Origin of the sequence: Anaerobacillus arseniciselenatis, assembly GCF_001865995.1 — a bacterium.
Classification (GTDB): Bacteria; Bacillota; Bacilli; order Bacillales; family Anaerobacillaceae; genus Anaerobacillus; species Anaerobacillus arseniciselenatis.
On the sequence record NZ_MLQQ01000040.1, the window covers coordinates 230,686 to 288,356 of the forward strand.

General features: G+C 36.4%; 49 protein-coding genes, 1 riboswitch and 1 other annotated feature (1 of these 51 running past the window's edge). Of the genes, 5 read left to right on the forward strand and 44 right to left on the reverse strand.

Annotation, left to right across the window (positions count from 1 at the left end; genetic code table 11):
• Positions 1 to 64: 64 nt before the first annotated feature.
• The 7 genes from aspA to BKP35_RS14350 form a co-directional block, all read right to left on the reverse strand.
• Positions 65 to 1,480: an aspartate ammonia-lyase gene (aspA, locus tag BKP35_RS14320; RefSeq protein WP_071314035.1), complete on the reverse strand. Its 1,416-nt coding sequence runs from the start codon at positions 1,478 to 1,480 to the stop codon at positions 65 to 67.
• 303 nt (positions 1,481 to 1,783) lie between these two features.
• Positions 1,784 to 2,914 (reverse strand): hypothetical protein, encoded by a 1,131-nt coding sequence (locus tag BKP35_RS14325; RefSeq protein WP_071314036.1) that lies wholly within the window; start codon positions 2,912 to 2,914, stop codon positions 1,784 to 1,786.
• Positions 2,915 to 3,418: 504 nt separating this feature from the next.
• A complete protein-coding gene (locus BKP35_RS14330) occupies positions 3,419 to 4,105 on the reverse strand; it encodes a hypothetical protein (protein ID WP_071314037.1) in 687 nt (228 codons plus the stop codon).
• A complete protein-coding gene (locus tag BKP35_RS14335) occupies positions 4,106 to 4,684 on the reverse strand; it encodes a PilN domain-containing protein (RefSeq protein ID WP_071314038.1) in 579 nt (192 codons plus the stop codon). It lies immediately after the preceding gene.
• Positions 4,674 to 5,672, reverse strand: coding sequence for a type IV pilus biogenesis protein PilM (gene pilM / locus BKP35_RS14340; protein WP_071314039.1), 999 nt, complete (start codon positions 5,670 to 5,672; stop codon positions 4,674 to 4,676). Before pilM ends, BKP35_RS14335 begins: the two co-directional genes overlap by 11 nt.
• A gap of 229 nt (positions 5,673 to 5,901) precedes the next feature.
• Entirely contained in the window at positions 5,902 to 6,663 is a 762-nt protein-coding gene (locus tag BKP35_RS14345) for a prepilin peptidase (protein WP_071314040.1), read from the reverse strand.
• A gap of 32 nt (positions 6,664 to 6,695) precedes the next feature.
• Positions 6,696 to 7,106: a type IV pilin protein gene (locus BKP35_RS14350; protein ID WP_071314041.1), complete on the reverse strand. Its 411-nt coding sequence runs from the start codon at positions 7,104 to 7,106 to the stop codon at positions 6,696 to 6,698.
• A 261-nt stretch (positions 7,107 to 7,367) separates the two neighbouring features.
• Positions 7,368 to 7,451: riboswitch (cyclic di-GMP riboswitch) on the reverse strand.
• A 32-nt stretch (positions 7,452 to 7,483) separates the two neighbouring features.
• Between BKP35_RS14350 and BKP35_RS20140 the strand changes: the two genes are divergently transcribed.
• Positions 7,484 to 7,609: a hypothetical protein gene (locus tag BKP35_RS20140; protein ID WP_281244250.1), complete on the forward strand. Its 126-nt coding sequence runs from the start codon at positions 7,484 to 7,486 to the stop codon at positions 7,607 to 7,609.
• Between the two features lie 146 nt (positions 7,610 to 7,755).
• Here BKP35_RS20140 and BKP35_RS14355 read toward each other — a convergent pair whose 3' ends face one another.
• From BKP35_RS14355 to BKP35_RS14415, 14 genes are all read right to left on the reverse strand, one after another.
• Positions 7,756 to 8,961 (reverse strand): type II secretion system F family protein, encoded by a 1,206-nt coding sequence (locus BKP35_RS14355; RefSeq protein WP_071314042.1) that lies wholly within the window; start codon positions 8,959 to 8,961, stop codon positions 7,756 to 7,758.
• Positions 8,961 to 10,001, reverse strand: coding sequence for a type IV pilus twitching motility protein PilT (locus BKP35_RS14360; protein WP_071314043.1), 1,041 nt, complete (start codon positions 9,999 to 10,001; stop codon positions 8,961 to 8,963). The genes BKP35_RS14355 and BKP35_RS14360 overlap by 1 nt, the downstream gene beginning before the upstream one ends.
• Before the next feature lie 13 nt (positions 10,002 to 10,014).
• Positions 10,015 to 11,673, reverse strand: a complete 1,659-nt coding sequence (locus BKP35_RS14365) for a GspE/PulE family protein (RefSeq protein ID WP_071314044.1) — start codon at positions 11,671 to 11,673, stop codon at positions 10,015 to 10,017.
• Positions 11,674 to 11,839: 166 nt separating this feature from the next.
• A complete protein-coding gene (locus BKP35_RS14370) occupies positions 11,840 to 13,207 on the reverse strand; it encodes a VanW family protein (protein ID WP_169819237.1) in 1,368 nt (455 codons plus the stop codon).
• A 49-nt stretch (positions 13,208 to 13,256) separates the two neighbouring features.
• Positions 13,257 to 14,348: a pro-sigmaK processing inhibitor BofA family protein gene (locus BKP35_RS14375; RefSeq protein ID WP_071314046.1), complete on the reverse strand. Its 1,092-nt coding sequence runs from the start codon at positions 14,346 to 14,348 to the stop codon at positions 13,257 to 13,259.
• A 115-nt stretch (positions 14,349 to 14,463) separates the two neighbouring features.
• Positions 14,464 to 15,777: a type IV pilus modification PilV family protein gene (locus BKP35_RS14380; RefSeq protein WP_071314047.1), complete on the reverse strand. Its 1,314-nt coding sequence runs from the start codon at positions 15,775 to 15,777 to the stop codon at positions 14,464 to 14,466.
• Positions 15,778 to 15,783: 6 nt separating this feature from the next.
• The gene (locus BKP35_RS14385; protein WP_071314048.1) at positions 15,784 to 16,287 is read right to left on the reverse strand and encodes a PulJ/GspJ family protein; all 504 of its coding nucleotides are present in this window, start codon (positions 16,285 to 16,287) and stop codon (positions 15,784 to 15,786) included.
• Position 16,288: 1 nt separating this feature from the next.
• Positions 16,289 to 16,780, reverse strand: a complete 492-nt coding sequence (locus BKP35_RS14390; RefSeq protein ID WP_071314049.1) for a PulJ/GspJ family protein — start codon at positions 16,778 to 16,780, stop codon at positions 16,289 to 16,291.
• A 53-nt stretch (positions 16,781 to 16,833) separates the two neighbouring features.
• Positions 16,834 to 16,959, reverse strand: coding sequence for a hypothetical protein (locus tag BKP35_RS20145; RefSeq protein WP_281244252.1), 126 nt, complete (start codon positions 16,957 to 16,959; stop codon positions 16,834 to 16,836).
• A 13-nt stretch (positions 16,960 to 16,972) separates the two neighbouring features.
• Complete coding sequence (locus BKP35_RS14395) at positions 16,973 to 18,136, reverse strand: VanW family protein (protein WP_071314050.1); 1,164 nt, start codon at positions 18,134 to 18,136, stop codon at positions 16,973 to 16,975.
• Between the two features lie 18 nt (positions 18,137 to 18,154).
• Entirely contained in the window at positions 18,155 to 18,931 is a 777-nt protein-coding gene (locus BKP35_RS14400; RefSeq protein WP_071314051.1) for a PRC-barrel domain-containing protein, read from the reverse strand.
• An 85-nt stretch (positions 18,932 to 19,016) separates the two neighbouring features.
• A complete protein-coding gene (locus tag BKP35_RS14405; protein WP_071314052.1) occupies positions 19,017 to 20,399 on the reverse strand; it encodes a hypothetical protein in 1,383 nt (460 codons plus the stop codon).
• Between the two features lie 316 nt (positions 20,400 to 20,715).
• A complete protein-coding gene (locus BKP35_RS14410; protein WP_084031677.1) occupies positions 20,716 to 21,906 on the reverse strand; it encodes a CapA family protein in 1,191 nt (396 codons plus the stop codon).
• A 103-nt stretch (positions 21,907 to 22,009) separates the two neighbouring features.
• The gene (locus tag BKP35_RS14415) at positions 22,010 to 23,287 is read right to left on the reverse strand and encodes a bifunctional folylpolyglutamate synthase/dihydrofolate synthase (protein WP_071314053.1); all 1,278 of its coding nucleotides are present in this window, start codon (positions 23,285 to 23,287) and stop codon (positions 22,010 to 22,012) included.
• Positions 23,288 to 23,455: 168 nt separating this feature from the next.
• Here BKP35_RS14415 and BKP35_RS14420 point away from each other — a divergent pair, with 168 nt between their 5' ends.
• Positions 23,456 to 24,325 (forward strand): ATP-grasp domain-containing protein, encoded by an 870-nt coding sequence (locus BKP35_RS14420; RefSeq protein ID WP_071314054.1) that lies wholly within the window; start codon positions 23,456 to 23,458, stop codon positions 24,323 to 24,325.
• Positions 24,326 to 24,458: 133 nt separating this feature from the next.
• Here the strand turns inward: BKP35_RS14420 and BKP35_RS14425 are convergent, their stop codons facing one another.
• From BKP35_RS14425 to BKP35_RS14435, 3 genes are all read right to left on the reverse strand, one after another.
• A complete protein-coding gene (locus BKP35_RS14425) occupies positions 24,459 to 27,101 on the reverse strand; it encodes a valine--tRNA ligase (RefSeq protein WP_071314055.1) in 2,643 nt (880 codons plus the stop codon).
• Positions 27,102 to 27,248: 147 nt separating this feature from the next.
• Positions 27,249 to 27,613 (reverse strand) — a binding site (T-box leader).
• Positions 27,614 to 27,906: 293 nt separating this feature from the next.
• A complete protein-coding gene (locus tag BKP35_RS14430; protein ID WP_071314056.1) occupies positions 27,907 to 28,584 on the reverse strand; it encodes an ABC transporter ATP-binding protein in 678 nt (225 codons plus the stop codon).
• Positions 28,584 to 29,798: an ABC transporter permease gene (locus BKP35_RS14435; RefSeq protein ID WP_071314057.1), complete on the reverse strand. Its 1,215-nt coding sequence runs from the start codon at positions 29,796 to 29,798 to the stop codon at positions 28,584 to 28,586. Before BKP35_RS14435 ends, BKP35_RS14430 begins: the two co-directional genes overlap by 1 nt.
• Before the next feature lie 238 nt (positions 29,799 to 30,036).
• Between BKP35_RS14435 and BKP35_RS14440 the strand changes: the two genes are divergently transcribed.
• Positions 30,037 to 30,225: a hypothetical protein gene (locus BKP35_RS14440; protein ID WP_071314058.1), complete on the forward strand. Its 189-nt coding sequence runs from the start codon at positions 30,037 to 30,039 to the stop codon at positions 30,223 to 30,225.
• Positions 30,226 to 30,504: 279 nt separating this feature from the next.
• Here the strand turns inward: BKP35_RS14440 and ysxE are convergent, their stop codons facing one another.
• The 9 genes from ysxE to hemA form a co-directional block, all read right to left on the reverse strand.
• Positions 30,505 to 31,569, reverse strand: coding sequence for a spore coat protein YsxE (ysxE, locus tag BKP35_RS14445; RefSeq protein WP_245741974.1), 1,065 nt, complete (start codon positions 31,567 to 31,569; stop codon positions 30,505 to 30,507).
• Entirely contained in the window at positions 31,530 to 32,453 is a 924-nt protein-coding gene (locus tag BKP35_RS14450; protein WP_071314060.1) for a hypothetical protein, read from the reverse strand. Before BKP35_RS14450 ends, ysxE begins: the two co-directional genes overlap by 40 nt.
• Before the next feature lie 25 nt (positions 32,454 to 32,478).
• Complete coding sequence (gene spoVID / locus BKP35_RS14455) at positions 32,479 to 33,870, reverse strand: stage VI sporulation protein D (RefSeq protein ID WP_071314061.1); 1,392 nt, start codon at positions 33,868 to 33,870, stop codon at positions 32,479 to 32,481.
• Between the two features lie 218 nt (positions 33,871 to 34,088).
• Entirely contained in the window at positions 34,089 to 35,378 is a 1,290-nt protein-coding gene (gene hemL, locus BKP35_RS14460; protein WP_071314062.1) for a glutamate-1-semialdehyde 2,1-aminomutase, read from the reverse strand.
• Between the two features lie 109 nt (positions 35,379 to 35,487).
• Positions 35,488 to 36,459 (reverse strand): porphobilinogen synthase, encoded by a 972-nt coding sequence (gene hemB, locus BKP35_RS14465; protein WP_071314063.1) that lies wholly within the window; start codon positions 36,457 to 36,459, stop codon positions 35,488 to 35,490.
• 4 nt (positions 36,460 to 36,463) lie between these two features.
• Complete coding sequence (locus BKP35_RS14470; protein WP_071314064.1) at positions 36,464 to 37,240, reverse strand: uroporphyrinogen-III synthase; 777 nt, start codon at positions 37,238 to 37,240, stop codon at positions 36,464 to 36,466.
• Positions 37,240 to 38,172 carry a hydroxymethylbilane synthase gene (gene hemC / locus BKP35_RS14475; protein WP_071314065.1) on the reverse strand — a complete coding sequence of 311 codons (933 nt, stop codon included), beginning with the start codon at positions 38,170 to 38,172 and terminating at the stop codon, positions 37,240 to 37,242. Before hemC ends, BKP35_RS14470 begins: the two co-directional genes overlap by 1 nt.
• A gap of 224 nt (positions 38,173 to 38,396) precedes the next feature.
• Positions 38,397 to 39,215 (reverse strand): cytochrome C assembly family protein, encoded by an 819-nt coding sequence (locus tag BKP35_RS14480; protein WP_071314066.1) that lies wholly within the window; start codon positions 39,213 to 39,215, stop codon positions 38,397 to 38,399.
• A gap of 16 nt (positions 39,216 to 39,231) precedes the next feature.
• Positions 39,232 to 40,605 (reverse strand): glutamyl-tRNA reductase, encoded by a 1,374-nt coding sequence (gene hemA, locus BKP35_RS14485; RefSeq protein ID WP_071314067.1) that lies wholly within the window; start codon positions 40,603 to 40,605, stop codon positions 39,232 to 39,234.
• A gap of 366 nt (positions 40,606 to 40,971) precedes the next feature.
• On the opposite strand from hemA, the gene BKP35_RS14490 reads away from it, so the two are divergent.
• Together BKP35_RS14490 and BKP35_RS14495 are read left to right on the forward strand one after the other, a co-directional pair.
• On the forward strand, positions 40,972 to 41,448 hold the full coding sequence (locus BKP35_RS14490; RefSeq protein WP_071314068.1) for a LiaI-LiaF-like domain-containing protein: 477 nt from the start codon (positions 40,972 to 40,974) through the stop codon (positions 41,446 to 41,448).
• 479 nt (positions 41,449 to 41,927) lie between these two features.
• A complete protein-coding gene (locus BKP35_RS14495) occupies positions 41,928 to 42,806 on the forward strand; it encodes a DUF4309 domain-containing protein (protein WP_071314069.1) in 879 nt (292 codons plus the stop codon).
• A 123-nt stretch (positions 42,807 to 42,929) separates the two neighbouring features.
• On the opposite strand, the gene yihA is transcribed toward BKP35_RS14495, so the two are convergent.
• The 11 genes from yihA to ilvC form a co-directional block, all read right to left on the reverse strand.
• A complete protein-coding gene (gene yihA / locus BKP35_RS14500; protein WP_071314070.1) occupies positions 42,930 to 43,526 on the reverse strand; it encodes a ribosome biogenesis GTP-binding protein YihA/YsxC in 597 nt (198 codons plus the stop codon).
• The gene (gene lon / locus BKP35_RS14505) at positions 43,523 to 45,847 is read right to left on the reverse strand and encodes an endopeptidase La (protein ID WP_071314071.1); all 2,325 of its coding nucleotides are present in this window, start codon (positions 45,845 to 45,847) and stop codon (positions 43,523 to 43,525) included. Before lon ends, yihA begins: the two co-directional genes overlap by 4 nt.
• Positions 45,848 to 46,129: 282 nt before the next feature.
• A complete protein-coding gene (gene lonB, locus BKP35_RS14510) occupies positions 46,130 to 47,812 on the reverse strand; it encodes an ATP-dependent protease LonB (protein ID WP_071314072.1) in 1,683 nt (560 codons plus the stop codon).
• Between the two features lie 218 nt (positions 47,813 to 48,030).
• The gene (gene clpX / locus BKP35_RS14515; protein WP_071314073.1) at positions 48,031 to 49,299 is read right to left on the reverse strand and encodes an ATP-dependent protease ATP-binding subunit ClpX; all 1,269 of its coding nucleotides are present in this window, start codon (positions 49,297 to 49,299) and stop codon (positions 48,031 to 48,033) included.
• 337 nt (positions 49,300 to 49,636) lie between these two features.
• On the reverse strand, positions 49,637 to 50,932 hold the full coding sequence (tig, locus tag BKP35_RS14520; RefSeq protein WP_071314074.1) for a trigger factor: 1,296 nt from the start codon (positions 50,930 to 50,932) through the stop codon (positions 49,637 to 49,639).
• Between the two features lie 219 nt (positions 50,933 to 51,151).
• Positions 51,152 to 52,171: a tetratricopeptide repeat protein gene (locus BKP35_RS14525; protein WP_071314075.1), complete on the reverse strand. Its 1,020-nt coding sequence runs from the start codon at positions 52,169 to 52,171 to the stop codon at positions 51,152 to 51,154.
• A gap of 203 nt (positions 52,172 to 52,374) precedes the next feature.
• Positions 52,375 to 52,962: a 3-isopropylmalate dehydratase small subunit gene (leuD, locus tag BKP35_RS14530; protein WP_071314076.1), complete on the reverse strand. Its 588-nt coding sequence runs from the start codon at positions 52,960 to 52,962 to the stop codon at positions 52,375 to 52,377.
• Between the two features lie 29 nt (positions 52,963 to 52,991).
• Positions 52,992 to 54,407: a 3-isopropylmalate dehydratase large subunit gene (gene leuC / locus BKP35_RS14535; RefSeq protein ID WP_071314077.1), complete on the reverse strand. Its 1,416-nt coding sequence runs from the start codon at positions 54,405 to 54,407 to the stop codon at positions 52,992 to 52,994.
• A gap of 109 nt (positions 54,408 to 54,516) precedes the next feature.
• On the reverse strand, positions 54,517 to 55,605 hold the full coding sequence (gene leuB, locus BKP35_RS14540) for a 3-isopropylmalate dehydrogenase (RefSeq protein WP_071314128.1): 1,089 nt from the start codon (positions 55,603 to 55,605) through the stop codon (positions 54,517 to 54,519).
• A gap of 20 nt (positions 55,606 to 55,625) precedes the next feature.
• On the reverse strand, positions 55,626 to 57,173 hold the full coding sequence (locus tag BKP35_RS14545; RefSeq protein WP_071314078.1) for a 2-isopropylmalate synthase: 1,548 nt from the start codon (positions 57,171 to 57,173) through the stop codon (positions 55,626 to 55,628).
• Positions 57,160 to 57,671 carry the 3' portion of a ketol-acid reductoisomerase gene (ilvC, locus tag BKP35_RS14550; protein ID WP_071314079.1) on the reverse strand. The gene runs 511 nt beyond the window's last position, so only the last 512 of its 1,023 coding nucleotides appear in the window; its start codon lies beyond the right edge, outside the window; the stop codon is at positions 57,160 to 57,162. The genes BKP35_RS14545 and ilvC overlap by 14 nt, the downstream gene beginning before the upstream one ends.

The following is a 57,671-nucleotide window of genomic DNA, read 5'->3' on the forward strand; positions in this document are numbered from 1 at the left end:
CAAAAAGGGTTGAAAGGGTAAGAAAAACTTAGAACTGAACACCCTAAGCTTTTCTTACGTTTTTCTATTTAAATAATAAATCGGCTCCAGCAATACCTGGCGCTGTCATTTCATTTGCATCTAAAATTACGTTTAACTCTTCTTCAGATAAAATTCCCTTTTCAATACAAATTTCTCGTACTGAGCGTTTCGTTTGAATCGCTTCTTTTGCAACACGCGCTGCTACTTCATAGCCTACGTGAGGGTTGATCGCCGTAATAATTCCAACACTTTGCTCCACCATTTCACGGCAATGCTCAATATTTGCGGTAATACCATCAATTGCATATTCACGGAACACTTTCATGCCATTTTGAAGGATAGAAAGTGACTGAAGTAAATTAAAAACTAAAACAGGTTCCATTACATTTAACTCTAACTGACCCGCTTCTGAAGCTAGTGAAATAGTATGATCATTTCCAATCACTTGAAATGAAATTTGATTCACAACTTCACACATAACAGGATTTACTTTACCTGGCATAATCGAAGAACCTGCTTGCCTCGGTGGTAAGTTAATTTCATTTAAGCCTGTTCGTGGTCCTGAACTCATTAATCTTAAATCATTCGCTGTTTTTGATAAGTTAATCGCCAAAATTTTTAAAGCACTAGATAACTCAGTGTACGCATCTGTATTTTGTGTTGCATCGACTAAATCGTCTGCACTTTTAAACGGTAATCCTGTATGCTCTCCTAAATATTTAGCAACAAGAGTAATATATTCAGGTAAGGCATTTAAACCTGTTCCGACAGCTGTCGCTCCCATATTTATCTCATATAAATGATCAACTGAATTTTTAATTCTTTTTAAATCGCGAGACAACACTCTTTTGTATGCGCCAAACTCTTGACCAAGGCGAATCGGTACAGCATCTTGTAAGTGGGTACGTCCCATTTTTATAACTTGATCGAATTCTTTTTCTTTTTCTTCCATCGCCAAAATTAAGTCATCTAACGAACTTGTTAAGCCTTTTGCCAAGTGCAAGCAGGCAAGGTGTATCGCGGTCGGAAACGTGTCATTTGTTGATTGAGCCATATTTACATGGGTGTTTGGACTGACGACCATATAGTCACCTTTCGTTCCCCCAAGAATTTCAATCGCACGATTAGCAATTACTTCGTTAGCATTCATGTTAAAAGAGGTGCCAGCACCACCTTGGATTGAATCGACGACAAAATGTTCTGTTAGCTTTCCATCGATCACTTCATCACTAGCCCGAACGATTGCATCGGCAATTTTTTTGTTCAAAACTCCTACATCACGATTGGCCATTGCTGCCGCTTTTTTCACATATCCGAAAGCTCGAATCAACTCTTTATGTGGCGGATAGCCAGTAATCGGAAAGTTTTCAATTGCCCTTGCGGTTTGGATCCCGTAATAAGCATCTTGCGGTATTTCTTTTTCTCCCATTAAATCTCGTTCAATGCGAACATCTGACATTTGTTTGGACCTCCATCTCTCTAAAACCATTTTATCTATTTTTATTATATACAACATCTTTATTTATAAATTGAATAGCGGAAAATGTCAAAGTAATTTAATTTAATTTAAAGTTGCGAGCTAATCCAAACTCGTAAGTCATTTTATTTTCATACAAAACCCTCATGGCGGCATGCTTTCGCCACCATCTAACGTGAAAATTCGAGCGAGGTTGGTCCGAGTAAACTAGCCACTAACCAACAAACCAACTATTCACATACAAAAAGAGGCTATTGGAATTAGCCCCTAGATTTACGTATTTTTTTAAAGTGTTGTTATTAATTGTTCGTAAGTTGTTAATCCATTGAGTAAGTGTTGTTGGACTTGCCAGAGATCTGCTTCTGAATTTGAAGAGATGAAATTTTGAAGCGAATCATAAGCACCAATCAATGCACTTTGAAATGCTGAAGCTAGTGGTTGTTGGACTTCATTATTGGAAAACGCATCACCAAGTACTAAAAATTCGTCATGAATTGCTTTTAAATCAGAGAGCATTTCCTCTGTATATAACGAGCCTCCGTTTGCAAAACCGTTCACCGATAAAAGTGTGATTTGCTGATACAGATCAACTCCCGTTTGTAAAAACGATGCTTGGCCATCATTTTCTACAACACCGTTTGCGGACACTGCGTATGGTTTTAAATAAACTTCTTGTCCATTTGCATCATATATGTTACCAATGACTCTTGCTTGTTCACGGTCTAACCCAAGTCCGATAAATAAGTAAACACGGTCACTCGTTTCTGCTAATGTAGCGGCAAACCCATTTTCTTTAATGACTTGAGCAGTTTCATCACCTGTTTCTACTTGAGAAAAAGCTCCCCCTTGAACCACTTCAACTCCTAAAACCGGAATTTCGCCTTTCATAGCCACTGTCGGTACTTCATTGGACACTGGGGCTTGTACAGGGTTAGTAGCAGGTGTTGACGTTTCGTTCGTTTCCCCAGTAAAAATCGTTAACATCATAAAACCAAAACTTACACCGACGATAATCGCTGACATGACGATACCAATAAGTCCTAATGGCAAAGCTTTTAAATTCAAGTTAAACTCAAATCTCTTTTTCTTCTTCCTCTTTATGTGCGGAAGCTTTGGAGAACGTTCGCTTTTACCATCATCCCAGTATGGCGCTTCAAGCTTACTTTTATCACGACGCCGTTCTCCTAAATCAACGACCTTAGGTGAAGATTGCTTTTGTGTATTATCAGAAAGCAGCCACGGAAATTCGTCATGCTCGTCCTTTTCTTGTGTTGCAGAAATTTCTTCTGTTGCAGTAATCTCTTGATTTAACACCTCTTCATAAGCCTGCTTATCCTTCTCTAACTCTTCATACGTTTTCTCTTTTCCGTTTAGCACAATTGAAATTCGCCGGTCATTCTTCTTAATATTGTCCATCTACTGCCAGCTCCTTTCTATTTTTCAATTTATTATATTCTATTAATTTCGATTGATAGATAGAACTAGAAATTTCTTTTATTAATTTATAATTTACAATTTAAAATTATTTTGTGGGTGGTCGTGGTGGTTTTTTAGTTTTGAATGTTGAGTCTTTGGTGGGTAGTTCAGTGGTGTTAGTGTTGAGTTTTGAGTTTTGAGTTTTGAGTTTTGAGTTGCGTTGTTGGTAGTTCAATGGTGTTTTTTTTAGTTATTAAGTGGGTGGTTCTTGAATTATTTTTGCAGATTTTAGTTTACATTAATTTATAATAATTTGTGGTTGTAGGACTGATTAAATGATTTTGCTTATATCAGTAGTAAAACTCTATTAATATAAATGTATCATAGATAAGGAGAAAAAGAACAAGACATTTGTCGGTTTGTTCTTATGAAAAAAGAGCACGAATATAAAATCCGTACTCTAATGAGTTCTTCTAATAGATTACTTATATTTTCACAATTCTTTTAATGATTGTAAAGTGGATTTTCTCTTTCGCGAGGTGCTGGATGAATAACTTTCGGTAATTCATCTTTTAATTGTGGTAGATGTGGGTAGTAGTAGGCGCTGACAGTGACTAAAAACTCGAGAATATCAGTTTCGTCATCAATCATCACTCTTTCATCTGTACCAATAAATGAGATAGAATCAATCCCGATAATCCGTGGAAGGCGATCGATTTCTGATAAAAATTGAAACAGCTCTTCATATGAGTTTGCGCGAACTGAGAAGTTTACCGTTATTTGTTTTAAACTAGCACTATCTTCAGCCGCTTCCCCAGTATTCTCATCGCCCTCTTCAGTTTCAATGAACACCGCATCACGATTTTGGTCAATATCGATTGATAATATATACGTATTCGAAAGTGCTTCTACTCGTTGAAAATCTAATAAAAGTTGATCGACGAGAGGCTCAACTGGAAGCTTTCGTTGTAAGTAAGTCGTTTCCTCTTCGACTTCTTCTTCATCATCAAAACTTCTTTCTTCTAAAAGCTGTAACATTTGTTTTTCTGTTTTGAGTTGATTTTCTGCATTCGTTCGTTCATTAAACTTTGGAGAAACTGTATAAACATAGCCGCCACTCAATAACATCATAACAATGATAACACCAACAATGAGGGTGACTATTGCTTTTTTCGTAAAAGAGATGTTCATTTAGTCTTCCTCCTTTACGGAAAATGCTGAACGGTCAACAACGAGTTCAAAATTGGCAACGTATCGTGGTAAAAAATCATTTTCTCGTTCTTCAACGAGTTCAATCGTCTCTGTATTGACACTATATAAGCTCACCGACGAAATAAGGGGCGATTCGTTTAAAGCAAAGTGATAGGCTGCTACTGAACTTATTTGATCAAAGTACACTTGAAAAGAAACTGTGTCAGGATGGTTGAAATCAAAATTATTAAAATAGCCGTATTCCGGTAGTAAATAAACGAGCTCTCTTAAAAGCTCAGAAGATGGAATAACACTGGTCTCTGTTCTTTCAACCAACTCTTTTAAATATTCATAATGAGAAATTGGCTGTTCATCCAACATTTGTTGGAGTGTTGCTATTTGTTCCGTAACTGTTTGGCGTTCGGCATCAATTTGTTCAATATCATTTTGAACGCTATCATGAACAAATTTAAGAGAAGCAACACCAATAAGAAGTATGCTTATAATAATTGCTACAATAAGGTAATATGTAACGTCTTTTTTACGTTTTTCGGTAAGTAAATTAATTTCAACTAACATCGTAAACCTCTTTTTTTAAGGCAAGTCCAACTACTTCGTGAAAACGAATTGGCACTTGCTCACCATTGATCGTTTCGACATCTTTATCATGAAGCATCTCAACAGAAATATCAAATGTTTGTTTGCAGCTAGTAGCGACTTTTTCTAAGTACGGATAATCACCCGTTAAAAGCATTTTAGTAATGCCTAGGTTTCCTTGATGAACGGTTGAGCGATAAAAGTTCATGATCCGCTCTAATTCTGTGATTATATCTTGAACTTGTCCATTAATTTCTGCTTCAGTACCTTGCCAAACGCTTCCTTCTGAAGCTTCATTAATTAATTTCCATTGATCTTCGTCAATTGAAAGCTTAATGTTACGCATAAAAATCGGTTTCTGGTCGTGGAAAATCGTAATGTTCATTTTTAATATATCTAGTTGCACGAACAAAAAATGATCTGACTTGTTATCACGATCAAGTTCGTGAAAAAGTCGGTAATATGATAATGCTGAGATGTCGGCAGCATTCGGTTTGAGTTTTGCTGTTTCTAGTAGATCGGAAAATTGTTGCACCATATTTTCAGGTGCAGCAATTAGCAAAATATCACGCTGACCATCGCGTTCACCTAGGTCATGGACGTCTAACGCTGGCTCGTCAAAAGGTAAATGAATTGATGCACCGATGACTGTATATAAGTACCCTTTAAGCTCGTCTTTTTTGACGGTAAGTGGTACTTGTTCTTTACGTAGTACTGTATAATCATTCGGGACAATGAATTGAACGTGATGCTTTTTTATGCCCCATTCATGAACACATTGCTGTAAAATGGCTTCTAACGTATCTGGCTCTAAAATCTTTCCATCACGAACAACCCCTTGTGGCAAGTACCTTTCGCCAAAGGAGTGAATAGCTGTTAATTCAGGACGTTTCGCATGGACGAAGCGAATGACATGATCCTTGATTATAATTGCTGTTCGCGCTTGTTTTTTACTTGGAAATAGTGCCATAGTGTTCACCACGATTCTTTTTTCTAATTTAAAATGGACAATTTATAATTTATAATTTAAAATTTAAAATTTAAAATTAAAATGGGACGCAAGAGAGTTGATTTAATGCTAAAGAGTCTACCACGCATTTATAGTGGTACACATACTAATGTGACAAAGTAATGTCACTATCTATACTTTAAAAGCTGTCACTTTCAATTTTAACAAACCTAACCAACCAACCAACCAACTACCCAACAAAAAACAAACTCCAATACCAATTTAAAATTTCAGTTTCAAAAAAGTAAACTAGTAATGTAGCCATAACAATGTATGGACCGAATGGAATTGGTTTGCCGCGTTGCATTTTTTTTGTTGCTAATCCAATTATACCAATAATAGACCCAATTAAGGTAGAGAGAAAAAATGCGAGTAAGACGCCTTGCCATCCTAACACAATTCCAATGACAGCAAAAAGTTTAATATCGCCACCACCCATGCCCCCTTTACTAATGACGGCAATCGCTAATAGGAGAATAAAACCGATCGCAGCACCTAATAAAGGATCCCACCAAACTTCAAGTGGTGCAATTGTATAGCGGAGGATTAGTAGTATTGGTGCAAAGAAAAGCAGTACTTTATCTGGAATAATCATGTAATGAATGTCCGAAATGAAAACGATAACGAGTAATGAGATAAAAACCAAAGCAACAATCGTTTCCCATTGGAAGCCGAAATGATAGAAAGCATACACAAATAAGCCACCAGTCGCAGCTTCAAAAAATGGGTATATAGGCGAGATTTTCGTCCCACAGCCTTTGCATTTTCCTTTTTGGAAAAGATACGAAAAAACCGGGACCAACTCCAGCGTCGATAAGGTTCTTCTACAATTAGGACAATGCGAGCGTGGCCGAACAATTGACTCATTTTTCGGCACCCGCAAACCGACAACGTTGAAAAAAGACCCTAGGATTAGGCCTAGGGTGAGGGTGTAGAGGTAAATGTATATCATAAGTATTGCCTCATTCTTTAAATAATTTCTTATTAATCTCTATCAAAAGTTACGTTCCCAGCAGAACCCGAGGCAGTTCCTTCACTATACTCTATGGTAACTTCAGGAACATTGTCTTCAAAAGTAACTGACCACTCCGGAACTGTTGAATCCCAAGGGTCATTTAGGTCGCTTTCAATAAACTCTGCAATTGCCTTCCCCTCATCAGTATCATCAACATAAGTACCATTTGGAACATTATTAGAAGCAGCATACAATCTGGATGCACTCAACAACATTTCAGCATTTGCAACAGCTGCATTTTCTCTGCTTTTTTCGATGATACCAGCAATACTTGGCACCGCAATTGCGGCTATTATTCCCAAAATAACTACTACAGCGAGTAGTTCAATCAACGTCAAACCTTTTTGGTTTTTTAATCTTTTTAATAAAAGTTGTCTCATTTTTTGTTTCTCCTCCTAAAAATTTACTATAAACATATGAATGCTACTGTCTTACAATATAACGTTACTGATCTTAAATCATTACAAAACCCTCTTGACGATTTGTCGTCACCATCTAGAGTGAAAAAGGCGGACGATTTCACTCACTTCGCTGTGACCTTCTGACGAATCTCAGAGGCTCGTTCACGAAATCATCCGCCTTTTCTCATACAAATAATGGCAATAAAAAGACCAAATCGCTGTTCATAGATTGAGTTATAAACAAAATTTGGTCGGTTGCACTACTTGCTCCTGATCATCTAAGTGCCCACGTACAGATGAACGATCATAACATCCATTATTTGGTTTTGTCTTAAAGTGCGTGTTCAAAAAGGAGGATGATCAGAGCCGAGGAGGTCGAGGCGGCGAAGCTTCGAGCAGCGGAATGTATGCTATTAATACATGAGCAATGTTTCCGTGCGACGAGTAACCGCAGGAGCAGCACAGAAGCAAGCCAACGATGAGATTCGACAGCTATGATTACCGGACTTTTTGAACTCCCTCTTAAACGTTTAAAAAAATTATTAACACTATTGTATTATTAAATATAAAAATGTTCTAGTACTTTTATGATAAAAATATGAAATTTTTAAGATTTCTTTAAGACTTTTTACCCAACGGCATCAAAAATTTCGAACATCGGCATGGCAATGGCTGCGACGATAATACCGACGATGCCGGCAAGGACGACAATCATCAGAGGTTCGATTAATGATTTAATTCGTTCGGTGGCCGTGTCTACTTCTGTTTCGTAAAATTCAGCGACTTTATCTAGCATCGTATCTAAATTACCCGTTCTTTCACCGACGTAAACCATTTGTGTCACTAACGGTGGAAAAATCCAATGGGCTTCCATCGGCCCTGCAATTGATTCACCTTTTTCGAGTGAAGTACGTGACTGGCGAATGACCCTAGCAACAACTTCATTCCCAACGATCGTTTCGACGATCGAGATCGCTTGTAAAATCGGAACTGATGAAGAAAATAACGAACTTAACGTTCGAGTCATTCTCGCAAGAGCTGCTTTTTGGAGCATTGTTCCGAAAACCGGTATTTTTAAAATGAAATAATCAAAATAATATTTGTACTGAAGATTGTCTTGGATCAATTTATAACCAATAACCTTCGCGATCACAAAGACAACGAGTAACCACCAAAACGACTTAAAAACATCTCCAGCTGAAAGCACCATTTGCGTAATCAGCGGTAGCTCGGCATCGAAGGAACGAAACATATCCGCAAACGTCGGCACGACAAATGATAATAAGAAAACGACAACAACGACGGAAATCGCGCCGATCACAGCTGGATACATAAGTGCTGAAATCACTTTTTGCCGTGTTTGATATTGTTTTTCGTAGTAATCGGCAAGACGTTCTAATATTTCGTCTAAGTTACCGCCAGCTTCACCGGCTTTTACCATGTTCGTAAACAGTGGCGGGAAAATTTTTCGATTTTTTTCAGCGGCCTCTGAAAACGGATTACCGGCACGAAGTTCTTCTTCAATCGCTTTTAAGGCACTTTGCAGCTGTTTTGAGCTTGTCTGATCTCCTAATATTGCCGTTGCATCAACGACAGATATACCTGCTTTTAAAAGCGTTGAAAACTGCCGTAAATAAATAACGAAATGCTGCGGCTTAACTCCACTACCGATGGAAATATCTTTATAAAGGATGCCTGTTAATTCTTCCATTTTACGAACGTGGATCCCCTCGGCTTTTAGTTTTTCACGGGCTTCTCGCTCTGTAAAACTTTTTAAACGTCCTTCGACAAGCATTCCGTATTTATCTCTACCTCGATATTTAAAATAAGCCATTACGAATTCAACTCACTTACGTACGGACGAGCAACCTCTTCTAAAATACGCTTTTGTTCTAAAAGCTCTTTGATCGACATTTCTAACGTATGCATCCTAGATGCTTTGCTCGTTTGCATAACACTATGGATTTGATGGATTTTTTCGTTACGTATAAGATTCTTAATCGCTGAATTGTTAATTAAAATTTCCGTTGCTGCAGCTCGTCCTTTTTTATCTGCGGTCGGTAAAAGGCGCTGTGAGCAAATTGCAGCTAACACAGAAGCAAGCTGAATTCTCACTTGCGGCTGCTGATTCGGGGGAAAGACGTCAATAATTCGATCGATCGTTGCTGGCGCATCTGTTGTATGTAACGTTCCTAAGACGAGGTGCCCAGTTTCAGCAGCAGTTATCGCTGTTGAAATCGTTTCTAAATCACGCATTTCTCCGACTAAAATGACATCAGGATCTTGGCGCAGGCAAGCCCGTAGTCCGTTGGCAAAGTTCTGTGTATCAAAACCAACTTCACGTTGATCTATAATACAAAGACGATGTTTATGCAAATATTCAATCGGATCTTCTAATGTAATAATATGCTTTCGATACGTAGAATTCATATGGTCGATCATTGCAGCTAATGTCGTTGACTTACCACTTCCGGTAGGTCCGGTAACGAGAACAAGCCCTTGTGGCTTTTTCGCGACCTCTTTTAAAACGTTTGGCATTTTTAACTGCTCAAGCGTCGGGATCGATGTTGGAACGACGCGGATCGCCATACTAATGCATGAGCGTTGAAAAAAAGCGTTAACACGGAAGCGTGATACTCCAATTAACCCGTAAGAAAAATCGAGCTCCCCTTTTTTTAAAAACGACTTCCAAAGCGTTTCAGAAATAATTGCTTTTGCCATTCCTTCTGTATCATCCGGCAATAACTTCTCTTTGCCGTATTGCTTTAACTCCCCATTAATCCGCATGACAGGAGGAACTCCAACTGTTAAATGTAAATCAGATGCACCGTATTCAAAGGCTGCTTTTAATAATGCTTCTAACTTTTGTTTCATTTTTTCGTCCCTCCTAATCATCAATGGCAACACGTAAAATTTCTTCTACTGTCGTTAAACCTTGTTTTACTTTCAATAATCCATCGTCAATGAGAAAAATCATTCCATTTTCCATAGCATAATCACGGATCGCTGAAGTTGATTGATTGTTCATCATCATTTGGCGAATATCATCGTCAACAACGAGAATTTCTTGGATCGCTACACGCCCTTTATAACCAGTCGTATTACAAACGCCGCACCCTTTACCGCGATACGTTTTGCCAACTTTCATACCACGACGTACAAATAAGTTTTTTTCCATTTCTGTAGGCTCATACTCCTCACAACATTCACGGCATATTTTTCGGACGAGGCGTTGCGCAACAATTCCTGAAAGTGACGATACAACTAAAAACGGTTCGATCCCCATATCAATCAGTCTTGGAATCGTCGCAATCGCGCTATTCGTATGCAACGTGCTTAAAACTAAGTGCCCAGTTAAAGAGGCCCGGATCGCAATTTCGGCGGTTTCTGTATCACGTATTTCTCCGACCATGACAATGTTCGGGTCCTGGCGGAGAATGGAGCGTAACCCAGTTGCAAACGTTAAACCGACATTTGAATTCACTTGCACTTGGTTAATGCCTTCAATTTGATACTCGACAGGATCTTCTACCGTAATAATATTTACTTCATCACTATTTAAGTGATTGAGAGCTGCATAAAGTGTTGATGATTTCCCTGACCCCGTCGGACCAGTAATTAAAATAATTCCCGATGGCCGTTTAATTAAATTTAAAAAATGTTCGTAATTAATTTTATTAAAGCCAAGCTGAGATAACTTGTTTAGGGCATTCCCTAAATCTAAAATACGGATCACTATTTTTTCCCCGTAAACGGTCGGTAACGTTGAAATACGTAAATCAACCGACGTAAAATCTAGGGTCACTTTAATACGACCGTCTTGCGGAAGTCGAGTTTCAGTAATATTTAAGTTCGCCATAATTTTCACACGTGCTATTAAGACATTTTGTAATGACTTCGGTAATGCTCGCTCGGTTTTTAAAACACCGTCTACACGGTAGCGTACAAGAACTTTCTTTTCTTGCGGATCAATATGAATGTCACTCGCCTTTTGTTGCAACCCTGTTAATAAAATTTGATTGACGAGGCGTATTGCCGGAGCATCGTCCTCACCTGTAGCACGATCAGTAATATCTCCTTCAAGGTCATCGGACAAAATTTCTTTCATAGATTCGTCTAAAGAATAATGTTTATTAATCGCCTGCAAAATTTCTTCTTTGGAAGCGATGACTTGCTTGATTTGAAAACCTGTTGACATTCTTAAATCATCGACCGCGATGTAATCCATTGGATCCGCCATCGCAATGAGTAGTTCATCACCGTTCTTTTTTAAAGGGATTAAAATATTTCTTCTAGCCACTTCTTTAGGAACCGTGTTCATTAACGTTGTATCAATCGGATAACGATGTAAAGAGATGTGTGGAATCCCGAGTTGAAATTCTAACACTTCGATCAATTGCTGTTCAGTTATATAGCCACGTTCAAGTAGAGCATCGCCTAGTTTTTGACCTCTTTTCTTGTGTTTTAACGTTTCTACTAGCTGCTGTTGTTTCAATATCCCTGCTTCAACGAGTAGATCGCCTAACCGTTTTCGTTGTTGTGCCATATAAATACCCCGTTTATTAATTAAAATTAATTGAGTGAATTTCATAATTACCTTAATTAAGCCATATCAAACAATATGAAGTTGTGAGCGGTTTAACGAAACTACATCTAGGTACTTAATGGCGATAATATTGAATTATGAAATTCATTAAAACAGCTTAACTTTTTTAATATCCTTTCGTTGGTTCTTCAAACATTTGATCGTCATCATCGCTAATGTCATCCTCACTGTCACCAGGGCCTTGACCAAGTTGTGAAGTTTCGGCCTCACCGTTATCCACAACTTCCGAACCGCCATTTTCACCATTCCCATCGGTGATCGATGATGCATTTTCCTCATCACCAATTGTCCCTTCATTTCCTAATGGGGGATTTTCCGTTGGTCGATCTTGTAAACTCCAAAGCTCAATACTATGAACAGGAGGATAAAAGTCTTCAAATAATCGTTGTTCATTTATGAGTTGACTGTTTTCTATACTTCTTTGTTGGCGGTATACTTCAACAAAATAGCCATTTTCACCATTGTTGATTACTTGACGGTAACCACTTCTTTTCTCATTAGAAAAACGAACAATATTTCGCGATTCAATCTCTCGTTCGTTTTTCGTCACAGCAGAAAATAAGTAAGGGAAAGCGATACCTTCTAACGTAACTGTAAGTTGCCCCGCCTCATAAGCGAGAAATAATGTATACGGATAATAATTAATATTTTCAACAATTAAATCAGCAAAATCAGGTTTTACAATGGCATCAAATCCTAACTTAGCATAAGGTGGTAAGTTCTTACCGATATGGCGTTCTCGTATTAAAAAATTCGTTTGTAAAAATGCTTCGTAAAGTGCTGTCGCTAACACATTTAACGATTCACCTTCAACAACGACTGCCCCCTTTCCTTGCATTTGTTGTAAAAGTGAAAAAGTCTCTCGAGCGTCAATAACGATGCCATTTAAGTTGTTCGCCCATTGCTCAAGCAAAAGTGTACTTTCAATATTGGAAATGACGGTATGAGCAACTTGATCAGTTTCATGCTGCTGAGCTACATATTCATTTAAATCTATGTACAGAGAAGTAGTCGAAAGAGTAGCTGCATGACTTTTGACAAGCTCTTGTACTGCTTCAACTCGAACTTCATCATTAGGGATTTCATAAGAAAAGCTCTCAACAGCTTCAGTAATCACAGCTTCTGGGATTGAATTGTATAACATAGTGCTTCCTGCATCTAACATTTGTAAACTTTCGGAAACGAAAAATTGTACATGAGTTGCTGGAACTTCAACCAGTTCGTCAAAATAAACAAACTTATAATTCGTACTGTTTACCCATTTTTCAATTTCCCCTTCTAGTTTTTCCTCGGCTTCCTCTATCGTTAAGCCACTCATTGGTACTGAACCGACAAACGTACCTTCAGGAAAATAATTATCTTTCGGGAAATACGTTTCAATCGCCTTCCCACCACCAAAGGAGAATAAAGCTATAAATGTTGTACAAAAAAAAATGATTAAAAATGCTCTGAAAAATAGCCGAACATTATTCACGCTTTTTCTCCTTTCTTTATTTAAAGCTTCCGACATTAATATCGGCATACTATAAATCTTTTTCTAGCTGCTCAAAAAGCTTCGTTCTTTTCTTGAGAACAGATTCCTTTTGTGATTGTTTATCTTCAGCTGGATTTTGTTTTTGTTTATGTTCAGTTTTCATGTCAACTTTTTGATCGGGCATTAAACTTTCTTGCTCATCATCTTTTTTAACTTCTTCAATTTCATCGATCAAACCACGGTCATCTATAATGAGTTCCGCTTCTTCAACGATTTCATCATCATCTTTGTGATCGTCTTCTTCGATACTTAACTTTCGTGAACTAGCTTCGTAAATATTAGCAAGATCATCTTGATCAGAAAAATCTCCAAGGTCATATAGTTCAATTTCATCCGAAGTAGATAAGTCATCTGAACTTTCTTGTGGGGTGATTTCATCGTTATTTTGTGAAAGATGCACCTCGTTCTTCTCGATTGTTTCATCTTTATTCATAGTTCGAGGCTTTGATTCTATTTCGTGTTCAATTAAAAATTGCTCAATTGCATCTTCAATTTCGTTGGTGAGTTCTGTTTCGTTTTGATCAAAATTTGTGACATTAGTTACACTCACTTTTAAGGCTTCACTATTTAACACATTTTCTTCATTCGAAAATAAAACATCAACTACGACCTCATCGTCTCCCGCACCTTCACAGCTAAGTTTAGTGCCCACATCTTGTTCTTCCAACTTTTGCTTTTCGGCTTTTAAAATTGCATCTATGCTCGCTTGATCGAGCCTTCCGAAAACAGCTTGTTCTCCTACTGCCTCTTTTGACGGTTTCACTTCTACTACCGGAGGATTAACAGAACTATCTTCTGCTTTCCCAGCGTTTTTCGAGGGTGGCGGAGTTTTGGAAATTTGCGATTTCGAAAACTCTCGTTGCTTAGAAATTACAAAAGAAAAAAATAGTAGTAAAAACGTAAAAGCAGTTATTGCAATATAAAACGGATAAAACGCATGAAGTAAATTCGTTAATACAAAAATCAATAAAGAAATAAACACAATTTTAATTAATATTTTTGTACTTAATTTTAATGGTGACACAACGAGTAAAGTCCACAGCAGCACAGCTGCAAGAATTGCTAAAATATATTCAATCACCGATGAATCACCCTTTACGATAGCACTATGTCTTATTACCTATAATAGTAATACATTTTGAAACTGATTAATATTAAAATATATGGCGGCATTTTAAAAATTTTTATATTAAAACTTAATAGCTATAATTATAATTTGTTTCAGGTGTTAATAGTTCCCAATCCCATTCAGGATAAAGAGTTATCATGTCTCGATCACCAATCGAAACACCACTGCAGTTTGCTTCGAAATCTTCGGAGGAGGTGTTAACTAGATTTGGCCTATTAGTAGTATTAGCAAAGATATTTGCACCGGAAACGTTATTCCCATTTATCTCTAAGTGGCCTTCTACACATATTCTTGAACTATTATCAACTGTCACATTGTTCATCGTTGCATCCCCACCAGTATAAACCGTACTATTATTGTTAAAAGAAATGTTATTGCCTTCAAAATCAGCATTTTGGCCAACATATATGATTGAATTACTCGCATTTTGAATGTTCCCAGAAAAAGTCGCTGAACCCAATATTTCTATAATGGAATTAAAAAGACTATTCATATTACTATCGATCGTCGCATCTTCTTCAACATGCAGTTGTAAATTCGTTGTTCTGTTCATATTTTTTGTCGTAAATTCTCCCTCGACATAAATGAGTGAATTTGTAAAACGGTTTGTATTACTCTCTAATAAAAATGACTCAGTTACATGCAATGTAGAACCATTTAGTGTATAATTTCCTCTAGGAATTTCTATAGTTCCATTATAAGAACAATTCGTATCATCCTCATCAGTACAAGTTGGTAATCCTGTCGGTTTTGAAATTAAACTCCCATCAAAAGTTCCATCTCCTGGTGTCGTACCGTTTCCACCACCATTACTTCCATCTTCATCTCCAATGTTGATGTTAATAAAGGCATCTATAGGAATATTAATAGTAGTTTCCAACCCAACGATCTTTATATTATTACTTCCTTTACTAACAAAATTAAATTTCAACCCATTTTGATCCTTTGTAACTGTAACATTATCACTTTCAATATCAAAATAATGCTGCAATTGTTCGTTTACATGCATTGGTCTTGTAGTCAAAGTTGGAATATCGACTGTTACTTTCCAAACATCAGCAATAATCCCTCTCAAAGTAGATATCTTTTCTTCATCCGTTAAAGTATCAAAATCGTCGACCTTATCTATCTCCTTCTGAATTAAATCAGCAGTAAAAGGATCTTCTAAAACACTCTCAATAGCATCTAATATCAATGTATGATAATGTACAACACCCATCTCTGCTAACGTAGTAGCTTGAACATTATCTTCGGACATATTAATTTGACGATAAGAGGTTAGAGCATTGCCAGCTAACATGATAAATAATAATGAAAAAATTGTAATCATAATTAACACTAAAACAAGTGCATAACCTTTTTGATTATTGTGTTTTTTCATTAATTATCACCCTCTAATTTTAGAAATAATCGTTTCTACTTCAACTTGGGAATTGATATTTTCTCGATCAGTAATAACAATTTTTATAGGTAAATCAATTCTATTAGGAAATACTTCTATATAATGTTTTTCATCAGAAAGATAAGAAAAAATATAATCATCTTCATTGTCTACTTCTTGTAATTCCAATCCACCGCTTGTGTATAGTGAGTAAAAATATTTTGTATTCGAAAAAGTACTAACCATTCCCGGACTCTCAATTGTAATTTTCGTCCCATTTGGATTATTATCGATAATGATCGTGTAATTTTCGGGGGCTGTTTGATGAATTCTCGTCAATGACGTAATAAATAAATTCGCTTCCTGTTGCATAAATGAAGTGTTTTTTAAACGATCCGAATAATTTAACCCTTGGAATAATACTGCCCAAATAACTGTTATAACAATTGAAAAAATGGCCATTGCTAGCAATAATTCTACTAATGTCATCCCTTTATCTGTTTTTAGCATATTAGTTGCCACCATTCCTATAAACAATATAGCCATATAGCTTTGTTAGTTCACGGCTGTCATCATCCTGTACAACAGTTGCCTCAACTTTATACAGTTTGCGTACATCACTTAACTCTGGCTCTTTATTTATTTTAATTGAAATTAATAATCCTTGCCTTTTAGTTAATAAAAGATAATAATTTTCATCTACATCGATATCCTCTATTAAATTTAGCGAAATGTAGTAAGGGTTATTTTGATCATAAATATTAGTAGGCTGTGGATTCGTATTCAAATTATTAATAAACTTGGGACCAAAATCATTTTGAACAATCACAAGTTGTTGCTTTGCTACATTCACAGCTCTCATTTTTTCATCAGTTATTTGATTAAATGTTCCTATTTGAGGAAAAAAAGTTAAAAACGCGATAAAAACAATTGTTAAAATAGAAAAGGCAAGTAGCACCTCTAATAATGTTAATCCATTATGATTTTTAAGATATTTTTCCACGTTTCAACACCATACCTTTTCTTTTAAGAAGCCAGTCGCTATCGTTTATAATCTTATTTTCCTATAAAATAATAAATAATTCTATCGTTTGTGATAAAAATGTTTTCTCTTATCACGTTACGATATGCTTTCTTATGATAAAAAGGAACTGGGATAACAATTCCCAATTCCTTTTCCATTTAATTACGCTATTTAATACCCCTTGCCACCACTGTCATGTTCCGCACTTTGACGTCCGTGCACTTCAATGCTAGCTACAGGAAGATAAACATCATAAGAGATCCACTCTTTCTCCGAGTGACCACTCGCCTTTTGACGAACACGATGGACAGTAATTTCTTGGCCATATTGACCTTGTTGTTTAATTGTCGTCCCTACAACCTTGTCATCGGATTCAACGATTTTTTCGTAATCGATTGTTTCGCGATTCGATAGTTCGATGCTATACGTATCTTCAAACGGTATTCCTGTTAATGTCGCTTTTAATGCATGTTCTTCAATTTCAAAGCTTAAAACGTAAGAAGTTGCATTCGGATTGTAAATCTTTAAATCCTTTTCCCTATCAACTCTTGCTTCTAAACCTAACTCGCTATACGGTGGAAGGGTCGAACTAATATGTCTTTCTTTAATCTCAATATTTGTTTCCAACATTAGCTGATAAATAGCGGTTGCAATGACACTGTACACTTGATCATTAATGGAATCATTTCGGTTTACTCTTAAAACCTCAGCAAAGGAGAATTGTTGTTTCGGCTTTAATTGAAAATCGTCAAAGAATAGTACCGCTTTAATTAGCCTATTCGTTTTAAATACGTTCGCAAGTTCTACAGTAGAGATGATTTTTTCTTCTTCCTCTAAATAGTCATGAACATTAATAATTAAACGCCCTATTTGCAACGTTTGCCCGTATGTACGTAGGTCTTCATGAAGTGACGCCCAGTCTAAGTTGACTAGTTCTTTTTCTCGAGTTAATTCGTGAATAACGTTTGATACGTAATCGTCGTTAACATATACTCGTAAAGGCCAGCTAGTGCTATTGCTTTTGTTATTTAATGTTTCTTCAATATCAAAGAAAAATAGCTCTGCACTACTAACATTGACTTCTCGATCTTTATAATAAAAAGAAACTATCGTCGTATCTTTCCATTTGGTTACTTCAGTTTCTAGCTTTTCCATCGCAATACTTTTCGGAAGTTCGCTTATAGAAATGCCTGAAACAGTAACACCTTTTTTTATGTCTTGTTTAAAAGAATCAAAAGTATAAGATATACCGTAAACAAAGACGATTAGAAATAAAGTACTAATCGTCAATGTCATAAAAGGGAATATTGCCTTATTTAAATATTTGGAAGCCATTTAAAGTGCCTCCTTATTTTATTCTTCTACATTCATTGATAATTCGACCATTCCAGATGGACCGTCATTGTGAACAGCTAAAATAAGATCTTTCGTTAGCTCTGTTCCGTTTTTAATAAGAAGTTCCCCTGATTTATTGTAAATATCAGAAGTAACCTTCTTTCCTTCTAAAAGGGTGATTTGTCGCTCTAAAAATGCTTGAGAAATATCTTCTTCCTCTTCTTTTTCAACTGCAACTTCTTCTGTGGCATCTTCTACGGAAGGGATCTTTTCTTCTTCAATTTTCTTTCCGTTAAAAAGTTCCTCAATATTGTTTAAAAAATATTCATTGGCATCTTCATTTACAATTAAAATATCTTTACCAAATGTGTGTACATGCTCGCTTGCAAGAACTACTTCTTCGTCTTTAGCTACGTTTAACTGTAATGCGATAATGCTCCCATTGTCTTCGTTAATGAAGTACTCATCGACTTTACCTAGTAACTGACCTTTTTTACTCATAATACGAGCGCCATTTATTTTAATGTTTTTAGTCACTAAAGTATTAGCAATAGGAATCTCTGTCAAATCAATAATATTCGTTTCGCTTTCAATCGTAACCGCAAAGTCGCCGACACCGATTACTTTTTTAAACGGTACTGCCTTTACGCTAATTTGCCAATCCTCATGATGAACAGTTATAAAATCAATGGTACCGTGTTCAGGATTTACAACTAATGACTTTACTGTTCCTAATTCTTTCCCATCATTGATACTAATGATCGGTAACCCAACTATTTGTTTACTCGTCTTCATTCGTTTCACCACACCTATACGTATTCTTTATTTCAATTTTCCTGACAAAATTATTCACTATATTATTTTACCATGAAATTTGTCGTTAGCTTTGAAAAAACTTTTTTTCAAAGAAAGTAATTTCTTCTTTTATAACCATCTTATTATTATAACGTTGCTTTAACCTGTTTAATAGGGTTTTTAGTTTGTCAAATTGTTCCGTTTCAATATAATGATCTCGAAGTATTGATGCAAACAAGTAATAATCATTATCGTGTAAACCGTCTTTTGCATGCTCTAATACAAGTTGTTCGAAATCTTGCGGATGAATTTGTTCTTTATACCATAATAGTTGTCCAACGAGAGTATCCATTAAGTCACGATTTAGCGGTTTAGGAACCGCGTTAGGAACAATCTCTGAACGATTATCATCAACTTTTTCTTCATGAGTAGTAAAAGTTTCTTCGAATGCCTCTTGATCAATATGAGTTCCTTCTGCATCTTCCTCCACATGATCAACATGAGCCTCTTCTACAGCTTCCTCCACATGATCAACATGAGCCTCTTCTACAGCTTCCTCCACATGATCAACATGAGCCTCTTCTACAGTTTCTTCCTCTTGATCAACATGAGTTTTTTCTTCTGTTTCTTCCTTAGCTTTCTCCTCATCATCGAAAGCTTCATCATCTTCATTTAATTGAAGATCCTTTTCTTCCTGATGAGGTTCTATGAGCACTTCTTCAACTACTTCATCACGATTAAATTTATGTTCTTCTTTATTATTCTTGCTGACGGCCTCGGTTTCTTCGGTTCTTTCATGTGAGTGCTCCTCTTTGTCTTCACCTAAATCATGCAAACTAAGTAATTGATCCGTTGAGGCTACTTCTTTTTCCATTAATTGTTCTTCAGTATCTTCCTTTATCATTGAATGAGTCTGTTCTTCTCTTAACGGTATTTTTTCTACTTGTTCTTTAATAATAGGTTGCTCTTCCTCAACAACTTCTCCATCAGGTTCCGTCTGTAAAAAACGATTTTGAACAATATCTGAAGGTGTTTCGGTTATTTTGTTGTCGTCTGCTTGTTTTTCATTTTCTGATAACAACTGCATATTTTCAATCTCATCAACGAATATCGGAGCTTCCGTTATTACTTCGTTAATTTCTTCCAGGTCTGTATGTTGATCTCCATTTAATAGTTGATCTCGTGAATCTCCTTGCAAATTCTCACTATCACCACTTTCACGATCGTTATTCGTATTCGTAAATATGAATTTTGTTATACCTAAAGCAGTAGTTAAAATTAATAGTATTAAAATTAGTCCCGCCTGCCATAACGCTAAAAATGAATGTAACCATAAAAAGATATGTGAAAATAAAATGGCAAGAGCTACAAATAATACTTTTTGTGAAAGTGCTATTTTTATTGGTAATAATAGAAAGATAATAAATAAAATCGAACCGCCAATTAAAGTTAGAGCTAAGTATTCCAAATACACACCTCCCATACTATAAAACTTTGTTCACGAAAAAAACTTGACTTTTCGCTAAGTACTGATGGCGAAAGCCTAAATTTTTATACTATCACCTTCATTGATTTATTAGTACTGATAGTATATAACTCATAATTCTAGCTTTTGTGACACAATTATACATTTATTAATTGTATAATAAAGTTTCGTATTTTAAAAGATAAGGTTACTTCATTTTCTTAACAATTTATAAAAACCACCCTAAATTTCCCGTTTCTTTTCGTAGGTTAGTTTGTTTGTTGGTTTGCTGTTTAAAGAGTATAAAAAAGCAGCAACGCTATTCATTAACGTCACTGCTCTCTTTGTTTCGGTCGTTCAGAAATAAATCGCCTTCTCGGACAACGTTAAAAGATAGGTTTTCAAGTGATGCCAAACGAGCTTCTTTCACTTCCTGGGAAACTTCCGCCACTTGATTTCCTGTAATTTCATAAGGTATGTATTTCATTTTAATTTCGTCTTCACGAATAATAAAGGTTAAAATACAAGACTCAGCAGTTAATCCACTAACGTAATCCGGAAACAAGAAATTTCCTAATGAGTAAGCAATTGGTTTCCCTTTATAATAATCAAGACCTTGAATTACGTGTGGATGAGCCCCGACAATTCCATCAGCTCCTGCATCAATCATTGCACGAGCATCATAAATCTGGTAAGGTTCAGGTGTTTGCTGCCGTTCAATTCCCCAATGCATAAAGACGAAAACATAATCAACTTCCTTTTTAGTTTCTTCAACAATCCTTACCATGCGATCAAGCTGGTAACCACTAGCGATACCAGGTTTCTCAGGTCCTGCATACCAACTAACCGTTGGCAAAACTCGGGAAAACCCTAAAAAAGCAATTTGTTGACCTTTTATTTCCACGATGTGGGCCCGATAAGCTTCTTCACTATTTCTACCCGCACCAATATAAGCAAGTCCAACGTCGTTCAAATAATCAATCGTATCCACTAACCCTTTTTCACCATAATCCATCGTATGATTGTTTGCTAGTGATACCATATGAAAGCCCGCTTCTTTTAACGCTACGAGAGACTGTGGTCCGGTTCGAAAATTAAACTGTTTTCTGTAAGGTATGCCCCTGTTTGTTACTGCCGTTTCCAAATTAACAATCGCATAGTCTACGTGTTGAAGTTCTTCTTCAACTTGCAAGAAAGGATAATTGATACCAAAGCTATTCATCGCGTGCTCAATTGATCCTTCCATCATTACATCTCCACCAAAGGCAATCCTAATTTCTTCTATTTCTCCATTTAGAAATCTATTTTTACTAGGTTCTAATTCTCTTAATCTAGTATTTTTAATGATAGAAGCATGATCTTTTGAAACCAAAAGATCATTAACAATTTTCGCCTCGGCCTGTGATCTAGCTAATTTATCCAAAATAAATAAGCCCCCACTAAAAAAACTTAATAAAAATAAAGTAGAAACAAATACAATCGTCATTGATATTAATATATTTCTTTTCATATTAGTAACCTCTTTTTAATATAATCTTCTTTATTTTACAATAAAAACCAATAATAAAAATGGTTACTTTTTACTAATTATGAAATTCACTCACTTAGGAGCTTTAAAATTTTAAGTGATTTCTCATATGATTTAAAAAATAAAATGATCCTGTAATCACGAAAACATCATCAACGGCTAAATTCCTTACGATTTTTTCATACGCTTGATCCCATTCATGAATCACCTTAAGTTTTTCATGCGGGTACATTTCGTACGCAAGATCGGGATCCATAGCACGCTCGTACGGAAAACTTGTAAGGACGATTTCTGATGCTACATCCGTCATCGGACGAAGCATCGCTTTAATATCCTTGTCTTTCATAGCACAAAAAAGGACAACGATTCTTCTATTATGAAACGTATGTGCCAATGTTTTACTTAGCGCTTCTATACCTTCTTGATTATGTCCGCCATCAAAAATGACAGTTGGTTTTTGCTTGATGACCTCTATACGATTAGCAATTTTTGCTTTAGTGATCCCAAGCCTAATATGATCGTCGTTAATATGAAAATCCCTTATCTTTTTTAAGCAATGAACGGCCATAATTGCTAAAGACGCATTCTCTTGTTGATGTGCTCCGAGCATCCCGGCCTTTAAGTTCTCATATTTAAGCTGTTGAAACATAAAAGAAAAAGTTTCAACATTTTGGTCGCATAAAAATTCTTCTCCTAACTGATACAAATCCGCTTCTTCTTCTAGACAGCGTTCCTTAATTACTTGTTTCGCATCTTCTTGCTTACAACCTGAAATAATAGGAGTGCGCTGTTTAATGATGCCTGCTTTTTCTCGTGTAACATCACTAATAGTATCACCGAGTAAGTCCATATGATCATGACCGATCGAGGTAATAATTGAAAGTAAAGGTTTGATGACATTCGTTGAATCCAGTCTCCCTCCTAAACCTGTTTCGACTAGAACAATGTCAGGCTTTGCAATCGTTGCAAAATATTGAAAGGCCATTGCCGTTAAAATTTCAAACTCCGTTGGTGCTCCTAAGTTTGTCCCTTTTAATTTACCGATAACTGGGATAAGCTGTTCGGTAAGCTGAGCAAAATCTTCATCAGAAATTTCTTCACCGTTGAAACGGATCTTATCATTAATTCTTTGGATAGCCGGAGACGTGTATGTTCCAACGCTAAATCCCGCTTCAGTAAAAATCGCTTGTAAATAAGTTAAAGTTGAACCTTTTCCATTCGTACCTGCGAGATGCATCGCAAGTAATCTTTGTTCAGGGTGACCAAGTTCTTTTAACATCGCTTCCATTCTTTCAAGCCCTAAACAAATTCCAAATTTTTTTGCAGAAAAAACAATGTCACAAGCTTCTTCGTATGTAATCATGAAAAGGTCTCCTTTTTCACATTAATTTAATGAATTTCATTATTCATTATTAACGCCATTAGTGGCATTAAATAAGCATTTGAAATCATTAACTTGTATACTATTTGATAGTGTATAATAACGATGTGTTTACAGCAAGAAAATTTAAAAGTTAGGTAGGAATACATAATGAATAAAAAAGGCTTACTCATTTATAACGAAGAAAGAGCCTTAATTAACAAAGGCTTTATTAACTGGTTTCTTGAAGAAGCAGAAAAACTGAATATTGAACTTAAGTTTATATTAAAAGAAGACCTGAGTTATGGTGTTATAAAAAATGAGCTGTTTCTTTACCACAAAGGAGCGGAACTCCGAAAACCTGATTTTGTAGTGTTGCGAAATAATGATCCTATACTTAGTAAGCAGCTTGAAAACATAGGAATAAAAGTCTTTAATTCTGCCTTTATTTCTGAGATTAGTAATCATAAAGGGAGGACACATCAATTTTTAGCGAACAAAGGCATTCCGATGCTCGATACATTATTTGTCGTTCGTGATGAGTTTAACCCGAATTCAATCCCATTTTCTTATCCTGTTGTTGTAAAGGAAGTGAGTGGTCGTGGCGGTAATGAAGTATACAAAGCGTCATCTAAATTAGAAGTGGCTGAATTACTAAAAAGGGTGAAGGCAAGGGAGTTAATTATTCAACAAATGGGGGATGTCCCTGGTAGAGATGTCCGAGTTTTTGTCGTTGGAGGCGAAATTATCGCAGCTATTCTCCGTTACTGTGACAATGATTTCCGCGCCAACTATTCGTTAGGAGGCAATGCCAAGCTTTACGAGCTTTCCGATACAGAAAAGGCGACTGTAAAAAAAGTGATTGCCGAGTTCACCGATGATGATCTAGGTTTTATAGGTATTGATTTTTTATTTGCTAAAGACGGCTCATTTATTTTCAATGAAATTGAAGATGTGGCTGGCTCACGTACTCTTTATGCTAATTCAAACATAAATATCGTTAGACTTTATTTAGAACATATTTTACGAAAGATTTCATGAAAAAAAGGCTGTTTCAAAAGTGTCTGACACCACACGTTACTACTTAATATAGACGTACAGATTTCAAATGCGTCTATAATTCGGTGACTAACGGTGTCTGACACTTTGTTTTAAAACAGCCTTCCTCTACTTATTATGCTTTCAACTCATCAATTCTTGCTTGAACGGTTGTGCGTTTTTCTAAATAGTCTTTTTCCTTCGCTTTTTCTTCTTCAATGACTTTCTCTGGAGCTTTCGCGACAAATCCTTGGTTACTTAATTTCTTTTGGACTCGCTCTACTTCACTATCTAGTTTCTTTAATTCCTTTTCTAGACGTGCAATTTCAGCGTCAAGATCAAGTAAACCTGCTAATGGTAAATATAACTCTACTCCTGTAAGAACAGATGACATCGATTTTTCAGGCGCTTGTAAATCAGTACCTATTTGTAACTGTTCAGGGTTACAGAACTTTTCTAAATAACTGCGTCCTTCTTCAAGTTTATTTAAAACGTCGCTATCTTTCGATTTAATGATCAACTCAATTTTTTTGCTCATTGGGACATTTAGTTCTGCCCTTGTATTACGTACAGAGCGAATAATTTCTTTTAATAAGTTCATTTTCTTCGTTGCTTCTGGATAAACGAACTTCTCATTTCTTACTGGCCAATCAGCGACTGTAATCGACTCACCTTGATGCGGTAAGTGTTGCCAAATTTCCTCGGTAATAAACGGCATGAATGGGTGTAATAGCTTCATCGTTTGATCAAGAACATGAGCTAAAATCGAGCGCGTCGTTTTCTTCGCTTCCTCATCTTCACCGTAAAGTGGAAGTTTCGCCATCTCAATATACCAATCACAGAAGTCATCCCAAATAAAGTTGTATAGAAGACGTCCCACTTCTCCAAACTCGTAAACATCGATTAATCTCGTCACATCATCGACCGTTTCTTGAAGACGCGTTAAGATCCACTCGTCAGCAATTGATTTTTTACCTGACAGATCTATTTCCTCATACGTTAAGCCTTCCATATTCATTAACGCAAAACGAGAAGCGTTCCAAATTTTATTCCCGAAATTCCATGTTGATTCGACTTTTTCCCAGTAAAAACGCAAATCATTTCCCGGGGAACTTCCTGTTGAAAGGAAGAAGCGTAGCGCATCTGCACCATATTTGTCGATCACATCCATCGGATCAACACCGTTACCGAGCGACTTACTCATTTTACGCCCTTCTGAATCTCGTACTAAGCCGTGGATTAAGACATCATTAAACGGTCTCTCATCCGTGAATTCTAGGCCTTGGAAAATCATTCGTGCTACCCAGAAATAAATGATGTCATAACCTGTAACTAAAACGTCAGTAGAATAGTAACGCTTAAAGTCTGGTGCATTTTCATCAGGCCAGCCCATCGTTGAAAACGGCCATAACGCAGAAGAGAACCAAGTATCAAGAACATCTTCGTCTTGTGTCCAGTTTTCGATGTCTTTCGGCTGTTCACGGCCTACGTAAACTTCCCCTGTTTCATTGTGGTACCATGCAGGGATTCGATGTCCCCACCATAATTGACGGGAAATACACCAATCACGAATGTTTTCGATCCAATGTAAATACGTCTTTTCAAAACGGTCAGGAACGAAGTTTACTTTTCCTTCTGATTTTTGTAATTCGATCGCTTGTTCCGCTAATGGACCCATTTTTACAAACCATTGTGTTGAAAGATAAGGTTCAACAACAGCGCCACTTCGTTCTGAGTGACCTACAGAGTGCATATGCTCTTCTATTTTGAAAAGGACACCAGCGTCTTGGAGGTCTTTGACAATTTGTTTACGACATTCAAAACGATCTAAGCCTTGGTATTTACCTGCGTTTTCATTCATTTTTCCTGATTCGTTCATAACGAGAACACGCTCAAGGTTATGTCGATTTCCGATTTCAAAATCGTTAGGGTCATGCGCCGGCGTTATTTTTACTGCACCAGAACCAAATTCCATATCAACGTAATCATCAGCAACAATTTCGATTTCACGACCGACGATCGGCAGCTTTACTTTTTTACCGATTAAATCTTTATAACGCTCATCATTCGGGTGAACGGCAACTGCTGTATCTCCGAGCATTGTTTCTGGACGTGTTGTCGCTACTTCAATATGACCATTTCCGTCTACTAACGGATACTTCATGTGGTAGAAGCCACCTTGAACGTCTTTATAGATTACTTCAATGTCTGATAATGCAGTTTTTGTTTGTGGGTCCCAGTTAATAATGTACTCGCCACGGTAAATAAGCCCTTTTTCATAAAGCTTCACGAAAACTTCTCGTACTGCTTTGGATAGACCTTCATCTAACGTAAAGCGCTCGCGAGAATAATCTAATGAAAGTCCAAGCTTCGACCATTGCTGACGAATAAAATCAGCATATTCATGCTTCCACTCCCAAGACTTTTCTAAAAACTTTTCCCGACCAAGGTCATAGCGACTTACTCCTTCTTCACGTAACTTTCCTTCAACCTTGGCTTGTGTAGCAATACCCGCATGATCCATCCCTGGAAGCCACAGGGCATCATAGCCTTGCATTCGTTTCGCACGAATTAAAATATCTTGAAGCGTCGTATCCCACGCATGTCCTAAGTGAAGCTTTCCAGTAACGTTTGGTGGTGGAATAACAATCGTATAAGGCTTTTTTCCTTCCTCACCTTTTGCTTCAAAAAACTTTCCTTCTAGCCAGTACGGATACCATTTCGCTTCAGTCGCTTTCGGATCGTACTTCGTTGGCATTGATATCTCTTGATTAGCCATCTTACTTCCTCCCTTTTTCAAGTACAATGTTGAGTTTTGAATTTTGATTTTTGAGTTATTTTAAGCGATGCTTCGAAGCATTACTCCCTGCAACTCAACACTCTTAACTCTTCACTCAAAACTAAAAATAAAAAACCCCCTCCATCCTCAAAGGACGAAGAGAGTAAATTCGCGGTACCACCTTTGTTTGCCATTGTAAAATTGCATTTACCTTCAATGAATACTGTTTATAATCATTAAAGTAAACAACGGCACACTTCATTCATGTAACGGATTTCCACCGGCTTTTTCTATTACGAAAAACGATATTGCCATGACTATTGGCAATAAAACTTTTCCCTTCAAAAAAGCTGCTCCTGGGCGACCTTCCATCTTTAGCTCCAAAAAAACCTCTCAGCATTGTATAAATATCCGATACAGTAACAATAAACGTATGTTTCTACGGATTTTATAACAATAGTTTTTCTCTCTGATGGTATTACAGATGTACTCTTCCCATTCTAAGCATATTAAAATATTCTTTTTACAAACACTCTTGACTTATTTCTGTCACATTGTAGTACTTAAAAGGCGGGCGATTTTCTTCTCTTCGCTTTAAACTTCTATCGAATTTTAGAGGCTCGTTCAGGAAAATCGCCCAACTTTTTACATACAAAACTAGTCAACTTATGAATCACGATACTGACAAAATAGTGCAAAATGTGTATTAATATTTTACATGGATAAGTGAAACATCGTCAATAGTTACTTTGAAAATTTTACTAGCAGTATTGCCTAATTATTAATTTACATACACCATATTTTATTAAACCATTATACTCGTTAACTTACCAGCTTTTATTTCATACAAACCTGTTCCTTCTTGGGCAAGGTCTTTATCATGAGTGACCATAATAATCGTTGTTCCTCGATCATTTATTTTATGAAACAGGTGTATTAAATCCCTCGCAGTATCTTCGTCGAGGGCTGATGTTGGCTCATCAGCAAACAAAAGTGGTGGATCTTTTAATAGGGCCCTTGCAACGGCCACACGGCGTTGTTCACCTCCACTTAATTGATATGGTAAGTGGCTCGCATGTTCCTCTGTTAACCCTACTTGAATTAGTATATTTTTAGCTTTTTTTTCTAGTAACGATCTTTTTTCTCCTCTTAACAACAGTGGGAGCATTATATTATCAATAACAGGGAGAGCCGGTAATAAACTCGCAAATTGAAAAATAAACCCGCATAAATTGTATCTTAAATTTGTTCGTTCACCATCATTTAAATGCGATGTTTTTTTACCGTCAATAACAATCTCGCCTGACGTTTGTTTATCTAATAGACTCGCCAATGCTAAAAAAGTTGATTTACCACTTCCAGAAGGTCCAATAATCGAAATAAATTCTCCTTCATTAACGTTAAAATTTACATTTTTTAAAGCTTTAATCGATCGTTTACGATTTAACCAATATTCCTTATTCACACCTTCAAAAGTAATCATTAACTTTCACCTTCCCTAACAACTTCATAAGGCTCTCTTGAAAAAAATGATTGAAGTGGAAACAACGCTGCTATGATCGTACAAATCGTAATTGTACTTACTGTAAAAAAACTAATAAAAAGTGTTGTTTTTAAGTCTGGAAATACGAGCGGTAGCTGAAAGATCATATATAACAGCGTTTGTCGGTCATAAAGCACGCTTAAAGAAACTAAAACGCCAATGCTACTTCCGATAAAAGAAACGATCGCTGCTTCACATAAAAGAAGTTGGTATACGTGTCGTTTCAATACGCCTAGAGCAAACAGCATCCCGATTTCTTTTTGCCGTTCTCTAATTAATGCAGAAAATAATGTGATCACCTGAAGGAGTGTTAGTAGCAAACTAACGACAATCATCACATAACTTAATAGTTTTAAGGGGAGCATTTGTTTTTCAATTTTACTTCTCAATCCACTGCCTAAGACGACGTCTACTCCACTTATATCTCTTTCAATTTGTTGTTTTACGAACAATTCATTATGTGGTGTCGTATTTATAAATATTGCTGACAAATCGGTTGAAGATATATGAGCAAGTGCATCAACATTATGAATTAATTGTCTCGCTTTATCTAAACGCATAAAAATCGTTTCATCTGCTGAAGTACCTGTTGGAAATAATATATTTTTTACATGAAAAGGTTCAAAAAATAGTTTCACTTTTTCTTTGATGATCTCATCATCATAATGATACAAAAAACGATCTCCACCAGCATTCACCCCGATCACAACTTCATCTGCCTCTAGTTGTTGTATACCTGGCATGAACGATTTTAAAGTAAAGTCATTTGCAGGATCAAAAGCGATCACAGGAAAATCTCCATCTGTCCCACAACATGATGTTGAAATTGTATGCAAAAACAGCTGAGGAGAGATTTCCTTAATATCTTCAATGTTATTCAATTTTCCCATGACTTCTTTTTCATCAAGGTAAACTTTACTGACAGAACTACTTAAAACATTTTCGCCAGCATACATTCCCATTCCACTTGGAACGACGATCACATCTGCACCTAATCGACCGTCAATAGCTGTCATACTCGTATTTAATGAATGAATAAAAAAATAGCTCGTGAATAGTAACAGTGCAGCTACTGATGTACTAACGGCTAGTAAAAACGCTCTTTTTCGTTTCTCTTTAATGATTTTCCAAGCAAGTTGAACCGCTATTTTCAAGTTTTGCACCTCTTTATTTAGTCATTTTCTTTACTCAAAACTACACGAACGAGAAACCAAATGAGCCATAAACAAACGACTCCCCATAAAATTTCGTACACTAAAAAGGTTGAATTAATCATGATAATACCACTTCCTTGTTTTTCCTTATGTTACTCGAATATGGAAATCTTATTCACCTAAACACGGATGCACTCATAAAATGATTATAGGAAATTAGAGAAAGGAGGAGGACTTTTTGTTTAAAAAAGGTAAATATCGACTTCCTCTTTGGGTACGGAGAGTTCGGGATGCAGGTTACCAATTCCTCATACCATTAACCATTTTTCAATTATTACGTACAATTATGTTCCCTTCAGCAGTTGATGTGATTTTATTAGCGATACTTGTCTTTATGTACTTATCATATGTTGCTGGCTTATTATAGTCGATCTGTTAGGAAACGATAACCAAAGAAAAAAACTAAGAGGCTATCCAAAAATAAAGTGTCAGACGAATAGATACGAATATAGACAAAGTTTGGACGTCTATATACCAGGTTTGCTACCTATTCTAATCTGACACGTTAGGACAGCCTCTTAGGCTTTTATTACCGTATTAAATATGTTTTACTTAACTTGTCATATAATTTACTCCGGTCTTTACATTCGTCGCAATGCCACCGAGCCAACTTCTTTCGATGACTCTATCTAGTAAAATAATTGGGTTATTTAGATTCATCAGATGGTTTTCTTAGTAACGTATTATGAATAAAATGGTCGACTCTCGACATTGTGATAATTCGTTTTTCGAGCACTTGAACAAACTGTAATTCTGTAATACTCCCATCTCTTTTTCGATAATGGTCGATACAATGAAAAATAATTTCTGGATAAATTAAATAACTTGCTAAAAGTTTTTTCTCTTCATCCTCAAGAAGGAGAGAATCTTCATATGTTGCTAGCCAATCAGAACCTTGATCTTCACTCCAAAGGTTATATTGAAATGACCTTCGAAACGAAATCGCTAAATCTCTTGCAGGTGTATCTAACACCGCTTTTTCAAAGTTTAATAAATAACCATATCCATTAGGATGATAAAAAATATGATTACGGTCTAACTTGCCGTGGCAAAGACACGCCCGATAGCTTTCTTTTTCAAGACATTGGTCTCGCCATTCTTTTAAGTAGTTCACTGCCACGTTTGCCATCATATCCATTCGACTAAAATGAGTTAAGTACGTAAGTTCAAATGGTGAAATATAAGCTTTTCTTTCTGCTTCTTCAGCAAAATACTCCATTTCTAGTCGCCGTTTTTCCCAACGCTTTATTAAGTCTTGATAGGAATTTTCAATTGTTTCTTTTGAAAATTCTTGTGGTTTCACAGTTAACCCGTGCAATTTTCCTAACTGCTTAAATAAAGTTAATTCTTTCTTATCCTCACGAAGTTCAGCTTCTTCTGAAAACCACGGCTGTAAATAATATGTTTTATTTTGATGAGAAATCGTCAAGTCTCCGTATTTCGTAGGAATAATCGGGATAATTTTGTTGTAATTTAATTTTTCGAGCCTTCTCATAACGTGAGAAAACCAATTCGCCTGTTCATTAGTCATCGTTGACTCTTTTAGAGCAAATGTCCCTTTTCGTGATACAACCTTTTTTACCTTTCCAAACTGTTCAATTTTTTCAGGATATAAATCGTATTGAAACAGTATATACCCAAGAGAAGAGTTTTGGGGGGCTTTATTATAAATCATTTTGCCACCGCCTTTTTGTGGTCTTCTTCCAGCCAATTACTTAATAACAACACTAAACTTCTTGATATTTCCCACCTTTTAAAAAACTTATCCATTACGATATCCATATCATTTTTCTTGTTGCTTGAAAAAAGTTCATTTATTACGTCTTCATATTCATACGGTAATAAACATTCGGATAAAAATAGTTTTCCATGATCACCTTTTAACGCAAAGTAGCAATTAATTTCATTTAATAATTTTACCGTTGAATCTTCTCCGTTAAGTTCATACCATTCCTCTAAAAAAACGCGAAAAGGTTGATAACTTCTTACTGGTTCATCAGCACCACACACCCAAAATAAATGGAAAAAAACTTGTTTAGCATTGGCTAGTTTTGAAAGTGACGTTAGGATAGGTAGCTTTATAGGATGCATACGGTCTCGTAAGTGATGAGCTTTTCTTACGCGTGATTTCGCTTCGAAATAACTACGTTCTAGTACAAGCTTTGCCATAGGATCAATTTCGTCCTTAATTCCCCCGTGAACTGCTTTTAATGATAAGCTCTCTGTTTTTTTAAAGCGATGACAGTCGTCACTTTGTTTCAAACCTACTGCTAAAATTGTTCCAATTAACCTTCCCCAGTCTTTTTCAGTACGATTGAATGGAAAAGGTTCTTCGATTTCATCATGAAGAGAGACCCACCCTTTTTCACAATAGAAAAAAGGGTTACCATCTTCAGTCCTAATCATTCGATCTAAAAGAACCCCTGATTGTTGACTAATTTCGTCACGCCACTTTACATGCCATAACAACAATTGTTTATCCTTCCAAAAACGAACTCTTTTAGTCCCGTATTCACTGTGAAAGGTTTCATCTTGTTTGATCCATTTAAGTTCCGATAAGCCGTACTCCACCCTTATTTGACGTAATATATCCATATAATTGCACCCTATCCTACTGACATTATTGTGTTACTGGGATATATAAAATTTGACCTTCTTCAACATTAGAATCATTGAGACGGTTGACACGAATTAGTGTACTTGGGTTTATTTCATAGCGTTCTGCGATTGTATTCAACGTCTCATCTTCTTGAATGATACACATCTTTAATTTTTTAAATTCTTCGCCTTCACCTTTCGTCAGCATCTTTGTTAAATATAACGCATTTTCTTCCCTCGGCGGCTTTGTTTCATCTACTTGTTCTGCTACTTCATTTTCACTATGATCTTCATGAGCGTTGTCTGCATTTGATACCTCTTGTTCCGAACGTTTCTTTTCTTCAACAACACCGCTAAACTTTTGACGCACATTTTCTCCTACTAAACTTTTCAACGTACTATATGATTGCTCTTCTTTCGCTTGTGGCTCTTCTTCTTGATTATCCCCTTCCGTTTGTTTAGCTTCTTGTTTTGGTCGGTCTTTTATAATTCCAAAAGAAACAGACGGTGCTGGAGTTTCTTCATGTTCTATTTCTGCCACTTCTTCAACTTCGTCTTCTACCTCATCCGCTACCTGTTCAACCTCTTGGTCATCTTGCTCTTCATTGTCATCTCTATTCTCATATTCATCTTCATTTTGTTGTAATGAAGGTTCTTCCACAGCTTCTTCAATACTATCGTTTTCAAGTTGGTCGTAATTACGATTAATTTCATCTGAAGTCTGGTCTACTGTTTCATTTTCTACGTTTTCCTCTTCATTGTAAGACTCATAATGGAAGGTACGCTCCTCGTCACTAGAAGCATCGTCTACTACATTTTCAATATTTCCATCACTAGCGTCTCCAACTTCTTCATATGCTTCCTCTACATGATCTACTTCTTCATTTACTTCGCTTTCATCAGCAACTTCTTCGTTAAAACGTTCGTCAACAAAGTTGTTCTCTTCTACCACTTTTTGTGGAGCTTGATACCCCGTAGACATACCAGTGATTGCCACATCAGCAGTCAATTGAATGCACCCTCGATCCGGTAAATCATAGTCAAATGACTCAACTAGTACATATATGTCATCAAGGCTATTAATTCGTTCTTGCGGAATTGTCACATCAATAGGAAAGTTATGTCTGATTTCACCTGTTCCGTCCTCGTTTAACGTTACTTCCTCAATCGAACGGAACTCTACTTGATTGGAAAGAGACAAACTCTCTTCATCGTTTACTTCGCTTTTTCCATTAGAACGGTATTCACCGGTTAGCTTTAATCCCCCACGAATTAATACATACTCCCCGTTCTCTTCTACTGTAATTTCTGGATCTAATGACAAAGATACAATTTCGTCTACTTCCTGCCCTTTATTAAGCCAGACTGATTCTTCAATGGAAAATGATAGCTTTGATGAATGATCTTGTGTCAACTGCCTCTCCTCCTCTATTAAAATTATAATACCCGAAATAACATAAGGGACACGTCCCGTTAAACGGACTTATACCAATACGTTACAGATGTATGACAAGACTTCGAGAAATATGATTATTTTGAAGGAAAATTACCTTTTAAATATAAACATTCACAATTGTCCAACAAACCAACAAAAAAAGCCTAACACTTTATAAAAGTGCTAGACCTTTTAAATTACTTAGCTAATTTTGAAAATGACTTTTCAGCTGCAGCTATTGTTTTTTCAATATCTTCATCTGTATGTTTGGTAGAAAGGAACATTCCTTCAAATTGCGAAGGTGGCAAGGAAACACCTTCTTCTAACATATAGCGGAAATAAGTCGCAAAACGCTCTAAATCTGACGTTTTTGCTTTTTCGTAATTAATTACTTCTTCATCTGTAAAGAAGAACCCAACCATCGAACCAGCCTGACTAATGCTGTGCGCAATTCCATGTTTACTTGCAGCTTCAGACAAGCCATCAGCTAATTTTTTACCAAGTCTCTCAAATTCAGCATAGTGCTCTGGTGTCAACTGTGATAATGTTTCATATCCTGCTGTCATAGCTAATGGGTTACCAGATAACGTTCCAGCCTGATAAATTGGCCCGCTCGGTGCAATCATTTCCATAATTTCACGTCTACCACCATATGCTCCAACTGGAAGACCTCCACCGATTACTTTACCTAAACAAGTTAAATCAGGTGTAACTCCTAATGTTCCTTGTGCACAGTGGTAACCAACACGAAAACCTGTCATTACTTCGTCAAAAATAAGTAATGTACCGTTTTGCTCTGTCATTTCTCGAACTGATTCTAAAAATCCTGGTTGTGGGCGAACAACCCCCATGTTACCAGCAACAGGTTCTAAGATTACTGCTGCAATATCATCACCAAATTGGTCAAATGCATAGCGAAGACTTTCTAAGTCGTTATATGGAACTGTTAATGTATTCGTTGCAACAGATTCCGGTACACCAGGGCTATCAGGTAAGCCTAACGTTGCGACACCTGAGCCTGCTTTAATAAGAAGAGAATCACCATGACCATGATAACAACCTTCAAATTTCAAGATTTTATTACGCCCTGTAAAGCCACGTGCTAAACGTAGCGCACTCATTGTTGCTTCTGTCCCTGAATTTACCATACGAACTACTTCAATTGACGGAACACGTTCAATCACAAGCTCAGCCATTTTTGTTTCGAGTTCACTAGGTGCACCAAAGCTCGTACCTAAGTCCGCAGCTTTCTTCAATGCTTCAGTAACCTGTTCATCCGCATGACCTAAAACGAGCGGTCCCCATGAAAGTACGTAATCAATGTATTCATTCCCATCAATATCATAAATTTTACAACCTTGTCCACGCTCCATAAATACAGGATCCATATTTACTGATTTAAAGGCACGAACTGGACTATTTACTCCACCCGGCATCACAGGTTGAGCTTTTTTAAATGCAGCTTTCGATTTATCAAATGATCTCATATTAATCAATCCCCCTCTTAATTGTTGAGTTTTGAGTTCTTGGAGTGTTAGCTTCGAAGCTATTACGAAACAAACTCAACACTCAACACTCTCTACTCAAAACTTCTTGTTATTCACTTAACCATTTTGCAACGTCTTTGGCGAAGTATGTGATTATTAGATCGGCACCGGCGCGTTTCATGCTTGTTAGTTTTTCCATGACGACGGCACGCTCGTCAATCCATCCATTTAAGCTTGCACCTTTTATCATTGAATATTCACCACTTACGTTATAAGCAACGACTGGGTAAGAGAAGTTATCTTTCACTTCACGAATGACATCTAAATATGATAATGCAGGCTTAACGATTAAAAAGTCAGCCCCTTCTAACACATCACTTTCGGCTTCACGAAGTGATTCTAGTCGATTAGCTGGATCCATTTGATACGTTTTACGGTCACCAAATGAAGGTGCACTATGAGCTGCGTCACGGAATGGTCCGTAAAATGCTGATGCATATTTAACCGCATAAGACATGATCGGAATATCTGTATAGCCAGCTTCATCTAGTCCTTGACGAATTGCTGCTACAAATCCATCCATCATGTTTGAAGGAGCAATAATATCAGCCCCAGCCTTTGCTTGTGAGACCGCAGTTTTCGCTAATAACTCTAAAGTAGGATCATTTAAGATGATTCCATCTTCGATCACACCACAATGCCCATGGTCAGTGAATTGACACAAGCATGTATCGGCAATAACAACTAATTCATTATTGACCGCTTTAATTTTTTTGATCGCTTGTTGAACAATTCCGTTTTCACAATAAGCACTTGTCCCAACATCATCTTTATCCTTAGGTACACCAAAAACGATGACAGAGACAATTCCTAAATCTGTAACCGTTTTAATTTCTTCTTCTAATAAGTCTAAAGAGATTTGAAAAACTCCTGGCATTGAAGGAACTTCACTTTTAATATTTTCGCCTTCTTTTACGAAAATAGGATAAATAAGATCTTCTTTGTGTAATACCGTTTCTCTTACCATTGAGCGTAATTTAGCAGTATTACGTAAACGACGGTGTCTTTTAAATTCCAACATTCATTTATTCCTCCTTTAGCTTGTCCGCGATACTCCGAAGCATATCGTCAATCGTATAATTTTTCGGCTCGGTATGTACGGGTAACTCGTGTTTTAACATAGTTTCTGTAGTAATTGGACCAATTGAGGCAAACATAATTTTTCCTATATAGTTTCTCCAATCAGTTCCTTCTAGTAATTGAACAAAATTATCTACCGTTGATGAACTCGTAAAAGTAACTATATCAATTTTTTCATATTTAATGAAATTATATAACTGCTCTTTTGAGTTTTTTTCTACGACTGTTTCATACACATCTAGATCGGTGACATCAATATTTTGGTTGCGCAATCCTTCCGGGATCACATTTCTAGCTAAATTACCTCTTGGAATTAAAACTTTCTCACCCTTTTTAACAACTTTAAGTAAGCTTTCTAGTAAGCTTTCGGCAACATAGTATTCAGGAATGAGATCAGCTTTTATTTCATAGCTAATTAATACTTCTTCGGTCTTTTTCCCAACAACTGCTATTTTACATGAAGAAGGTAATACGATGCTACCATTTAAGTTAGTTAATTCTTGAAAAAAAAAGTCTATACCGTTTTTACTCGTAAAGACTAACCAATCATATGTATGTAATGATGAAAGAAAGTAGTTAATCGCTGTTTTATCGGATATTTCTTTACAAGTGATTAACGGCATTTCTATAGGAATACCACCGAGTTCCTTTATTTTTAATGAGAGAGCAGAGGCTTGTGCCTTTGCCCTCGTCACTAATATTCGTTTTCCGTGAAGAACCATTATTTTTCTAAGTCTTCTTTCACAGCATCTAAAATTTCCTTAGCACCCTTTTCAAGTAACTTTACAGCTAACTCTTCACCTAAGCTTTGTGCATCTTCTCCTACCAATGTTTCATGTAAAATCGTTTTACCATCTGGTGAGCCAACAAGACCAACTAAAACGATTTCTCCATTTTCTTTTAACTCAGCGTAACCTGCAATTGGCACTTGACAACCACCTTCAATTTTGTGTAAGAAGGCGCGCTCTGCTGTTACACAACGCTTTGTAACTTCGTCCGTAAGTTTTGAAAGGAGCTCATTTAGTTCAGCGTCATCAGAACGACATTCAATCCCTAATGCCCCTTGCCCTACTGCAGGAACACATAAATCTGATGCTAAATATTCAGTAACAACTTCAGAACTCCAGCCTACACGCTCTAGTCCTGCTGCAGCAAGAATAATCGCATCAAATTCGCCATCTCTACATTTTTGAAGTCTCGTATCGATATTCCCACGGATCCATTTAACTTCTAAATCTGGGCGTTTGGCTAAAACTTGAGCTGAACGTCTTAAACTACTCGTACCAATAACCGAACCTGCTTCTAATTCCATTAATCCTTTACCGTTATTAGAAATAAAGGCGTCACGAGGATCTACACGTTTTGGTACACAACCAATCGTTAATCCGTCTTGAAGTACAGCAGGCATATCTTTCATACTATGAACCGCCATATCTATTTCTTTATTTAACATTGCTTGCTCGATTTCTTTTACGAATAAACCTTTTCCGCCAACTTTCGATAGCGTTACGTTTAAAATTTGATCACCTTTAGTAACAATTTTCTTCACTTCAAATTCAAATGGGCCACCAAATTTCTTTAACTGTTCAATCACCCAATTTGTTTGAGTTAGTGCTAAATTACTTTTTCTAGAACCTACGATAATTTTTCTCATTGTAAACCCCCGTGTTTTTGTAATTTACAATTTAAAATGTAAAATTTAAAATTATTGAGGGCATTGCTTCGTAGCATTACTAACAATAATCCTAAATTGTGAATTCTACATTTTAAATTAATCTACTTCCAAAAATGAATGTTAAATTTTAAATCATTGAGAGCAACACTTCGTAGCATTACAAACAATAATTCTAAATTATAAATTTTACATTTTAAATTAATCTAGTTCCATAAATGAAATGTTGAAAGTGCATTTGGTAAAAAATAATTGATTAGAATTAGTAGAAACCCGGCAATATTCAATAATACTAACGAATAACCACGTATCTCTTTAACAACTCTTTTATATAAATAAAATCCATATACTACTAAAACGATTATGGACAGAACAATTTTAATATCAAACCAAGGTACATACCCTAATGACAACGCTGCCCAAATAAATCCTAGAATAAGCCCCATTAACAAGAGTGGAAAGCCAAGCATAGTGAACATAAAAGCTAGATGCTCAGACTTGGATAAGTCGCCAAACCGAAATAGTCGTTTCCCAAATTTCTTTTTCTTTAACATTTGGTGCTGGTAATAATACATAATCGAAAATATAAAGGCGAATGTAAATGCTCCATAGGATAATAATATGAGAGTCACATGAATAAATAAAAGTTCAAAAATTAGTAACTCTTGCAATGCTGGAGGAATGTCTCCTGATGGCGTAAAGATACTAAAAGTCATAATTGCAAAGCCGAAAATATTCGTAAAAAATACAAAGAGATCTACTTTAAAAAACCAATTGATGACTAAAGATACACTTACAATAATCCAAGCGAAGAAGAACAACCCTTCAAAAGAAGTCACTACAGGAAAACGATTAAATTCGAACATTCTAAGTATAAAAAAAACAGATTGAAGAACCCAAACAATAGAAAGCAACCAGAAGGAGATACGATTAACCTTCTGGTTGTTGTGTAAGAAATCAATAAAATAACCTAACACACTTAAACAATAAAAAATTATTGTTGTTATATATACTACATTTAACATCGTCAAAACTCCTCTCTTAGGAGCGAACTACAGCATCTTTAGCTAAAGTAACTGCTTTACTTGCTTTTTCTTTCACCTTTTCTTTCCCTTTAATTTGGCTACAGGCCTCTTTTTCATCTACAGCTTCATTTTCAAGGGCAAATATTCTTGTAAACAATTCTAGTGTTTCTTCAGAATTAGGCTCTGCTGCAATTTCTTTAGCAGCAATTATTGGATCACGTAAAAGTTGATTTACGATACTTTTCATATGCTTACTTAAAACTTTCTTTTCACGATCTGAAAGATTAGGTAGTTTTCGTTCAAGACTAGCCATTGTTTCTTCCTGAACAGTAAGTGCTTTTGAACGTAATGAAGAAATGATTGGAACCACTCCTAACGTATTTAACCAACTTTTGAATTCAGCCATTTCATGGTCAATCATGATTTCAATCTTTTCTGCTTCACGCTTACGCTCATCAAGGTTAGCAGCTACAATTCCTTCTAAATCATCGATATCATATAAATATACACTTTCTAAATCAGTTAAGGCTGGGTCAATATCACGTGGTACGGCGATATCAACCATAAATAGCGGACGCCCTTTACGTTTTTTAATAATTGAAGCAACCATACCTTTTGTGACAACGTAGTCTTTGGCACCAGTAGAACTTATTAAAATGTCTGCATCAACTAAAGCCTCTGTCAATTCATTTAACGGTCTAGCATTTCCTAAAAACTTATCTGCAAGCTCAATCGCTTTTGACATCGTTCGATTAATCACTGTTACCTTTCCGACACCGTTGGCATGAAGGTGTTTACCGGTAAGCTCACTCATTTTACCTGCACCAAAAATAAGGACGTGCTTATTTCTGAAATCCCCAAAAATTTTCTTACCAAGTTCAACGGCAGCATAACTAACAGACACCGCATTTTCCCCGATGGATGTTTCAGAGTGCGCGCGTTTTGCAAGTGTAACAGCTTGCTTAAACAATTGATTAAAAACCGTCCCAGTCGTCTTTTGTTCTTGTGCAAATAAGAAACTATCTTTAATTTGACCTAAAATTTGTGTTTCACCGACGACCATTGAATTTAAACCACAAGTAACTCTTAATAAATGTTCAATCGCACGATCATTTTCATATATATCTAAACACTCAGCAAAATCATCAATAGGAAGGTCAAACCATTCCGACAAAAACATTTTCATATAGTATTTACCAGTGTGTAACTGATCAACGACAGCATATATTTCTGTACGGTTACAAGTAGAAACAATTACACCTTCTAAGATGCTTTTCGTATTTATGAGCTGCTGTATCGCACAAGTTAATTCTTCCCCTTGGAAAGTGAACTTTTCACGAATTTCAACAGGCGTTGATTTATAATTTAAACTAGTAACTAGGATGTGCACGCTTTAATTCACCCCCAAAAATGGTTTGAAGATCCGCCTATGCGCAAATTCATTATCTTAAAAATTATTATAACATGGCAACAGCCTGTCCCAAAAAAATATTGTGAACATAGAGTGAAAAGACTGTGAAAAATCGATATAAATAAATTAAATTTCATTTAAATTGCGAAGAGAGTTATATAGTAGCATCTCGTACTAATGTTACTTTCATTCATCTATTTTAACATGAATTCGACACAATTTATAATAAAAGATTTGTTCTCCAGTCCAATGAATTAATAAAAAAACTTAGTAAAACTGTTGTCAAATCACTTCGATTATGGTTTGATTTTAGGAAAAGAAAACATTTATTTCGAGGTGATGAGCATGAAACGACAAGGAATTTTTCCTGGTGTTTTATTAATAGGTGTCGGGTTAATCTTTCTTTTGCAAAACTATAACATTCCTTATATAAATAATATATTTACTTGGCCTTCCATTTTACTAATTATCGGTTTAGCATTTTTGTTCCAAGCCTACATAGGAAAAGATTATCATTCTATTTTCACTGGAGTATTATTAGTAGGATTAGGCATTCATTTTCACGGTCTTCAACTTTTCGCCTCTTGGCCAACTCATTGGGCGATGTTCACTATGATTATCGGATTCGCATTTCTTTTTCGCTACAGTAAGACGAAAAAAGATGGGCTTATTCCCGGGATCATATTATTGCTTATATCTTTAATCGCTTTTTTCTACAATGGGTTTATAGACCTATTCGGCTCATTTTATTCGTACGTTGATAGCTTTTGGCCGATCGCACTCATCATTGCTGGTATATATTTACTGTTTTTTAAAAAATAATTTAGCAGCTTTGTACTAGTTAACACGAATCAATCAATTTATCGGGGTAAGAATCAAGCAAAGATTCTTACTCCATTTTTTTAACACTCTTTGTAATGAGATGTAATACCAATGACAACACATATATTAAATTGGGTATTGTGAAAAATTCACAAGTGCAACTCAAAACTCAAAACAAAATTCACACCCCTTCTACATCTTTCATCATTTCCTTCACATTAATTCGTATTAAAAAGATATAATCTTCTAAAATTCACTTATCTTCACTTAAATTATGTAGGTTTTTCATAGATAAAGTCGGAAAGTTTTTCCAATTTCTTATAGGGATTTTCTTTTTTACTAGAGAATTTAACACTTATAGAGAGGCTAAGTTCGCGCTTCGGTGATCTACAATCACGTTGGTATGTCCTCAAAATAGTTACAATATCAATTTTTCTCTATTTCGTCTTATTTCTTATCTTATTAAAAGGAGTCCTGTTATGAAACAAATGATATTACCTATTATCTTAAGTTTATTTATTTTTGCATGTAATTCCGAAACTATGGATGGCATTTTATTAGACAATCTCGCTAGAGAACAACTAGTTGTTTCTTCAGTTACATCTAAAGCTATAGCTAGTGCAGATTATAAAGTTAAGAATGTAAGTCTAACTACTAATATTAACGAGGACGACAGATCACAGGAGGCAATACAACCTCATCAAAATACTTCTTTAGAAGTAATACTCAAAAACAATGCCAAAGAAATTAAAGACGGTATCTTTCAGTCTATAGTTTTGGAGACAACAGAAGATGGAGAACTAATTAGTACTAATTTTTATACGTGGATCAATGACAAAAGTGGAGTCAACATTATCGATGTTACTCATTATAATGATGATAAGATGGCGCACGGTAACAAGATCGGTCAATACTATTATGAACTGTGGAAGGAAAAAAATAGCTTTTTTTTAAGCTACAATGACCTTTTGTTAGAAAAAGACTTTTTACAAAAGGCTGAGAATGGATATATGTACAATTCAAATATTTCAATTGGTACAACTAAAGATGATTTAATAACAATACAAGGTCCACCAACCATTTCGGATTGGTATAACGGCGGAACTCATTATGTTTACAATGATATCAGCTTTATTTTAGACGATAGTAAAAAAGTAGTATCCATTAGTATGCCTGGAAATCGTATTAAAACAACATTAGAGGAAGTTCCGATCATCCTAGGTGCGCCGACATCCATCGATCATTTTGAAAAATACAATGCTGTTTTTTACTCATATGAATTTGAACAATATACACTTTCCTTTGAAGCAGTTAGTGAAAACGATAAAGTTGTGAACATTTGGTTGAATAAAAAATAAAGGGGAAAAAGGAATCAAAAAAGTGTCAGACACCGTTAGGCAGCAAATATAGACTGATAATAAATTTATACTTCTATATTTACTAAGTTCTGCATGGTGTCAGACACTTATGAGACAGCCGCTTTATTCGACAGTCCTTTTTAAATATGATTCAATCGTACTCCACGCTTTTTCTTTACCAAAAGCTGTTTCAGAAGAAAAAATAACGATAGGATCGTTAGGGTCTTTGTTTAATTTTTCCTTGATTGCTTTCTCATGCTTTTGTAATTTCCCTTTAGGAATTTTATCGGCTTTTGTTGCAATGATAATTACTGGTTTACCCATATGTTTTAACCACTCATACATCGTAATATCATCTTTTGTAGGGTCATGACGAATGTCTATAAGCAAGATGACCGCTTTTAATGTATCACGGGTTGTAATATAAGTTTCAATCATTCTTCCCCAAGCGTCTCGTTCGCTCTTAGGAACTTTCGCAAAGCCATAGCCTGGGACATCGACGAAATACATCATTTCATTAATAACATAAAAATTTAGCGTTTGTGTCTTTCCGGGCTTTGATGAGGTTCTTGCTAAATTCTTTCGATTAATCATCTTGTTAATAAAAGATGATTTACCTACATTAGAGCGTCCAGCTAAGGCAACCTCTGGGAAGCCAGTCTGTGGATACTGCTCAGGTTTTACAGCACTAATTACAATATCACTTTGTGTTACTTTCATTTCTTCTCTCCTACTAAAGCATGCTTTAATACTTCATCTAAATGTGACACCGGAACAAACGTTAAATCTTGACGAACACTTTCTGGAATGTCATCAATATCTTTTTCGTTGTCTTTCGGTAAAATAATGATCTTTAAGCCGGCACGATGAGCACTCATTGATTTTTCTTTCAGTCCACCGATTGGAAGTACTCGACCTCTTAACGTAATCTCGCCAGTCATTCCTACCTCTTTACGAACCGGGCGCCCTGTTAAAGCAGAAATAAGCGCTGTTGCCATTGTAATCCCTGCAGAAGGTCCATCTTTTGGAGTTGCTCCTTCTGGTACGTGAATATGAATATCATTCGTCTCATGGAAAGTAGGGTCAATATTAAGTTCCTCTGACCGTGAACGGATATAACTAAAAGCAGCTTGAGCCGACTCTTTCATGACATCGCCTAACTTACCTGTTAACGTTAACTTCCCTTTTCCTGGTGAAAGTGACACTTCAATCGCTAACGTATCCCCACCTGCGGATGTATAGGCTAACCCAGTTGCTGCTCCGACTTGATCTACTTCTTCTGCAATCCCGTATCTGAATTTCGGCTTTCCTAACATTTGTTCTACCGTATTATTCGTTACAATGACACGTTTTTTCTCACCAGATACAATAATCTTCGCTGCTTTACGGCAAAGAGTTGCCATCTGTCGTTCTAAGTTTCTGACACCTGCTTCACGTGTATAGTAGCGGATAACTTTAATCATTGCTTCCTCTTTTACTTGCATTTTCCCTTTATCTAGACCGTGATCCTTCATTTGCCTCGGTAATAAATAATCTGTCGCTATATGAAGTTTTTCTACCTCAGTATAGCCAGGAATATGAATAATTTCCATTCGATCTAATAATGGGCCTGGGATTGTGCCTACATTATTAGCGGTAGTTACAAACATAACTTTCGATAAATCGTATGGTTCTTCAATGAAATGATCACTAAAAGTATTATTTTGTTCTGGGTCTAGTACTTCTAACAGTGCTGATGATGGATCTCCACGAAAATCATTAGCCATTTTATCAATTTCGTCTAATAAAAATACAGGGTTAATCGAACCTGCTTTTTTCATTCCTTGAATGATACGCCCTGGCATAGCACCAACATAAGTACGGCGATGACCGCGAATTTCTGCTTCATCACGAACACCACCTAAGGAAATCCGAACGAATTTCCGCTCTAATGACCTTGCGATTGACCTTGCTAGTGAAGTTTTCCCGACACCTGGAGGTCCTGCTAAGCAAAGGATCGGTCCTTTTAATTCATTCGTTAACTGTTGAACCGCTAAATATTCTAATACTCGTTCTTTCACTTTTTCTAAACCGTAGTGGTCTTCATTTAAAATATTTTCAGTTCGTTTAATATCTAAGACATCGGTTGTTTCTGTGTTCCAAGGAAGGTTAATCAACCACTCTAAATAATTTCGAATGACAGAGCTTTCCGCGGAAGTTGCTGGCATTTTTTCATAGCGATCAAGTTCTTTATACGCTTTTTCTTCAATGGATTCGGGCATCTCGGCTTCTTCAATTCGTTCCTTAAATTGTAGAATCTCTCCTTCTTTTCCTTCTTTATCGCCTAATTCTTTCTGGATCGCTTTCATTTGTTCGCGTAAATAATATTCTTTTTGTGTGCGTTCCATAGACTTTTTCACACGTTGACCAATTTTTTTCTCTAATCCTAATACTTCTTTTTCATTGTTCAAAATTTCAATAAGTTTACTTAAACGGCCTTTTACTGAAATCGTTTCAAGAATTTCTTGTTTTTGAACAATTTTTAATGGTAGATGAGAAGCTACCACATCTGCTAAGCGCCCAGGTTCAACAATATCAGCAACTGAAGCTAACGTTTCTGCTGATATTTTTTTTGAAAGCTTAATATATTGATCAAATTGAACAAGGACGTTACGCATTAATGCTTGTTCTTCTGCATCATTTGCTTCTTCATCTTCAATGAGCGTCATCTCTACTTCGAAGTATTCTTCATTACTCAAAAAGTCTTCTACTTTTGCACGTTGCAAGCCTTCAACTAGAACTCGAATCGTTCCGTTAGGAAGTTTTAACATTTGTTTTACTTTTGCTAATGTTCCAATTGGATAAATTTCCTCTTCTGTCGGTTCATCAATCGCTATTTCCTTTTGCGTAGCTAGAAAAATTTTATGATCATTCACCATAACTTTCTCTAAAGCTTGAACCGATTTATTACGACCTACATCTAAATGAAGCACCATTGTAGGATAAACGAGTAATCCTCTAAGTGGTAAAAGCGGAATCACAATTTTATTTTTATCTGTCATATGTATACACCTCCGTACAACACCATCGTTTAAAAACGTTAATCTTGTACAATTTTATCTTATCGTACAAGCTTTGTCTAATTATTAGTAATTTACTTAAATATTGGAGAGAACGAAATAACCTACATTTATTAGAATAACCGAAATTAATTGGATTAAATCAAAACATTAAAGGACTGCCTCATAAAATGCAACCGCTATACTTCACCTTGTTTCATAATGTTATTTTGCATTTATTCAAGTACGCAAAGGTTGATATAAATGTGAGACAGTCCGATGATATTATACTGGAGTTGGTTCGTTTCCAATATGATTAATCGCACTAGCAGGGATCACTTCATCGTCACTAATACTTTGTTCTGATACAAACGATAGATCAAATACTTCTTGAAGTGTTTCAACTGCAATTACTTCAATTTCAGTTTGTTCATTAAAAATAAATTGGTAGTTCTCTTTCGGAACAATCACTCGTTTAGCACCAGCTTGTTTTGCAGCTTCTACTTTAGCGACAACGCCACCAATTGGCTTTACAGTGCCGTGAATACTTAATTCACCTGTCATTGCTAACGTATTGTCAACTTTAAATTGGTGAATGGCTGAGTAAATTGCAGTGGCCATCGAGATACCTGCTGACGGACCATCGATCGGTATTCCTCCTGGAAAGTTAACATGAATGTCGTAATCGTCAGTTGCAACGCCCATCTGCTTTAAGACCGTGGCGACATTTTCTATTGAACCTTTTGCCATACTTTTTCTTCGAATCGAACGAACTCTATCACCAGTGCTCTCTTCTTCTGCGATACCGGTAATATTAATTTTTCCTTGACCTTTATTCTCATAAGCAGTTACTTCAATTTCAATAATTGCTCCTGAGTTAGGACCATACACTGCAAGTCCATTAACTAAGCCAACTTGTGGTTTTTCATGAACTTTCTTTTCTGGCCTTGGAGATCTTTGACTAGAATGTATCACCCACTCTACATCTGCAACTTTTATCAACTCTCTATTTTCTCCCGTCGCAATTCCTGATGCGATTTGAACGATATTTACCGCTTCACGACCATTTGTTGCGTACCTCGATATAAGATCAAGTACCCCATCTTCATATTCAAAATGAATTTTAGCAACCGCCTTTTTCGCGACTGTAATGATTTCTTTAGGTGTTAGCGCGCGAAAATACACTTCTAAACAACGAGAGCGGATAGCCGGTGGTATTTCTTCTGGATTTCTTGTTGTTGCACCAATTAAACGAAAATCGGCAGGTAAGCCATTTTTAAAAATATCATGAATATGTGATGGTATTTGTGTATTTTCTTCACTATAATAGGCACTTTCTAAGTACACTTTGCGATCTTCAAGCACTTTTAACAACTTATTAAATTGAATAGGGTGAAGTTCACCGATTTCATCGATAAATAATACCCCACCGTGAGCCTTCGTAACTGCCCCATGTTTCGGCTGTGGAATTCCAGCTTGCCCCATAGCTCCAGCACCTTGGTATATCGGATCATGAACCGAGCCGATAAGTGGGTCAGCTATCCCTCGCTCATCGAACCTAGCTGTCGTTGCGTCTAGCTCTACAAAAACACTGGAAACCCTGAAAGGTGATGAAGCATTTTTCTTAGCCTCTTCAAGAACTAACCTTGCAGCTGCAGTTTTACCTACTCCAGGAGGACCATAAACAATAATATGTTGCGGGTTAGGTCCACATAAAGCAGCTCTCAATGAACGTATCCCATCTTCTTGTCCGACGATTTCATCGAAGTTTGCCGGTCTTACTTTTTCAGATAAAGGTTCACTAAGTTTGATCGATCTCATCCTTCTTAACTGCTCTAACTCTTTTCTTGATTCTTTATCTACAGAAACCCGTTGAGACCTTTGTCCTTTTAACAAATTCCAAAAGTAAAGGCCAATAATTATCCCAAAAAATAATTGAATTAACAATGCTATGCCTGTCCAATTCATGAAGTACCCTCCTACTTATTTTCAAGATGTATGCTTTAGTATCTCCGGTAATGAATGGAGTAATCTTCAAAAAATAAGAAGGGAATAATTGTTATTAGAAAAGCGGAAGCAACGAAAAAAGCATACCAATTCACTTGATATGCTAATTCGTATCTTATTTCTAAGTTCCTCTACAAAACCGAACTACTTACACTCATCGGACAGCCTTTTAAATTATATTATGCACTTTCCTTAGGTACTGGTTGCTTTATAACCTCACCGTCTTTTGTTTCAAGAACTGGTGATGCTTTATCCGTCACCACTTCAGGAGTAATTGTACATTTAGCAATATCTTCACGTGAAGGTAATTCAAACATTACATCGAGCATCATACCTTCAATAATTGAACGCAAGCCACGTGCTCCTGTTTTACGTTCGATTGCTTGCTTAGCAATCTCTACTAACGATTCATCAGTAAAGTTTAATTCAACTTCATCAAGCTCCAATAACTTTACATATTGCTTAACTAATGCATTTTTAGGTTTTGTTAAAATTTCAATTAACGCATCCTCATCAAGCGGTTGCAAGCTCGAAATAACCGGTAAACGGCCGATAAACTCAGGAATTAAACCGAAGCGAAGTAAATCTTCAGGCAATACTTTTGCTAAGTATTCTCCTGGTTTTAAATCTTCTTGTTTTCCTTCTGAGCCGAACCCAATTACTTTTTTTCCTAATCGACGTTTAATGATTTGTTCGATACCATCAAAGGCACCACCACAAATAAATAAAATGTTCGTCGTATCGATTTGGATAAATTCTTGATGTGGATGTTTTCTACCACCTTGTGGCGGAACACTTGCAGTCGTTCCTTCAAGAATTTTTAACAATGCTTGCTGGACGCCTTCACCTGATACATCACGAGTGATTGATGGGTTTTCAGATTTACGTGCTACTTTATCAATTTCATCGATGTATATAATACCTTTTTCGGCTTTTTCAACATCATAATCTGCTGCTTGAATTAATTTTAAAAGAATGTTTTCGACGTCCTCACCAACGTAACCAGCTTCGGTTAAACTAGTCGCATCAGCAATAGCAAATGGTACGTTCAAAATACGAGCCATCGTTTGTGCTAAAAGTGTTTTACCACTTCCTGTAGGACCAATCATACAAATATTACTTTTTGCAAGCTCAACTTCATCAGTTTTCTGTGCAGAATTTACTCGTTTATAGTGGTTATATACCGCTACTGATAATGTCTTTTTAGCTTGTTCTTGACCGATCACATAATCATCTAATATTTCTCGGATCTCTTTCGGTTTAGGAATATCTTGGAAATCTACTTCCTCTTCTGTTCCTAGTTCTTCTTCAACAATTTCCGTGCATAACTCGATACACTCATCACATATATATACGCCTGGGCCTGCCACAAGCTTTCTTACTTGATCTTGAGTTTTACCACAAAAGGAGCATTTCAGCTGACCTTTCTCGTCATTAAATTTAAACATAAAATTTTCACCCCTCTAAGATTGTTCTATATGTTTAGATCGTGCTTACCTGAGAAAAGCTTAACTTTTCTTTATTATGTATTGCATTTTAACACATCTAGAGTAATAAGCGTTAATAGAAGCACTTATCACTTTTGATATAGGTAAAAATAACCTTTTTACTCAAATCATTGATGAACTCCAAGCATCAAATCTCCAAGTATAAAATAAGTATATGTATTTAGTTCAATTTCCACCTCACTTTTTCCTTTTTTCTAACAAAGATTTTCATTCCGATTTTAGTACAAGTTAGTATAAAACAAGGCACGAATACATCGCGCCTTGTCATTATTAATTATTATGCTACAACTTTACTATTATCTACAAGAAAATCTACAGCTTTACGAACTTTTAGGTCGCCTTTCATCGCATCAGTGCCACCTTGCATCGCTAAGATTTGCTTAAGCTCATCTACAGAACGCTTATAAAGTTCAGCCATTTTCTCTAGTTCAGCGTCTACTTCTTCTTCTGTTACTTCAAGTCCCTCTGTTTGAGCGATCGCTTCAAGAGTTAAGTTAATTCGAACTCTTTTTTCAGCATCAGCCTTAAATTGTTCGCGCATGCCATTCTCGTCTGAACCAGAGAATTGGTAATACATATCTAGGCTCATTCCTTGCGCTTGAAGGCGTTGACCGAATTCTTCTAGCATGCGATCTACTTCAGTTGTGATCATTGCTTCTGGAATATCGATTGTAGCATTTTCAGCAGCTTTCTCTACTAAAGTGTCACGTTTATTATGATCTGCTTCAGTTTCTTTGTCTTGGATCATTTTATCTTTAAGTTCTTTTCTTAACTCATCTAACGTTTCAACTTCTTCATTTACGTCTTTAGCGAACTCATCGTCAAGCTCAGGAAGTTGCTTACGCTTAATGTCGTGAACCGTCACTTTAAATACAGCCGGTTTTCCAGCTAGCTCAGGAGCATGGTATTCTTCTGGGAAACTTACTTCAACGTCCTTAGTATCTGCTGACTTAAGTCCAATTAACTGCTCTTCGAAACCAGGAATGAATGAACCAGAACCAATTTCTAAAGAGTAGTTTTCAGCTTTCCCACCTTCAAATGGTGTTCCATCTACAAAGCCTTCAAAGTCGATTACTGCAGTGTCACCATTTTCAATAGCTCCATCTTCAACAACCACTAAATCTGCATGCTTTTCTTGAAGTTGTTTTAACTCTAATTCAACATCTTCGTCTGTAACAGTTGTTTCCATCTCTTCAATTTCTAAACCTTTATATTCACCAAGTTGTACTTCTGGCTTTACAGTAACAGTAGCTTTAACAATTAAAGTTTGTCCTTTTTCCATTTGTTCTACGTCGATTTCTGGACGATCAACTGGATCAATGTTTGTTTCTTCGATTGCACTAGCATAAGCATTTGGAAGTAAAATATCTAATGCATCTTGGTATAACGATTCAACACCGAAACGTTGCTCAAACATAGCACGAGGTATTTTCCCTTTACGGAATCCAGGTACATTCACTTTTCCTACTACTTTTTTGAAAGCTTGATCTAAAGCTTCGTTTACTTTTTCAGCGTCTACTTCAATTGTAAGTACGCCTTGGTTTCCTTCTAACTTTTCCCATTTTGCAGTCATTTATTCTTTCCCTCCAACATTTTCATTATTAAGTATTTTGTGTTATGTCCAATATAAGTATATGATATTCGAACTTTTACAACCATTTCATTATAACATACAGCTATATCATTTCAACTGTAAGAAATTAGCTGCTTCTTAATTTAAAATTTAAAATTTAAAATTAAAATTCTTAAATGCATAAATTCAAAATTTTAAATTGTGATTTGTAAATTAACATTAACTCTTAAAAGCTTCTTGTTCTATTTTAATGATTGTATCAGCGCAAGATAACATTTCGTCAAAATCTACATTATATTCACTGGCTATCTCGAGAACATCATCTTCAAGCCCGAAGAGTTGTACTGCTGTTTTATGTAGTGCTGCAGCCCATATAGACGGATTTAATGGTTCAGGTGAAATAGGGTAAAGGGCAAATAAATAATGCCACCAAACTTGACTCGCCGCTTCATATAAACTTGGATTTTGACTTTCAAGTTTATTTGCTACTAGCTCCAACGTATTCTTACCGAACTTTTCATGAAAAACATCTTCTAAATTTAAAATGTTAACCTTATATTTCTTACCAAACTTATGTACTTCCATTTGTTCCTCTACATTTTTTTCTTTCAATAACTGTAGAATAATACTTTTTAAAACTGGATCGTTTTCATCATTAAGTAAAAATTCTTTTATCGAGTCAACAAAAACGTGAGTAGGCATTTTCCCTAACATTTGAATGGCTAACCATTGCTTATCAGGAGAACCATAATTTAACATATGTAAAAGCTCATTTGGTGGTTTCTTTGCTTCATCGTCCATTTCAATTTTCGTTTCACCATCGACCATTTGTCGACTAAAATGTAATAAGTGGTAAAGTGACTCTGCTAAATTTGCCGGAAGTTTTTCTTCCTCCATGATCCCTTCAAGCATCACAACTACTTCGTTATATTGCCCAAGCTGTACTAACAATGAAATATGTACTTGTAAAATATCAAAGTAGTTTCCAATGTCTTCCTTAAGCATTTTTTCAGTAATTTCTTTGGCTTCTTCTAACCTACTTTGCTCAATAAGGCTTAGAGCTAACCCGAATCTTGCTTGTGGATGATCTGGCTCAATCTGTAGCGACTGGTCAAAATAAGAATGTGCATCTGAAAAGTTTTTTCCCTTTAACGCATCCATTCCCTTAGTTACAAGCTTTTCCACAACTCCAGGAAACAAAACTACTTTTTCCTTATTATTTTTTTGTTCCTCATTCATAATTAACGCTCCACTCTATATATCACTCACTTTTTCATATAAGTTTACCATTCCCAAAAATGAAATACAACGAAACCCCCTTGCTGTAATAAAAAACAAACATCGTTAAAAGTCAGTTCTTCCTTTCCAACTAACTATCCAACAAACCAACATACAAACTAAAAACAAAGAGGCAAACAAAAACGTCTGCCTCCTTCTTAATATTAAAGTGCTCTTTGTTTTTCGAAATTAGTAATAGCTTCTTCATATTTTAGTGTGACTGAAACTTCATCCCAACCGTTTAAGAGCATTTCTTTCCAATACGGATCTATCGTAAACTCGGCTGTGAATCCTTGATCATCGGATATGTTTTGTTGCTTAAGATCAACTGTTAATTCATACACTCCTTCGTCAGCCTTTTCAAGGAGTTCGTTAACTTTTTCCTCCGGTAACTGAATTGCTAAAATGCCATTTTTAACACAATTGTTATAAAAGATATCAGCAAAGTTCGGAGCAATAATGACTTGAAATCCATAGTCTTGCAAAGCCCACGGAGCATGTTCCCTAGATGAGCCACATCCGAAGTTTTGATTCGCTACTAAAATAGAAGCATTGTTATTATGTGGTTGATTAAGTTCGAATTTTTCATTGTCTGTTCCATCTGCATTAAAACGCCAGTCAAAAAATAAAAATTGTCCAAACCCTGTGCGCTCAATTCGTTTTAAAAATTGCTTTGGTATAATTTGGTCCGTATCTACATTTACACGGTTCATAGCTGCTACATTTCCTTTATGAACTACCATCCCAGCCATATTAGTAACTCCCTTCAATCATAAAGTTTCTATTTTACAGTTGCTTCATTAAATATACGTACATCAGTAAATTTACCTTTCACTGCCGCTGCTGCTGCCATCGCCGGGCTAACTAAGTGAGTACGTGCCCCTTTTCCTTGACGTCCCTCAAAATTCCGGTTAGATGTAGAAGCACAACGCTCACCTTCTGGAACAAAATCAGGATTCATACTTAAACACATACTGCATCCAGACTCACGCCATTCAAAGCCCGCTTCTAAAAACACTTGATCTAATCCTTCTGCTTCAGCTTGTAATTTTATTTTTTGCGAACCAGGAACAACCATTGCTCTAACACCAGGGGCAACTTTTCTTCCTTTGGCTACTTGGGCGGCAGCTCTTAAATCACTCATTCGAGAGTTTGTACACGAACCGATAAAAACGTGTTGAACCTCAACATCAGAAATAGAAGTACCAGGAGTGAGTCCCATATAGTCTAGTGCTTGCTCAATAGCTATTTTATCAGCTGCATTTTCACAATCATTCGGATTTGGGACAACCCCGTTAATGCCAATACCTTGTGAAGGATTCGTCCCCCACGTTACTTGAGGTTCGATTTCACTCGCTTCAATTTCAACTGTACGGTCATACGTAGCACCTTCATCTGTGGCTAAAGCGCTCCATTGTTCAACTGCTTTTTCAAATTCTTCTCCTTCTGGAGCATATTGTCTTCCTCTTAAGTATTCAAAAGTAGTTTCATCCGGGCTAATTAAACCTGCTTTCGCCCCTGCTTCAATGCTCATATTACATACGGTCATTCGTTCTTCCATTGTCATATTACGAATTGCTTCACCTGTAAATTCGATAATAGAGCCTGTTCCAAAATTAACACCAAACTTAGCAATGATGGCTAAAATTACGTCCTTTGCAGTAACTCCTAAAGGGAGATCACCCTTTACATGAACTTTGAGCGTTTTTGGCTTTGATTGCCATAATGTTTGTGTGCTTAGAACATGTTCAACTTCACTTGTGCCAATTCCAAATGCTAAAGCTCCAAAAGCTCCGTGAGTTGATGTATGGCTATCACCACACACGATCGTTTTTCCCGGTTGAGTTAACCCTAATTCTGGTCCAATGACGTGAACGATACCGCTATCAGGGCTATTTAAATCGGCAACCTTCACCCCAAATTGACGACAGTTATCAGACAATGTATCCATCTGCTTTTTAGCAATTTCATCTTTGATCACATAGCGATCTACCGTTGGAACATTGTGATCCATTGTTGCAAACGTTAATTCAGGACGGCGAACCTTTCTTCCTTTTAAGCGTAGTCCCTCAAAAGCTTGAGGGGAAGTAACTTCATGCACCATATGAAGATCAATATATAAAAGGGAAGGCTTACCAGGTTCACTTGCAACGGTATGTTTTTCCCAAATCTTTTCGATGATTGTTTTCTTTGTCATCTAATCCTCTCCCTAAATCAGTTTTGAGTTTTGAGTGTTGAGTTATTTAGCAAAAGCTTCGAAGCATGGCAAATACAATCTTTTGAACTTCAACTCAAAATTCTTAACTTTAATTCGTTACTACTAACTGTATTCGTTCGATCACTTTTTCAGTCATTTCTTCTGTTGTAAGGACTTGCTCTCCTTGTTGGGCAATGTCCCCTGTGCGGTAGCCCGCTTCTAAAACTTCTGTCACCGCTTGATCAACTGCATCTGCCTCCTCAATCATTTCGAAAGAATAGCGAAGTAGCATAGCTACTGACGAAATTGTTGCTAATGGATTGGCTTTATTTTGTCCGGCAATATCAGGGGCAGAACCGTGAATTGGTTCGTAAAGACCTGGACCATCTCCACTAACACTTGCAGATGGTAACATTCCTAATGAACCTGTAAGCATTGAAGCTTCATCACTTAAAATATCGCCAAACATATTTTCTGTGACCACAACATCAAACTGCTTAGGGTTTCGAATCAACTGCATAGCTGCATTATCAACAAGCATATGTTCTAGTTCAATATCAGGATACTCTTTTCCAATCGCTTCAGCGACTTCACGCCATAGTCTACTAGATTCGAGAACGTTCGCTTTGTCTACAGAAGTAACTTTCTTACGACGTAACCGAGCTAATTCAAAAGCTTGTCTTACGATTCTTTCAATTTCAGATTTTTTATAATATAGAGTGTCAACTACGGCCTCTCCGTCGGCTTCAGTTCGACGCTCGCTAGGCTCTCCAAAGTAAAGGCCTCCTGTCAATTCACGAACAATCATTAAATCCACATCTTCAACAACTTCTCTTTTTAAGGTTGAAGCATCAATGAGCGCTTTGTAAGCAGTAACAGGACGTAAATTCGCATATAAATTCAACGCTTTACGAATACCTAGTAAGCCTTTTTCTGGGCGCATATGCCCTGGTAACGTATCCCATTTCGGACCACCTACAGCCCCTAGCAAAACACCATCGCTCTTTTTTGAAAGATCCACCGTTTCTTGTGGAAGTGGAGTGCCATCTTCATCGATGGCTACTCCTCCTAATTTTGCATATTGGTATTTAAATTGATGATTAAAATTACTTGCAACGGTATCTAAAACTTTAATCGCTGATTGAATTACCTCAGGGCCAATTCCGTCCCCGGGAATTACTGTGATCGTTTTATTCATCATCATCGCTCCCTCTTTTACTACAAATGGACCTTTTCTGACACCTTTTCTTCTTTAGTTATTTTATTTAAAATTCGATTTACGGCATTAATATAAGCTTTAGCAGAAGCTTCTAGGACGTCATGAGCCGTTCCACGCCCACTTTTTTCAACATCTTGAAATCTAATTTTTACATATACTTCAGCAAGTGCATCCCTACCCCCACTTACTGATTGAATTCGATAATCTAAAAGCTTCACTGGAGAAGCAAGCATACGCTCTAACGTGTTATAAATCGCTTCTACACTTCCAGACCCTGTGGCAGCCTCTTGTAGTTGCTCTCCATCTGGTGTATTCATCGTAATCGTTGCCGTTGGGATATTATTTGTACCGTAATTCACTTGTAATTGTTCTACTTTATAATAAGCAACAGCACTAGCGACTCTTTCTTCCGTTAAAATTGCAAAAAGATCATCCTCTGTAATCTCTTTCTTTTTGTCGGCTAAATCTTTAAACGCTACAAAAAGTCGGTTTAATTCTTCATCACTAACATTATAGCCTAACTCTTGAATTTTATCTTTAAATGCATGGCGCCCAGAATGTTTCCCAAGAACCATTCGATTCGAAGAAACACCAACAAGCTCAGGCGTAATAATTTCGTACGTCGTTTTTTCTTTTAGAACGCCGTCTTGGTGAATACCAGATTCATGGGCAAATGCATTAGCACCAACGACCGCTTTATTATTTGGAATAACCATCCCTGTCAATTTACTAACAAGAGAACTCGTTCTTTTAATTTCGTTTAACTTCAGCTGTGTTTCAGCATTATAATGGTCACCACGAATTTTTAAGGCAACAGCAATTTCTTCTAAAGAAGCGTTTCCTGCTCTCTCACCAATCCCATTAATCGTACATTCGACTTGACCTGCTCCATGTTCAATCGCTGATAAAGAATTAGCAACCGCCATTCCTAAATCATCGTGACAATGAGTAGATAAAATCGCTCGGTCTATATTACGAACATTCTCCTTCAAATAAGAAAATACATGACCAATCTCATGCGGAGTAATATACCCAACTGTATCAGGAATGTTGATGACCGAAGCACCAGCATCAATGACTTGCTCAATAATTCTGACTAAAAAATTTAAGTCGGATCTACATGCATCTTCAGCAGACCATTGAATGTGTGGAAAATATTTAGCTGCATATTTGACGGATTGAACTGCAGTCTCGACCACTTGATCAGGAGTTTTCTTTAATTTATGTGTCATATGAATTGGTGATGTAGCAATAAAAACGTGTAACCTTGGATCGACACCGCCTTTTAGAGCTTCCCATGTCGTATCAATATCACTTTGCACGGAACGTGATAAACCTGTGACAGAACTACCTTTAATCGTATCAGAAATTGCTTTAACTGAGCGGAAATCCCCTTGGGAGGAAGCGGGAAAACCCGCTTCAATAATATCTACTTTTAAACGCTCTAATTGTCTAGCAATTTCAAGCTTCTCTTCAAAGTTTAAGTTAACTCCTGCTGACTGTTCGCCATCTCTTAATGTCGTATCAAAGACATTAATTTTTCGCACTTGTGACCACGCCCTTTGATTTTGGTTTTACGAATGGCATCATTTCGCGAAGCTCTTTTCCTACCACTTCAATTGGATGTTGCTTTTCTCTAGCATTAATAGCATTAAACTCAGGACGATTTGCTTGGTTTTCTAAGATCCAACCTTTAGCAAACTTCCCTGTCTGAATATCTGTTAAAATATCTTTCATCACTTTTTTTGTTTCGTCAGTTACTACACGTGGACCTGAAACGAAGTCCCCCCATTGTGCTGTATCAGAAATAGAATAGCGCATTCCTTCTAATCCACTTTCATACATTAAGTCAACGATTAGTTTTAACTCATGTAAACACTCGAAGTAAGCAACTTCAGGTTGATATCCTGCCTCTACTAATGTTTCAAAACCTGCTTTTACTAGTGCTGATGTTCCACCACAAAGGACCGCTTGCTCACCGAATAGATCTGTTTCTGTTTCTTCTTGGAATGTTGTCTCAAGTACGCCTGCACGGGCAGAGCCAA

Excerpts from the sequence above, each read along its gene's own strand:
- aspA (WP_071314035.1), bottom strand. The coding sequence starts at position 1,480 with ATGTCAGATGTTCGCATTGAACGAGATTTAATGGGAGAAAAAGAAATA.
- BKP35_RS14325 (WP_071314036.1), bottom strand. The coding sequence starts at position 2,914 with ATGGACAATATTAAGAAGAATGACCGGCGAATTTCAATTGTGCTAAAC.
- BKP35_RS14330 (WP_071314037.1), bottom strand. The coding sequence starts at position 4,105 with ATGAACATCTCTTTTACGAAAAAAGCAATAGTCACCCTCATTGTTGGT.
- BKP35_RS14335 (WP_071314038.1), bottom strand. The coding sequence starts at position 4,684 with ATGTTAGTTGAAATTAATTTACTTACCGAAAAACGTAAAAAAGACGTT.
- pilM (WP_071314039.1), bottom strand. The coding sequence starts at position 5,672 with ATGGCACTATTTCCAAGTAAAAAACAAGCGCGAACAGCAATTATAATC.
- BKP35_RS14345 (WP_071314040.1), bottom strand. The coding sequence starts at position 6,663 with ATGATATACATTTACCTCTACACCCTCACCCTAGGCCTAATCCTAGGG.
- BKP35_RS14350 (WP_071314041.1), bottom strand. The coding sequence starts at position 7,106 with ATGAGACAACTTTTATTAAAAAGATTAAAAAACCAAAAAGGTTTGACG.
- BKP35_RS20140 (WP_281244250.1), top strand. The coding sequence starts at position 7,484 with ATGATCAGAGCCGAGGAGGTCGAGGCGGCGAAGCTTCGAGCAGCGGAA.
- BKP35_RS14355 (WP_071314042.1), bottom strand. The coding sequence starts at position 8,961 with ATGGCTTATTTTAAATATCGAGGTAGAGATAAATACGGAATGCTTGTC.
- BKP35_RS14360 (WP_071314043.1), bottom strand. The coding sequence starts at position 10,001 with ATGAAACAAAAGTTAGAAGCATTATTAAAAGCAGCCTTTGAATACGGT.
- BKP35_RS14365 (WP_071314044.1), bottom strand. The coding sequence starts at position 11,673 with ATGGCACAACAACGAAAACGGTTAGGCGATCTACTCGTTGAAGCAGGG.
- BKP35_RS14380 (WP_071314047.1), bottom strand. The coding sequence starts at position 15,777 with ATGAAAAAACACAATAATCAAAAAGGTTATGCACTTGTTTTAGTGTTA.
- BKP35_RS14385 (WP_071314048.1), bottom strand. The coding sequence starts at position 16,287 with ATGCTAAAAACAGATAAAGGGATGACATTAGTAGAATTATTGCTAGCA.
- BKP35_RS20145 (WP_281244252.1), bottom strand. The coding sequence starts at position 16,959 with ATGGAAAAGGAATTGGGAATTGTTATCCCAGTTCCTTTTTATCATAAG.
- BKP35_RS14395 (WP_071314050.1), bottom strand. The coding sequence starts at position 18,136 with ATGGCTTCCAAATATTTAAATAAGGCAATATTCCCTTTTATGACATTG.
- BKP35_RS14400 (WP_071314051.1), bottom strand. The coding sequence starts at position 18,931 with ATGAAGACGAGTAAACAAATAGTTGGGTTACCGATCATTAGTATCAAT.
- BKP35_RS14410 (WP_084031677.1), bottom strand. The coding sequence starts at position 21,906 with ATGAAAAGAAATATATTAATATCAATGACGATTGTATTTGTTTCTACT.
- BKP35_RS14415 (WP_071314053.1), bottom strand. The coding sequence starts at position 23,287 with ATGATTACATACGAAGAAGCTTGTGACATTGTTTTTTCTGCAAAAAAA.
- BKP35_RS14420 (WP_071314054.1), top strand. The coding sequence starts at position 23,456 with ATGAATAAAAAAGGCTTACTCATTTATAACGAAGAAAGAGCCTTAATT.
- BKP35_RS14425 (WP_071314055.1), bottom strand. The coding sequence starts at position 27,101 with ATGGCTAATCAAGAGATATCAATGCCAACGAAGTACGATCCGAAAGCG.
- BKP35_RS14430 (WP_071314056.1), bottom strand. The coding sequence starts at position 28,584 with ATGATTACTTTTGAAGGTGTGAATAAGGAATATTGGTTAAATCGTAAA.
- BKP35_RS14450 (WP_071314060.1), bottom strand. The coding sequence starts at position 32,453 with ATGGATATATTACGTCAAATAAGGGTGGAGTACGGCTTATCGGAACTT.
- hemL (WP_071314062.1), bottom strand. The coding sequence starts at position 35,378 with ATGAGATCATTTGATAAATCGAAAGCTGCATTTAAAAAAGCTCAACCT.
- hemB (WP_071314063.1), bottom strand. The coding sequence starts at position 36,459 with ATGTTGGAATTTAAAAGACACCGTCGTTTACGTAATACTGCTAAATTA.
- BKP35_RS14470 (WP_071314064.1), bottom strand. The coding sequence starts at position 37,240 with ATGGTTCTTCACGGAAAACGAATATTAGTGACGAGGGCAAAGGCACAA.
- hemC (WP_071314065.1), bottom strand. The coding sequence starts at position 38,172 with ATGAGAAAAATTATCGTAGGTTCTAGAAAAAGTAATTTAGCACTAACT.
- BKP35_RS14480 (WP_071314066.1), bottom strand. The coding sequence starts at position 39,215 with ATGTTAAATGTAGTATATATAACAACAATAATTTTTTATTGTTTAAGT.
- BKP35_RS14490 (WP_071314068.1), top strand. The coding sequence starts at position 40,972 with ATGAAACGACAAGGAATTTTTCCTGGTGTTTTATTAATAGGTGTCGGG.
- BKP35_RS14495 (WP_071314069.1), top strand. The coding sequence starts at position 41,928 with ATGAAACAAATGATATTACCTATTATCTTAAGTTTATTTATTTTTGCA.
- yihA (WP_071314070.1), bottom strand. The coding sequence starts at position 43,526 with ATGAAAGTAACACAAAGTGATATTGTAATTAGTGCTGTAAAACCTGAG.
- lon (WP_071314071.1), bottom strand. The coding sequence starts at position 45,847 with ATGACAGATAAAAATAAAATTGTGATTCCGCTTTTACCACTTAGAGGA.
- lonB (WP_071314072.1), bottom strand. The coding sequence starts at position 47,812 with ATGAATTGGACAGGCATAGCATTGTTAATTCAATTATTTTTTGGGATA.
- clpX (WP_071314073.1), bottom strand. The coding sequence starts at position 49,299 with ATGTTTAAATTTAATGACGAGAAAGGTCAGCTGAAATGCTCCTTTTGT.
- tig (WP_071314074.1), bottom strand. The coding sequence starts at position 50,932 with ATGACTGCAAAATGGGAAAAGTTAGAAGGAAACCAAGGCGTACTTACA.
- BKP35_RS14525 (WP_071314075.1), bottom strand. The coding sequence starts at position 52,171 with ATGAATGAGGAACAAAAAAATAATAAGGAAAAAGTAGTTTTGTTTCCT.
- leuD (WP_071314076.1), bottom strand. The coding sequence starts at position 52,962 with ATGGCTGGGATGGTAGTTCATAAAGGAAATGTAGCAGCTATGAACCGT.
- leuC (WP_071314077.1), bottom strand. The coding sequence starts at position 54,407 with ATGACAAAGAAAACAATCATCGAAAAGATTTGGGAAAAACATACCGTT.
- leuB (WP_071314128.1), bottom strand. The coding sequence starts at position 55,605 with ATGAATAAAACGATCACAGTAATTCCCGGGGACGGAATTGGCCCTGAG.